Here is a 57671-nt window from a genome sequence, read left to right on the forward strand (position 1 = left end):
TTCAGAAAAATGATCGACAAAAGCCTTATACCGCTCTTTTTTTAACATGATTTTATTCTTTTTATTCCCTTCCTATTCAACTGTCTTCAAGTTTAATAAATGGCAAACTTCAGGTCTTAAAAAAAACCAATATTTGATAGTAAAACTAATTAAAGGTAATCCAAATCTTGATTGATCACGCCATCTCCACCTTGTGAAAAAATCGTATGGATCATTTCATTTACAAAATAGCAATACATCAAGTCAGTCTGCAACTTATCCGATTGATTTATGTCAATATTTATATTAGGAATACACAATAGTATTTTTGAAGTTATTCAGGGCTTCAGGCTTCCATTAAGCTATAGGGTAAATTTCCCTCTTAGAAATAAAGTGATCAACTATGTTTATGAAAAATAGAAATGGGAAAACTTATGATTGCCTGGGCAATGCATACAATCCGGGCTAAAGGTTCTTAGCAAAAAAAATCCTGTCGTTTGTGTCAACGACAGGAAAATAAGTTTGTTGGTGTTAAACTTTCTCCAGTCCTTTGGACCGGGCCTTTTTCTTAATGGCGTTAATAATGCTTTCGGAAGGTTCGGTGGAGAGTACGTCTAATTTTTCAATGGTGCTTAACAAATTAATGTATTCTTGCATTAGCTGTTGGTCATCCTGCAAGATTTGCATCAGTTGATCGTTCTCCTCTTCCTCCATTTCCTGATAAATATACCTTATCAGGTCATTTGTCGTAAAAGATTTGGTCATAGGCAATATTTATTTGTTTGAGTTTCTTCCGTAAATTAATAAGGGCATATCGCATCCTTCCTAAGGCAGTATTAATACTAACCCCAGTTTGTTCTGCAATTTCTTGAAAGCTTAAATCCATGTAATGCCTCATGATTAACACTTGCTTTTGGCTTTCAGGTAATTCTTCAATCAACTGCCTAACCAAGGCATAGGTCTCATCTTTTACTTTTACATCCTCTACATTCTGTTCGGCAAAATGCAAAGTATTAAAAACATTTGATCCATCCTCCATAACCACCATGGGATAGCGTTTCATTTTTCTAAAATGATCTATCGCCAAATTATGCGCTATACGCATTAACCATGGTTGAAATTTACCCTCTTCATTGTAACGATCAGAATTGAGGGTCTGAACTACTTTTACAAATACATCTTGTAATAAATCTTCAGCAACTCCTTGCTCCTTAACTATCATCAAAATTGTAGTGTAGACTTTGGTTTTGTATTTATCAACCAACCTTTCAAAGGCTATCTCACTACCATTTCTATACTGTGAAATTAATTCACTGTCTTTAGGTCCTACCCTTATACTCATAAAACAGATATTTAGATAACGTAGAGTTTTATCCCATATTGTGGAGTTAATAGTCAAACATCAATTGCCTTCTTTTCAAATGTATAGAATCACATAGGAATACGCAATTTTTTTGTACTTTTTTATATTTAATAGCACAATAAAAATCATAAGACAGAAGAATATATCTTTTGTTAAAAAATAAACCAAACAGTCTATTGCACCATTATGTGATTTCTAAAAAAATAACAATTAAAGTACCAAAAAAATTAGGGCCTAGTAATTATTCACTTTCTTGGCTGGCTTTTTTTCCAAAGCCTTTGGCTAAAAGACTATAAATGGTGCCTACTAATCCTAAAAAGCCACTAATATAAGCAGATGTTTCATTCAAAATATTGGGATCATAGAAGCTAATTAAAGCAATACAAATTAAAACAAAGCTAAAAACAGCTGCCTGTATCATTTTAGCATTACCGGATCTGCTTTCATCTTGCTTAAACCGCGCCACTTCTTCTTCACTTATAAACACACAAACAAAATTCCTGAAACTTTCAGAGAATAATACTAGTCTATCCATGGCCGGATTCATCTTGACCACCCCTTTTTGAATCAAGGTGGTCATGGTCTCCTTGTTGAAAAAATTTATAAAGCCTTCCGTGGCATAATTATAAACCATTTTCCTTTCTTTTAAACTTAACTCCGTCCAAATGTTCATATAGTAAGCTTTATTGTGTCGCTGAATAGCCAAAACACATTTTTCATACCTTTCTTGAGAAAGTGGCAATTCCAATTCATCCCTTGAAATCTCTTCTGTTATAAGGGAGGCAATGGCCTTCGCATTGGGGCCATAAGCTATCTCTCTGGCCAATTGATGTGTTTTCTCATCATTATACAATACACTCCTCATACGTTCGTCGTAATTGCCCTTGGATTCCTCATCATAAAATTTGGAGTCCGGACCTATAAAAGGCAAGGTGATTTTCTGGTTGTCAAAGTCAATAGGTACATATTGAAATAGATAATCCGAAAAAATTTCAGTGATTAATAGCTTGGATTGTTTGGACATTTCATTTGGTAAAATCTCTTGAAGTGGCCTCCCGGAAGTTACAAAAAGGCCCAAGCCCTTTCTACCGTAGTTTTTCTGAAAAGCTATCATTGTACCTAATAAGGTGTTGGAATCTTCGATGCAATGGAAATTTTCTAAAATCACCCCTTTGTGTACAGACTTGATTTCCGGCATCTCCATCTCTTCACCTCTTGAAAGGCTCACCAAAAGCACTTCTTGAGATTGCCATCCGAATTGCTTCAATATCCAATCTCTTGATTTGGCAGCGTCTACACCAATAATAAAACTGTTATCCTGCTTTTCTGCTCCCTTGGGAAGCAAACCAAAAGCATTTGTGAAATGATAATCGATGAGGTATATTTTATTCCCTAATACCATTATCATTTTAAAGAGCCAGATAAGCACAAGAAACAATACCACTAAAAAAAAGACGTTGGAGCAAATGGTATCCCATAAGTTTGACCTTTCCGAAGAAATATTTGGTTTGGTATTGAATGCTTTAATTAACGCCTGATTTGGTGCTGCAATAAAATTTGTAATCAATTCATCATCTTGATTAGAAAACCTCCCAAAATTATTCCTCCTAAACTCTTCATGTATTTTGATCAAATCCATATAAAATGGTGGAAGACTGTCTATAGATTTTTTTGTCAACTTTTTTTGTGTGACAGAATCCGCTACCATCCCTTTTCCTAGAATAGTTCCTTTCTCTTCCGGAATATCTTCCAGTTCACTCACAAAATTCCAAATAATTTTTTCTTGGTTAAAAATTTGTCGGTGGATAAAATATCCGGGTAAAAATCCTACAATCATCAACCAGAGCAGGAGATTAATGGCAAATACACGCTTGTCTACCGGGGCACCTGTTAACTTAGTCCAAAACTGGGTAAAAGTTCGGTGCAACTTAAACAAGGTCTTGGTTCTGTCCCACTCACTAAAGCGCACTGTAGGGAATTTGGGTGTTTGGTATAAATAATAGCACAAAACTTGCATCCCTGCAACGAGTAAGATAAAGAACAAGGTGAGTATAAAATAATAGGTACCGACTTGACTTAAAAAAGTAAAATAAGCCAAAATTGAAGCCAAAGCTACCCAGAGCAAACATGCCATTACCAAAAAGGCATTGATATTTTTCTTACCGTCATCCCTGCCAATTGTCGCAAGAAGAAGGAAATTACATGTGCCTGATTGTATGGCAAACAAGGCAGACCATAGGAAAATTTTAAAAATGCTTAATGGCAGAAAAAGATAAATGACAATAAATAAAACCACATCCAGCAAAAGAATACTATTGAGCCATAAAAACCGTAGCCTCTTTCTCGGAGAAGGGCTATACCAGCCAAATGAAAAATCTTCAAAGGACAGATAGATACTTGATTTTCGCGTCACAAGCGTAAGCAATCCCAATAATACCAGTACCAAAAGATAAGGGACAAAAACTGCAATTCCCTCAAGAGAAGCCAAGGAATGCAGTGCATGTTGCAGGTTGGTATCTTCCAAATAAAGTACCCAATTTTCAGTATTAAAGGAATCGGAGGAGATAGGACTCAATAATGCTTGATACTCATGCCCATTTACATAAATTGGGGTCTTCCACAGTTTATCATCCCCAGCATATTTATTGTTTTCTATAAGTGTCTTGATCTCCTGCCACTTTTCTTGTCCTATGCCATCTTGAAGATAATTGACAGGAGTATTGACTTTTTTGCTGATCAATAAGACCTTTCCATCAGGCTTGAAAATAAAAAATCTATGATTCTTACTAATCTTAGGAACTATTGAATCCAATTGAAAAGTCAAAGCAAATCCATTTCTTTCATGCTTTTTACTTATTACGCCTTCCAGATCACCTGTAGACTTTGAAGAATGAGCACTAATAAAATACTTTTCCTCTTTTACCGACTTTAGTTCTTGGACATAATCCCTATTAGCAATTGACACAAAAGGAAAAATCCCAAAATCAATATTGTTTTTTGAGGAATCCATTTTTGGAAGCAACATTTTGAGAATATTTCCGTCCAAATCAAATTTTAGGAATTCATTGATTTCTTGATCCTTGGAAATTTCAATCTCCGCCTGTTGGTTATCCTCCTCCCTATTATCGATTACCTTCTTAAAAATCTCAAGTTCATCAATCAATTGTTGTACTTCCAAATGGAAAGCAGACTTCACATTATGAAGGTTGTTTTCTGAAGCGTATTCATTTTCATAGTTTTGAAAAAGCGAAAAGAAAAAGAAACCAGAAATCACCATCACCAAGATCAAGGAAAGCCCTAGGCCCATAACCCTTTTCTTTGTCAATACATCTCCATCTCCTAAGTTAAAAATACTAATGACCGGAATTGAGACAAAAATCAAAGTCAAAAGGGTAATAAAGGCACTTAAAACCTTGAAATTAATTTTAAGTGCCACGCGCTCAAACCTAGATTTTTCTTTGGCTCCAAGCAAAAAGAAAACCTGGTTTCCTATCATTGCAGGGGAAATAAATGCCTTATAATAATTGCCTGAAATTTGCAAAGCCAACTCTCTTTCCCCTACCATTTGCTTGTGACTCAATGAGTCCACATTTACCACAGGCAAACCTGCCACTCCTTTTGGATATATGGCCATGCCGGATTGATCCAGAATAAAAAGCCGATCAAAAAATAAACTCTGTACATTCCCAACCATTAAATCGTTGATGGAAACAGAATGGTCAACTTCAAATGCTCTACCTGAAAAAGTCTCTTGAGAAAGGGAGTTAGGAAGCTTTTCTTCTATATGTCTTCTTAAAGAGTTGAAATTCAATTCTGGCAGGTTCCCATACTTGGTTTTCTCATTTAAAAAAAACCGGAAACCTTTGACTTTTACTCGGTAAGATGTGTCTTTATGAATGAGAGCGATTCCATCGTTGGCAAAAAGTTGTGGCTCCGGTCTTTCCTCTGCCTTGAAATTATGAATTTTTTCTACACCAAACTTCGGGGCCTTATCAAACATTTCCACCATAGGAGATGCTGCCTTTTGACCATCTTTTGCCGCCCAGGCATAAAAATTCCTTTTAAAATACCCTTCCAATTGCACATGGTAATTGTAAAAGGAATCTAAAAAATTTTGCTTGACCAGGTAAATGGCTTTTATACCTTGAGACTCTAACTGATTTTGGTTCGTTTGAGAATGTTGGTATAAATAGGCACCTATTAATAGCATGATGCCAAAGATGAAAATCCAAACGCGTAAATCCCTGAATTTCACTAGAAGAGGTGTTGGTTAAATATTTATAAAATATTAACCAATTTAATCAATCCCCCTTAAGATCAAAACTATAATTCTGTAAAAATCAAAATTAATACTACTAAATTTTACACAAACAGCTATTTTTAAATTCAATATTTCAAAATATCATTCAAAACCATCAATCTTCTTCGGCGACCCCTCTTTTAATCATCCAAGAGGGTGCAGTCAGGAACCATAAAACTGTACCTAAAAACATAAGTTGTTTGCAAGTATCAGGCTCCATTTGACCACCAAAAACTAAAATGGCCGGCACAATACTCAAGCCTAAGCCTATAAAGGATATAATTTTTAATAATAGTTTCATTTCTTTTGATTCATTTTACTTGCCACAAGATAAACCAACACAGCTACAAACCAGCCTGGAAGGCCTAAAAAGAAGATTTCAATGCCGAAAACGAGGTTTAATAATAAACAGAAAGACAAAGTAATAATCCAAGTCATGGCCACCGCCCAATTAAGTGATAGCCCCTTGAACTCTGCATAATTTGCTTTCAATCCAACTTTTTCAAGCAGATAAACATCTATAAATATTACAGCCCCTACAGGCATTAAAATCAAACCATACAATGCAACGAATTCTAGCAGTCGCATAACTAAAGCGGGAAAACAAGCAGCAATGGTCGTGAACAAGCCTACGAATAGTGTCACTTTCCAAGTCTTCCACTTGGGGTTGATCGATTGAATGGCCAAACCTGCCCTATATAGTGTTGGATTGGCGGTCGTCCAGCCTGCAATAACAACGCATATTGCCCCTGCAACACCAACTGCACTATAGGCAATTGGCCCCGGTGCAAAGGTTAGGCTACCCTTAGATTCGATTAAGAACAAGGAGTACAGAATCCCAGAAGCAATCCAAGCAATAAAATGCCCTAAGAAAACTCCGGTAGCAGAAGAAAAACCTTGTTGCCATTTCTTAGCATATCTCAGCAATGACAAATCAGCCATACCTATGTGCATGGCCATGTTACAAAACCATGCAAAGAACAAAATATGCCAAAACCCAAATTTACTTTGACCTTCCAAAGGCACGCCTGTCCAAATGGTGCTTTCCGCAACAGACCAAAAAGAGCCTACCTCAGTCACTCCTAAGCGAGGCAATACAGCCAAAGCAGCTGCAATAAATATCATGATCATCCATGGCGCCGCTACCATTGCAAATTTAGAAACCTGATCAAAGCCGAACATGGCAATAAAGGTGGTAATGGCTCCTACCACAAATACTGTCACCACCCACCCCAAGCTATTGGGCAGTACATCCGTCAACTGAGGCATGGCCATATCAAAGGGGATCCCAACAGCCGTTGCCGCTACAGCAATCATTGACCCGGCTAAAAAGCAAAAGAGCCCGGCATTGACCAAATTATAGATCAATGTAAATTTTTTACCGGCAATCTTCTCTAACAAATAATAAAGGGTTACCCTTGTTTTTACCGCAATCTTAGCCGTCAAAAAAGCCCAACTTAATACGGCTAAAATATTACCAAACAAAAGCCCGGTCACCAAGTCTATGGCGCTTGCTCCATGGGCTACAAATAAAGGCCCTATTACAAATTCAGTTCCTGCAGTATGCTCTCCTGCATAAGTGCCTAAAAAACTTCTCCAGCCTTTCAGCTTATTGTTGGGAATAGGTTGCTGCTCATATTCATTTACCGCATTGAGGCGGTCTACCAAACTTTTATTTTTTTCCATAGAAATAAATAATCATGACACTACCTGTTGGCTGGGAGCCCTAGGAAGATGTACTAATACCAATAATTTATAGGTTAATTAAGACTTGAAGAGTATTCCTGTTTTTCATTTCCATCAAATGGTAACCTTAAATGGATCCTCGGTTGATGAACTTAAAAACATTTTTAACTGATTCTTTTTTATTTTTCTTGATCATATAGGCTGCAGTCTCCCCCATTAGCTTAAAATCAGTGGAGATTACAGTAATACCCAAAAGTTCTTTCAGTGGAGTATCATTGTAGGAAATGATACCAATTTCTTTTCCGGGTTCATAAAGCTGCTCTCTTACCTGCTTCACTAAATTGACCAAATCATTTTCTTCAATGACAATAAAGGCATCCTTAGGACGAAGCTCCATTTCAGGATAAACTTTGTCCAATATTTCATAATCAAATTCAAAATCTTTACAAAATTGTTTGAATCCTTTTAATATTTCTTTAGGGTAGGGATACAGTATATCACTGGGATAAACGAGCATCAACTTCTCATACTGCTGAAGTTGAAAAACCCCTTCAATCAGGGCATTGTAAATGTCATTTTTAAAATCCTGAAAAATTGAAGCTACACTTTCTCCCAACTCAGGGATTTGATTGTCCATGATAATCAACTTGTCAGAAGGGATTTCCTTTACACATTTCATCACCTCTTCATCTAAGTTATAATGACTATTTTGGGTATCCTTGAAATGAGGCATCAAAACATAATAATCATATGCACCTAAATTTTCGGTGAGAATGTTCTTGAGTAGCTTGGGATCACAATGGTAGATATTTAAATCAACTTGTGCATCTGTCCCCATGCTGTCAATAAAAGAATTGTAGGTTTTAAGTTTGTAATTGCTGAGCTTATTCAAAAGGTACAAAACCCTAACTTTGGAGGTAGAAATGTTTTTGGCTACATAATAACCTTTTCCTTTTACCGAGAGGATGATTTTTTTTGTTTTTAGCTGGTTGTAAGCTTTCTCTACGGTATCTCTGGACAAATAGTGTTCTTCACTTATTTCATTGATAGACGGAATTTTATCCCCCACCACTAAGGCACGGTTTTCAATATCCTCAATAATAGAATTAACTATTTGCTGATACTTGGGAATCCTAGAGTTTTCATCTAAACGAATCAAGGGCTTCACTTCAATCATGGGTCAGGTTATTTAGGGATTCATTATAATTCCACATGGGAGGTGTTCAATAAATTTACTAAATAAAGTTAAATACTCTTATTATCAATTGATAATTTAAACAAAAGATGCTATTAATCATGTATTTCCATTTGAACGGGGCCCATTAAGCCGGAAGGCATAACATCCCAACCGGAGGCATCAAAAGGTTTATAGTCTATGTTCACAAAATTAATTTCATGATAATTTCTCCAAATAACTTCATTCCTATCAAGGTATCTCACATGGTTCGCCATCAAGTTTGCCACCTCGACTTTAACATTATTCTCTCCCTCCTTTACAAATTCACTTACATCCAAGCGAAAAGGAATACTAAAAGCATAGCCAACCTCTTTACCATTGACCCACACTTTAGCACTCTCCATTACCTTCCCTAAACTCAAAATGTATTTTGCATTTCTATCAAACTTATCGAGCATAAAATCACTTTCGTAAATAGCCTGTCCTGAAAAATCGCTATAGGTCTCCCCATCCAAAGCAGTCCAAGGCTTAAGGGAGGCTAATTCCAAATTCTGAGGTAAAACCGGCCCTCCACTTTTAAAAGTCAAGGCCCAATTACTATTCATGTCAATCATTTTAGGAGCTGTTATTTCATATTTCCAAAGGGGTACATTTTCTGCTTCCTTATCTACAACATGTACAATAATAGATTGCCCCGGCGCTAGAGAAATGGCTACCTCCACTTTGCCTTCATCATTTTTTTTCACGTTGGCACTTCCAATTGTCCCTTGCTCAGGACTCATCAGCACAGCAGCCTTACCTTTAGTTTGTAAGCTCACATAGTCTTCAATCTTCTTAGCAGTATGATTGACCAGATAATAATATTTGCCCTCTCCCAGTTTCCTCCTGACAAACTTCAATCCTAGATCTGTTAACTTTTCTCGATTAATTTTCAAAAAAGCTAGAGCTGAGGATAATTCCTCGGACATCAACACAGTTCCCTTGCCATGACTTGCAACTTTCCCACCATCAAATGGCTTAAAATTGATCTGCTGCCAATGGCTATCTAAGGTTTGCCTCCTTGAGGCGTACTTATAAAAGCCCGGAACATCCAAGGGCTTTTCCTGAAAAACTACTTGAGCTCCCTGTTCAGCAAGGGCAAATAACTGTTTAAGTGTGGCCAAGGGCATAAACTTGGTTTTGGGAACAATAATGGCTGAAGACTTAAACTCCCCATTAGAACCCGTGAGGGAATTGCCTGCTACTTGCAAAGTTTTCAATAGCGCGTCGGAAATAAAATCTACACTATAACCCACCTCCATCAAAGATTTGGAAGTCTTATAAAAAGGAGTCGGATGCAACCATTCATCAATTCCGTGTACAGTAAGCGTTTTGCCTAATCCCTCAGGATCTGCCCATACATCGTATACCGGCCAATATACCAACAGCTCATTGTCCGGTTTTCCTGCCTGCAATATGGATTGCACTCGCTGAACATAGCCATTAAATCCTTTTAGATGGGGCCATAAACTGTTGTGGGTATTCAAATTTAATGAGGCATAAAACAACCAACCTGGAAAATCCACCTCCTCAGGTGAATAGGTGATTCCATGGTAAAACATGTGGTTCACACCTGCAAGAAATGCTTGCTCTAGCTCCGGCTTAGCTTGGGAAAAGGAAGATTTAAAATGCTCACCCAACCAGGTAAAGGTCTCTGTAGACACCAGGTTATTCCCTTTTAAATGAGCGGCTGAAGATGCGAATTTCAGCATTATAGGGTCTGGGTCAACATTTCTTATGTCTGAGCTATCCCTTCTGATGCCGGGAATAGGAAAGTAACTTGAACCAAAGGTCTCTCCTTCGGGAATGGAAACAGCTGCATAAAGATCCAAAAGATTTCCGGGCGAACCATGGGCTTGGTTTTTGGTTTGTTTGCCATGGCCCTTTGCCCAAGAAGACCATTGCCCGGTAAAGTTTTCCAGCAACATATCGCTGATGGTTTCTCTATAATCTGACTTTAAACGGTACCCATCTTCGGTATTGAGTTGATCTAAATGATTTCTGAGGTCATAACCTCTCCTACTTTCAAAAAAATTAAAAAAATCCTCAGTAAAATCAGCCCCATATACTTCAAAACTATCATTGTAAAAAGCCCTGATCCCCGGAAATTTCCCTGAAAAAGCGGTATCAAAATGGCTCAAGTATTGCCTTACTGCCTTTTCAGAAAAATGATCTAAAGTATAGCCTTCTCCTCCCGGAGCTGCCCTTTTTACTTTCTGACCGGTTTGGCTCTCAAAAATCGCAATCAGCTTCCAGTCACCTTTTTCATCCCAAGCTAGACTCCCGTCTTCTCGTACATATTTCGTAATATTTTGTACTTCCCCTCCATCCTGAAAAGCCATCAGTGTATGTAAATAATGTAAGTTCCCCTTCACTTTTTCCTCATCAATCAATACCGGGCGATCCACACCATTGCCGGATGAATAGGAATACTCCTGAACCAACATTTTTTTTGCTGCCATTTCCGGGCTAACCATTTTCCCGCCAAAGGGCCAACCTGTTCCTTGGGTCAGATCTATTTCTAGCCCCAAGCCGTCTGCCTTCTTAATGGTATAATGGAGCATTTCAATCCACTGCGGAGAGAGGTAATCTAAAAACTTGTTTTCAAAACCTTTGGCTCCATATATTGGAGCAATTTCCAAGCCTCCTATACCTGCTTTCTTGTATTCACCCAGCAAATAATTCAGGTTGTCTTCATCCACAGCACTCCCCATCCACCACCACCTGGCCCAAGGCTTAGTGGCTGCAGTTGCTTCAGGCCAATGTCCAATAGTCTGATCGGTAGGCTGAGCGCTATCTTTTTTGCAGGCTGTCATACTCCCTAAGAATAAAAAAAGGAATAACATCAGCCATGCACTTGCATAATTACCAATCCGTACAAACATCAATTTAAGATTTAAGGCTTTTTATTTAAGACTGAACACTTTTTCAAGTCGATTGACTTTGGGAGATTGATCCGGGTTGGTTTCCATAATATCCCCCATAAATGCCCACCATTTTTTCATTATGGCTTCCTTGGCCAAGCTGTTGGTTTGGTTTTCCTCCGCTAGGTTTTGAAAAGCGAAAAGCGTCCCGGTGGCTTTATCAAGAAATATATGGTATTCGAGTATGCCTGCTTCTCTTAATAATTCAGCCAATTCCGGCCATATTTCATTGTGCCGTTTTTCATAGACTGCCTCATTTCCGGGCAATAATTTCATTGTAAATGCTACAGAAACCATAATTGATTATTAAAAATTTATCCATTGACTTTAAAGTCAATCCCATTTTGCTATTGATTAAAATAGCCCCCATTGCTGAGGCTAAATTTTGCTTTGATGCTCAAAATAAAGAAAACAATTGAATAAACTTTCCTGTACTATCAGGGTGATCCTTTTATATTTTTTAATTCCAATCAATTAAGATTAACTTTGCCAGCTTAAAATAGACGTATGAAAATCGAAGAGAATGTAGTGGTAGGTTTAACCTACGAATTAAAAGTAACCAATGAACAAGCCGACTCTCTGCCTTTTAGCGTGGAAGTGAGGGACAAGGATGACCCTTTTTATTTCTTAGTTGGAGATAGTGGTCTGCCTAAAACATTTGAGAAAAATCTAGCCGACAAAGTTGAAGGTGACCAGTTTAACTTTACTTTGTCAGTTGAAGAAGCTTATGGTAAGCCGGATGATGAGCTTATCGTTTCTGTGCCAAAATCACAGTTCAATCAAGAGAGAGGGTTTGAAGAGGAGATGCTTCAAGAAGGGAATTTCTTGCCCTTGATTGATGAAGATGGTTACCCTATGCAAGCTAAAGTAGTAAAGGATTTGGGTGAAGAAGTGCTATTGGATTTTAACCATCCCCTTACAGGCATGAATCTTCATTTTGAGGGTGAGGTTTTTGCTATCCGAGAAGCAACGGAAAAAGAAAAAGAAGAAGGTTTCAGGGTTTAATATACCTTGAAATCTTACTTTTCTTTTAAAGATAAAACATCCTCTTCTTCCCAATTCATATATATCGTCTCACCTTCCGACACGTCTCTTTCGTAGCGAACCAATTGCCAAGGAGAATGTCCCTCAGCCACTTGCACAGTTAGTAAATCATATTCTGGAAAATACCTTCTTAACAGTACACTTCCTTTTAATGCCCCAGCTGAAGTAGAATGCTTTATAGAAGAAGGCCTCAAGTAATGGTTGGATTTTCCGGGAAGTCTATTTAATGGGCCGAAAAAACCTGCGACATAAGCCGTTTTGGGGTTTTTGTAGATATCCTTTACTCTTCCTTGACGCAATAATTTACCTTCGGAGAGTACACACACATGCTCAGTAAGCAATAGGGCGTCTTGGATATCATGGGTTACCATGACCACAGTGATTTCCAATTCCTTAAAAATTAAATTCAGCTCATCAAGTAAGCCTCTCTTTTGTAAGCTGTCCAAAGAGCTAAAAGGTTCATCCAAAAGCAACACCTGGGGTTCTAAACTTAAAGCCCTGGCGATGGCTACTTTTTGCTGCTGTCCTCCGGACAATTGCCTGGGATAGCTGTCTCTTTTCTCTTCTAAACCAAACACCTGCAACAAGGTCTCAAGCCTTTCTTTGGCATATGTTTTATCGTATTGCAATAAGGGCCTGCTTATGTTTTCAGCAACAGTAGACAAAGGAAACAAGCCATTGTCCTGCTTGACAAGTTGGAGTTCATCATACCCGGCAACTAATTTTTGCTCAGGGTTAAGTATTTTCTCACCCTCTAAATAAACCTGTCCCTCATCCTGAACTTCCATTCCGGCGATGAGCTTGAGTAAGGTGCTTTTTCCGCTACCACTAGAACCAATGATTGACCAACGCTCTCCTTTATCAATGGATAGAGACAAGTTATCTAAGGCTTTAAGTTGGCCATCAAAAATTTTTGTCAAGCCTTCAATTTTGAGATAACTCATCCGTTAATTTCCTCTTTCAGTTTCTTAGGCAAACTAGCGAATACCAGACTATAAGAATGGTCTACCAGTTCCAAAATCAATTGCGCAGGTACCTTGCCATCACAGGAAACTGTATTCCAATGTTTTTTATTCATATGATAACCCGGTATGATACCATCGTGGGATTCCCTAAGTATTATGGCTTTTTCAGGATCACATTTTAGGTTGACACTTTCAAATTTATCAATATCCAACAATGCAAAAATTTTATTCCCCACCCTGAAGCAGAGTGTATTGTTGTCAAAGGGGGTATCCTCCGTCACCCCCGGTTTTTTCAAGCAATACTCCCTAAAGGTTTGAATGTCCATCAAGCCAATCTTTTAATGATCCAATAGACCAATGCGGCAAGGAAAACCAAAATTGATATCTTATTGATGCCATGCATCATTCTAAGGTTAAAATTGGTCTTTTTGTTTGGGTCAGGCTTTTTAAATACGCGAATAAAATACTCACCTACTTCACCCAACTGAAAGAACTCTTTTAATTTGCTAGCCATAATATCTTGATTCAAATTTACTTGAGGGATCTATTCATGATCTGCAGTTTCAGGCTCTATCCACTGCCCGTCTTCTTTAATAATGTCTATTAGTTCATCTACAGCATTCTCGGAAGGTACGGAGCGCTTCATTACTTCTTTGCCTTTGTAAAGCGTAATTTTTCCTTTTCCTGACCCTACGTAACCATAGTCTGCATCTGCCATTTCTCCGGGTCCATTTACAATGCATCCCATTATCCCGATTTTCACCCCTTTAAGGTGATCTGTTCTCTTTCTTATCAAGGCAGTGGTCTCCTGAAGATCAAATAGGGTCCTTCCACATGAAGGACAGGAAATATACTCTGTCTTTGACATCCTGGTCCGTGCTGCCTGTAAAACACCAAAGCTAACGGAGTTATGGAGCTTGACCTGTGCTAATTTCTCTTCTTTCTCTTGCAGCTGCAATTGATCTAAACCAATAAGCATCCCATCTCCAAGCCCATCAATCAGCAAGCCCCCAACATCTGTAGCAGCAAACAACATGGTTTTTTCTGCATCTTTTTCGGAATAACTCACCTTAGGAACCACAGGTAAATTGATTTTCGCCTCAATAAGTGATACAAAAGCTCTCCTAATTGCTTGCATTTGATGTTCACTATTGGTGAACAAAACAATGACTAGGGGTAGTTCATTGTTTAAATATGGAATTGCTTCCACTATGCTGTCTGATGAAACAAACAAAAAATTTAAAGACGCATGCAGAGCAGCCTTCTCTTTCAAATGGTCTAAATCGATGGCAGGGAGCTTGTTTTTTTGATCTTCTTGATTGCTCCAGGTATCATAAGCCAAAATTTCTTTTAGCCCGTTAGGGAGCATAAAAGGAACCGGGTTACTCCCGGAAAAAATATAATCACATCCCTGATCATTCATTTTCCACTTATCCAATTCCGGTAGGTAAAAGTGGCCCACACATTTCAGGTCTTTCGGAACAGCTATCCCAACAGTAGAAATATCTGTTATGACCCGCGGTACATTTCCTCCACCAAAATTACCCACTTCTACAGCTCCTCTTTTGTTATAAGCGAAAGGGTCAATGGGATAATTGCTGATAGGTTTAATTCCTGAGGCTTCAGTTCTATTGGCATACCTGTTTATTAGGGTTTTTACCACGGGAGATTCAAACTCAGGATCCTCCGTTAAGGAAACCCTTACCGTATCTCCAAGGCCATCTTCCAGTAAGGCACCTATTCCAACGGCAGATTTGACTCTTCCATCTTCTCCATCTCCGGCTTCTGTTACGCCAAGGTGTAGCGGATAAGGCTTAAATCCTCCTTCATCCAATTTATTTACCAAAAGTCGGTAGGCCTGAACCATCACTTGCGTATTCGATGATTTCATAGAAATCACAATATCATGGTAATTCTCAGCCTCACAAATTCTCAAAAACTCTAGGGCAGACTCCACCATTCCTAGTGGGGTATCGCCATACCTACTCATTATTCGATCAGAAAGAGAACCGTGGTTGGTTCCTATTCTCATGGCCGTACCATGGGCTTTACAAATATTGACCAATGGGAGAAATCTCTCCCTGATCCTTTCTAGCTCTGCCTGATAGGAAGCATCGGTATATTCTAAAACTTCGAATTTCTTTTTGTCCGCGTAATTACCCGGATTTACCCTTACCTTCTCTACAATTCGAGCAGCTACTTCGGCGGCATTAGGTGTAAAATGGATATCAGCCACCAGCGGTGTATTGTATCCCCTATTCCTTAGTCCATCTTTGATTGCCTGCAGGTTTTCCGCTTCTTTGATACTGGGAGCTGTAATCCTTACCAGCTCACAGCCACTATCAATCATGCGGATGCATTGTTCAATAGACCCTTGGGTATCCATTGTATCTACCGTTGTCATTGATTGCACGACTATGGGATTGTCTCCACCAATGGTTATGTCTCCAATCCTTACCGGAATGGTTTTCCTTCTGGAATAATTCGTTAGACTATTGCAATACTGCTGATTCTCTGTGAATGTTTTCAATTCCATAATTATATATCACCTAATTGAGGTCGGATTACTATCTCTTCAACAACAGAACGGGGTGAAAGGTTATAAGCTGACCAAACTGATGCCGCCACATCTGCTACATCTATAAACCTGCTTTCAGGTAAATCCACCCCTTCCCAACTCGCTGTAAATGTTGCCCCGGGCAAGACGGAAGTCACCTTAACCCCGTGAGGAATCATTTCTTGTCTCAAGCATTTGGTAAAGCCCAACATGGCCCACTTAGAAACGGCATAACTTCCTCCATTGGCATATGCAGTAAGTCCTGCTATGCTTCCAATAGTAAAAATATGCCCATTTTTCCTTTCCATCAACTCCTTAGTAAAACCCTTGGTCAAGTAATAAGTGCTGAAAAGGTTGGTGTGCATGGTCTTTTCAAAGTTTGCTTCATCCTCCGAGTGAAGGCTTCCAGGAATAAAAATACCTGTATTATTTACTAAAACATCGGGTATCCCAATTTTTTTTACAAAAGCAACAAAAGCTTTGGTCTCCTCTTTTATGGAAAGATCTGCTTTCTTTGTATGTACTTTTACTGCCGAAAAACTTTTTTCCACCTCATCTTTTAAAGCCTCCAACTCTCCTTCATTTCTACTACAGGTAAAAATATCAAAACCTTTATTTGCAAATTCAAGGATAATGGCCTTTCCTATACCTTTTGTGCCTCCGGTAACTAAAATACTTTTCGACATTAGTTTGTGTTTTAATAATTAGTACAACAACAAAATTGACTGTTGCAAATCTACAATTTTTCAATGGCTATGCCTAATCAAAACAAGGCCGATACCTGCATGCGACCTGTATGTACCAAATGATCCAAGCCTTCGGATCTCCTACCTTCATACATCAAGTTTAGCTGCAATCCTTCACCTATTTTTTGTAACCAATTCAAGCTCCAACTGGTATTGTTTCCCGGACTAAGAGCCTGTAGCATCTCATATCCGGTGGGAGAATTTACCAGTCCATTGTAGGTAATATATGTGTATTTTAATTGTGCATTCACTGTAGTCTTGATTGCTTTTGCCAACCTGAAGCTGAGCAATCCTTCATGTATTTGGGCGGCCTCTTCAATCTCAACATTGGCCAAGTTTTCCTTATTTGTCAACCTGTATTGAAGGGTAGACCTGAATACGGGGCTCGGCTGTAAGCTTATCTCCGGCCCAAAAGTAAACTGCTCTATTCTAAAGTTCCTATTGTCTAAGAAGTCAGAGCTCGCATTTCTCTTTCCTTTATTGGCATAAAACATGAGATTCCATTTCGTTTCTATATTGTAACGGGCATTGTAACGCCAATCATCTTGTGAAACATCCTCAAATCCTCCCGTTAGTAACTGCTTCTGATGACTGTTAGAAAAAGAAAGATCCATACCGAATTTAGGTGATGACCGATTAAAGAAGAACGAAGAACGAAAAGATTGCCGCAATGACAGCAATGAAGTCTCTTCAACACCTGCTTGAAATGGACTTATCCTCTGAAAAAAATCTCGGGAGGTTATCTTTTTCTCCACGTTCAGATTCGTATTGTTTGAAAACTTTGCCAACCATTTTTTTACTCCGGTCAAGGTTTTCCATTTAGAGGGGAACTTGGCACTCAACCGATAATTGAACAAGGTGGTGTAGGCTTGTAGGTATTCATCTGTAGGTACAAACACCTTGATAAAACTCTTTTCTTCAGGATTTATCGCCAAGTAGAACTCATTCAATTGTTGTACTCCATCTTCATCGTCATCTCTCCAGGTATGTGTTCCTTCTCCTGTAGGTACCGGTAAATAAACAAACTCCCTTCTCAATTCCCTCCCATTGCCCAAAGCATAGGTAAACTCATTGGATAAGTTGTTATCAAATAGGGAGCTTCGGTAATTCAGTTTACCCATTACTGTGGTCTCCTCAGGAAGATCTTCTGCCACAAAGCTCAACTTCCTATAAGTAAATGAGCCATTGATGGTATGTGGGCCAAAAGTCCCCTCTACTCCATAACTCGTCATAAAAGCTTTGGTGTCCGGCTTTAGTTGCCCACCCATTACAGCTTTATCTTCCCGCAAGCTTGCGTTCGCAAAAAAAGAGTATTTCAAAGTATCATTGGAAGTTAAAGAAAACTGATGTTCTTCATAATTCATGGCAGTAGATACAACTTGACTTTGCAGAGGATTGGTTACTTTATTTTTATCCAAAACATACCTATAGCCCGGCACCAGAATGGATGTCGGGTACTTGATCTCTCCCTGATACCTCAGCCAATCGGATTGTAGGGGAAGCACTTCAGATTTAAGCTGGAAAAAGTCATTGGTTACCAAAAGCCTATCCCAAAATTTTTGATTGAGCTTTATTCTTTGTTGCAAACCCGACAAGACCCCTGTACGGTTTCTTAAGTCAAGGCTATAGGAAAACTGATTTTGATTGTCTTTTAGCAACTCCAGGCTAACATTAAACAGCTTTTCGGCTGCATTTCCCACATCATCTGCACTGTTTAAACCCCAGTCCCTATCAAATTCAATAAATCTAAGTCGGTCCACAAATGAAAAACTGGCGGCATTGTATTCCACGGTCGTTTGTCCATTAAAAAGATAATCCTTTAACATTTTAACTGAACGGCCTTCTGACCTTAGTCCTACCTTAAAGGCCTGTCCTTTATTATCAGAATCTCCTAAGTCGGAAAAAAGATTTTCGTCTTGATCAGAAAATGCCACCTCTGCAAAGGTAGTCTCGTATTTCCCCAGCCTCAATTCAGTGCCTGCTGTAATCATTTGTTTTTTATTGGGTGCCGGTAAAGGGGAGCTAATGGTATAATTACCTTGGGACACACCATTTATAGGGGCAATATATTCATAAACCACTCCATTGGCCAGTTGTTCTTTCCTCATGTAATCACCTAAACCTTGGGTAGTTTCAGTAAAGCTAATGGCATAAAAAGCTTGCTCAGGATCTGTACTGTATTCGTAATAATCTATCGTTTCTCCATTTTCTGAAAAATGGGTAACTTTTTTATACAAGATTCTATTTGAATCAAAAGCTACACTGTCTACCCTTGGTATGGCTGCGGAAAGTATCTCATCCCCAACTGAACTGAGTAATCTTTTGTCCCCATCGCTTAATTCTGTGAATAAGGGCCTATTGCGGTCATCCTTTTCCCTGTAATAATTCAGGTAAAAGGTGACATTTTTACTTTCCTGAATATGATTTACCGTTATTATTGATCTTGAAAAATTCCTTTCTGCATACTCAAAATCCACCCTTACCCTAGAGTATTGAGTGATCAATACCGTGGGAGTAAAAGTAATTTCACCTTGGTTATAGTCTATGGTATAATCATTATTAAAGCCGCGCTTCAACTGCTTCCCATCAAGAAAGACCTTTTCAGAATTGGCCAAAACAATGACGTACTTTTCGTTCCCCGGTCCACTAATACGATATGGACCCAATACCCCTTCGGTCACCTCTAAATTCATGGAAGCAAACTTCCCTTTGGCAATGGCGGCACCTACCCTACTTGAAGCCTTCCACTTATCATTTAGGGTATAGTCTGAGGTAAACTGCAGGCCCTGTACATTTTTATAATACCTTAAAAACTCAGATTTTCGCTGCTGCAAAACCACATCTCCCCCGGCGAGATTAATCCTATCATTGTATAACTCAATCAAGATATTGTCGAAATCCTGGATTTGCTGCGTATTTCCTTCAGGCTGAAAGGGTACGTTTTGATCGGTAATACTGGCTCTAATGTTAAGGTTCTCTGCCAACTCACCATCCATCTGTAAATTCAATGCAGAGTTTACAAAAACGTTTTGTGTATTTCCAAAGGATATTCCACGGGTCAGGTTACCGGATTGATTGAGCTTACTTGAGCTGAAAACTTCCTCTCTAAAATCATAGATGGCCGTTCGTTCCGGCATCTTGTCTTTAAAATAGGCCAGAGAGTCATAATCCTTTTCTAGAGTTCGATTTTGAAAAACATGGTTAAGAGAAAATGGAAGAGTTTTATAGCAAATCAATAATGAATCATTCTCCAAGTCCATTGAATCCAATAAGATCAAATTACCGGAATTGAAATTGTACTTGTGAGATCGAAGATTTCCTAAGGCATCCTTTACCTCAATACTGGCGGGAAGCAAGGATAAAGTATCTGCAAGCGGTAGTTCTTTATTTGAATTGACAGTTCCCCAAAGGCACTTTTGCTCTTGCGCCAAGGTGGAATAATTCAATGCCAAAAGCACTGGTAAAAAAGCTAAAAAATACTTCACCAACTGCATATATCAATCACTTACAGGAAGCTAAAGTAAACAATATCTGTCAATAATTTCCGGATTTAAGGGATTAGGGGAAACAAGAGATAGAAGGTGGTACCTGTTTCGGAAGAAGTCTCAAACCATATTTTTCCTCCGGCAGTTTCCACTCCTCTTTTAGCTATGGCTAAGCCAAGGCCTGAACCTTCGGATTTGGTACTGAAATTGGGGAGAAAGACCTTTTCCTTCAATTCGTCTGAAATGCCCTTGCCATTGTCTTTAATAGAAAGTTTGATATGCTCTTCCCCATCAAAATACAAGTTCACCAGAATTATAGGCTTTTTCCCTTCCACTACGGCTTGGATTCCATTGATAATCAAATTGGATATTACTCTCCCATACAATTTGGGATCTCCCATGATTTTCGTAGATGCTCCTTCACCGGTATGGTCCGTAAACTCAATTTCCACATCTTCCCTATAATTGAAAATAGAGACAGCTTTTAAAACAACCTTCCTAAATTCTAATTCCTGATTTTTTGGGAGCGGCATTTTGGCAAAAGTGGAAAACGAACTTGCAATATCACTTAACGTGTCTACCTGATGAATAATTGAATTGATGGGATTAACCAATGCTTTCCCATTCTCCAGCTTATCTGCCGCTTGAAGGCGAAGTAAATGCTGTAAGGTAAGTTTCATTGGTGTTAAAGGGTTCTTTATTTCATGGGCCACCTGTTTGGCCATTTCTCTCCAAGCAGATTCTTTTTCATTGGAAGCCAAAACCTTCTTACTGGTCTCCAATTTATAAAGCATATTATTGTATTCGTTGACAAGCAATCCTATCTCATCCTTCCCCGGCCATACCATGTATTCATTGTTTTCCAAGTCAGTATCTTTCAACTTCTGGGTCAATAATTTAAAAGGATGTGTCAGGTTTTTTGAAACAAAATAAGAGATGACCAAAAAGAAGAGAAAGATCAACACAAAAATTATCAGAATATTGCTAAACACTTCAGTAATCATCAGATTAAGCTCTTCCTCAGATTCGAAAAAAGGTATGGCAATAATGGCTTGTAGCTCTTGATTATCTCCGTTTTTAAGCGCTAGGTAAACAGTCTTAAACTGCAAATCTCCTACCTGTTCTGTCTGTAGAAATCTATTTTCCTTAGATTCAATGATAGATGCATACGCTTCCGGATGCAAATAATTGGTTAATATTTTCTTATCAAAGATGGCCGGTTGATTGGTAGCCATTAACTTTCCATCAGGTAGATAAAGGTTGATATCTGCATCAGTAGCAGTAGCCAGTGCATATAATTCAGTATTTATTTCATCTTTGTTCAGATTATTGAACTGCTCTCCCCCTAAATCTCGGCCCAGATTATCACTAATTATACCTGCCTTTTGGAAATACTGCCTGTGTAAGTCTTCTGTATAGGAATGACTCAAAAAGCCTACGGCTATCACACTAATGATTAGCATGGGAAAGAAAAAAGCAAAGTTCAAATACAGTTGAAGCTTGGTGGCATAATTGAACCGTAACTGATTGAGTCCGCTAAACATTAGAAAAACTGCAATTGAAAGCAGTGTGAAAATTAAGTAAACGACAAAAAGAAAAGCGATGTCGGCAAGAATATAATTGCTGGGATACTTTCGAGATGAAACTACAATTATTTTATCATTGTAACTCACGGCTAGGTGGTGGTATCCATTGTACAATATCCCTGTAGTAAAGACATTTTCATTGTCAAGAAAATCCTCTATTGGCAAGCCTTGGTAACTAAAAATCCCTGAACTATAACTTAGCTCCTCTTCTTCAAAAATGGCAAAATCAAAATCGCGTTCTATATAGTTGGTAACGTATTTGTTATCCATAAGCAATTTTGGAAAAGCCTTTCCTGATTCTATTCTTTGTTGGTTCAGTTCTATGACAATTGTTCCAAGGAAGTCATTGTCACGTTGAATTTTAACAAAGGCTACAAAACGATTTCCAGTATTCGTATCAGTAGATTTAATAAAATACAAATTATGGATCTGAGTAGCGTAATCACTATTCATGTATCGATTTTTGTACTCCAAGAGAGACAAGCTATTGTTGTTTCCTAAAACAAGGCGACCTGAAGAGCTATAAATGCTTACATCTTGTCTGTACTGATCAAAATATCCTGCAAGGTATATTTTTTTGATTTTCCTATCGATGGGGTCTTTGGATAGAAGGGGGTCCGAAAGACGACTTTTGATAAAGGCATCATCTATCACCCTAGCGATGATATCCTCCAGAAGAAACTCTCCCATCACATCCCTGTCAAGCATAACATTGTTTGCAAATTTTACTTTAGACCTTACTTCATCATACCTTAGGTCTTGATAAGCTGCTGCCCCTGTAATTACTGCACCAATAAGACATGCAAAAAAGAAAGTTAAGAATGTATTGAAATCAAGCTTAAACAAGCTTTGATAAAGCTTAAAACTAATAATGGCCACCAATAGAATTATATGAGCCAAAAAAGCTATAAATAAAACGAAATTAAAGAAAAGGAGAAAAATCAAAAATGGAGAAACGAAGACCACTAAAACCTTTAAAGGATAAAAATAATTGTCCTCATTTTTAAACAAGACCATATTGAGACCTATAATCGTAAACAACAGATAGGCAGCACCTCCCAGAAAAATAACAAAAAGACTGACTATTTTAAGGTAATCAAAATTGGGTATGGCCTCAATATTTAAATTCCATTGGGAGTTTTCAACAATGTTTAAATAAAGGTAAAACACCAAAAACATCAATGTTGTCGACAGAATATAGGCAGCTGTAAGGGAGAGCCAATCGGGATAATTATTTCTAAATTTGATAAAAGCTAAAGCTACACGTCTCCTACTAAGAATAGCGATAATCATGCTGAGGACCACCAAATAACAGCTCACATTCAATAGCAGATCTCCTAAACTGGGATTGAATATGGATGAAGCATAGAGGCTTGAATCAAATATACCGGTTTGAAAAAAGTCATTCGGAAAATGAAAGGCCAACATGATAATCCGGACGGCAAGTAGGATGAGAAAGGTATAAATGGTGGCTAGAAATTTTTGGCCTTTTGACCATAGAGTATGGACAAATCCCCCTCCAATCAGTAATACCAATCCCAATAGGGAAAAGAAAAAAATCAATAGCGTATGGTTGATAGATTTTCCAGGAACATCATAGCCAACCCTAAAAAAAATGGAAAAAAGATACTGGTTGTCAAAGTATAGGTCTTGATAATTTTCTTTAGGATTTGGGGACAATAAAAACCTGTCGTTTCCAAAAACCTCAGGATTATACCCACTCTTGAGGTACTCATTACCAATATCTACTTTGTCATAAAAAGGGTAAACTTGAAGCAACCAATACTCTTTATCGATACGTTTTATTTTTCGTAGTTGGGTGAAATAAATCCCCCTATTGTTTTCTAGAATTTGGTAAGTTTTGGAAGTAGAAAGTAGGCTAAATTCAGGTACCATATCGATAGCAGACCAATAGGTCAAGTCTCCTTCCATAGAAAAAAGGTAAAAAGGAAACTGATGATCTATTTCCAGGCTACTGAAAAAGAATTGTTGATCAGTAACTTCGCTATTTTGAATTTTTTCAAAATCTTTCTCAAAATCATGGATTACCTTTCCAATATGATGTTCGAGTTGGGCACTAAAGGCACTTTGATCTTTGAGGTATTTACCTTCCGAAAAATAATTAATGGAAAGGACCAAACCCAATAGCACAACGGACAATACCAATAAAAGCCTTCTTCTTCTTAACATTGCGATTAATCTTGCCTGAACAGTCCCTCCAAGATAACAAAACTACCGATATCCGAAGTAAAAGTTAATATTCATTCATAATGGAATCCATGCCAAACATAAAGATGAGAGGCATTAAATCCCGCAAATAATCAACCAAAATCTAGGCCATCCTCAATAAGTATTCTGAGAAAGAATAAAAAGGTTGCACCAAAAATTGAACCTAAGCTAAACAGAAGATTAGAATGAAATACCTTTTTTCCTTTTGGCATTTTTATACCAAAAATAGCCCAAAACCATTAATAATATATAAGGAGCTACAAAAAGGTAAAGAATTCCTATGTTCAGTGCCGCTCCTACAGTAGTATCCCCATTGCTAACGTTGTTCTCAACCGTTGCCCTACACATGGCACATTGAGCAAAAGTAGATTGAACGGATCCAATCAACAGAAGCAAAACAACCGACAGACTTTTGAAATATTTATTCATTGTATTAGTAAACGGTTTGGTTTAACCTTTGTTTAAATATAATCAATTTCACAAACATTATGCTTAATGCACATAATAGGGACTGATCATTAGATAAACGATAACACCTGAGACGGTAACATAAAGCCAAATAGGAAAAGCGTATCTAACTATATTCCGGTGTTTCTCAAATTTCCCGCTGATGCCAAAATAATAGGCCAATAAAATTGGAAATAAGGCAATAGCAGCCAAAATAATATGACTGATCAAAAGAGAATAATAAACCCACCTTATCCAGCCTTCACCACCAAAGGAAGTGCTTTCCGCTGCCGCATGGTAAATCACATACCCCACTAAAAAAATAGCTCCTAGCCCAAATGCAACGGACATGGCCGTCTTATGTAAAGTGACATTACCACTTTTGATGAAAAAAAAGCCTAAAATCAACATTACAGAGGCAAAGCTATTTACTACAGCATTTAAATGTGGAAGAAAATAAACCCATTCTTCACCAAGGTCAATTTTTGCAGGCATAAACAATAGTACCGCCACTACTACCGGTACTAAAATGGAGACAATAGTTATCCATGTATACATAGACTTGTCCTTGGACTCTATTTCAAAACTATCCTTTATCATGAAGCAAAATTTTCGTTTCTAAAATCAATTGATCAACACCTTCTCTTTTGGTGCCACTGTAATATCCTCGAATACGTCCAAGTTCATCTACCAAAACAAACTTATCACTGTGTACAAAATTCTCCGGAACTGCCCCCCCACTAACTGATGGAATAATAAAACCACACCTGGCTAAATCATAAGTTTCATCTACCGGGCCATTAAGAAAAAACCACTTGTCTTTTTTGGCTCCATGCTCATCAGCATAATCAGCCAAAACCTTGGGGCTATCATATTCGGGGTCTATACTGATGGAGTAAATCTGTACCCTATCATCATTCCGAAAGACATCCTGAACTCTTTCCATTTCTTTAGACATAATAGGACAGATGCTTGGGCAACTCGTAAAGAAAAAATCGACGATTGTAATTTTTCCTTCCATCATTTCTTTACCTACACTTCTACCAAACTGATCTGTAAAAGTAAAGTCAGGAATAAAATGCTGACTGCTGTCATTATAGTCACATTGTTCAAAAGGATCTTCAACGCCATTTTGATATAAAATAGGAATATCATATTGGTTGGAGGAAAAACCCCTAAGAAATAATATTATTAATACCGGTATCATTAAAACACAAACCAGCACCAATACCTGAATAAATCGCAACATTTTCATACACTACTACAACAAAAAAAATGGTTGAAGATTCCCCTTCAACCATCCAATTTTATAAATTTTTTATTCTGTTTACCAGCGCATAACGAAGATCTCAGCACCTTCCTTCATTAAGGCTATAATCAGCCAAACCAAGAAAATAAGTGGTACGATGATGGAGTAAAACAAAGGTTTAACTTCATCCCCCAGGTGCATAAATTCCATCATGATATACTTGGCTTTAACAATGGTCAAAGCAATAAAAAGAAAGTATAAGAGCAACCCTCTTTCCATGGTAAAGGCCAACACAAATTCCACTGCTGTGATTACCAATAAAATCAAGGCAGTAAGCCAGATTTTTTTAATCTTGGCAGGATCTCTTGGAATTACTTCCAACCTATTTTTATTAACGTGTTCCATTATAGTATATGTTTATATTTTAGATCAAATAGAAGAAGGTAAATACAAATACCCATACCAAATCCACAAAGTGCCAGTACAAGCCAATTTTCTCAACCATTTCATAATGACCACGATCTTCATAAACTCCAACAGCAGCTTGGTAAAAAGCCAAAAACAAAAGGACAACACCTATGGTAACGTGAAAGCCATGGAAACCTGTAATAAAGAAAAACAATTGAGCAAAAGGTGCAGGTCCATATTCATTTACCAACAAGTTGGCTCCGTGCACTGTTTCAGTTACAATATTGCTAAATGAATTTACATAGGTCATCACAACTCCTTCGTCGGTCCCATGGATAAAGTGTGTCCATTCCCAAGCTTGACAACCTAGGAAAGTCATCCCTCCAAGTAATGTCCAAAGCATCCATTTAACCACATCCTTCTTATCATTCCGATGACCGGCTTCAACTGCCAATACCATTGTAACCGAACTCATAATCAAAATAAAAGTCATCAAACCAACAAAAACAAGTGGGAAATGACCTCCATGAACAAATGGAATGGCATCAAAAATCATTTCAGGTATAGGCCAATGCTGATTTGAACTTACAAAATCAGCTACTTCTCCTGAATAGGCAGGATAACTTACCCGAATGGCACCATAGGTAATAAGAAAGGCAGTAAAGGTAAAAATATCTGAGAGGAGAAAAAACCACATCATGAGCTTACCATAGCTCGCTTTTAGTGGCTCGTTACCTCCACCCCAAACGCCTCTTTTTGATTGAATTTCAATTGCAGTCGAAGACATAATTAGTAAATTAACTTATATTTTAATGATTTAGAAGCAAAAACATAAACAAGTATAGCCAAAGGCCTCCCAGAAAATGCCAATAGGTAACGCACATTTCAAGTTGTGCCAGATTTTGGGAGTGTATTTTATTCCTTAAAGCCGAAATTAATACAATTATTAGAAATATCACACCACTAATTAGATGTATTGCATGCAGTCCTGTAAAAACATACATAAATGATCCCGCAGGGTTACCTACAAAATACACATCCTCAGCAACTAGTGCTTCCCAGCTGAACCATTGCCCAACAAGAAAAGCAAAACCTAGAATTACTGTTGCCAATAAACCTAGTTTAATATTATTAAGATTGTCTTTTTTAGCCGCCATGTAAGCCAGATGCAAGCTAATACTAGACAATACTATTATCCCTGATGTGTACCAAAACACATTGGGCAGGTCAAATTCCAGCCAATTCCCTTCACCCTGCCTGACAATATAAGCACTGGTCATTCCGGCAAATACCATAACCACACTTACAATAAATAACCAAAGTGCAAATTTCTTTGGATGCATGGCCAAGGGCTGTTCTGCACCTTCAATAAAAGATAGTTTCTCTTCCATATTACACTTTATCTAATAAGTAGGCAATTTGCGTTATGGGTAGGTACAAAAATGAACCAAACATAATTTTAAGCGCAGATTTTCTGGAGCAATCCTTCATAAGAGAGAAAGTTTGTGCCAAAAATAATACCCCACAAATAGTTGCTACAATACCTGAGTTTATTCCGGTTAAACCAAAATAAGTAGGTAAGAGCCCAAGCGGCAATAAAAATAAGGTATAGATCATTATTTGAATTGCTGTATTAAGGTCCTTTTGCCCTCCTGAGGGAAGCAATTTAAAACCTGCTTTTTTATAATCCTCATCACTAACCCAAGCAATGGCCCAGAAGTGAGGGAATTGCCAAATAAATTGAATGCCGAAAATGATTAAAGCTTCATAAGTAATGCTTCCTGTAACCGCTGTCCAACCAAGCAATGGAGGCATGGCCCCGGGGATGGCTCCAACCAATACTGCTATGGGTCCAACACGTTTCAATGGCGTATAGACAAATACGTACAGTATCATGCTCAAAATACCCAATCCGGTAGTCAACATATTGGTGAAATAGGCCAATAAAAGAACGCCGGTAACAGCAGCTATCACTGCAAACCAATAAGCTTCTTTTACAGAAATAATTTCCATTGGAAGAGGCCGAGTTTTCGTTCTCTTCATCAATTTATCAAACTCTCTCTCCTTAATTTCATTGGCGGCACCTGAAGCACCACTAATTAAAAATCCACCAAGGACAAGACCAATAAAACCAGCCCAAGAGAAGGTTTGACCATGATGTCCTAAAATAAATCCAAAAACAGCCGAAAAGGTTACCAAAGCAGACAGACGGAATTTCAACAAATCCATGTAAGCTTTAAACCTCATCGTAACACTGTCCCACAAAACCTTTTCAGATAACCCTAGTGTACTCATAATTAAGCAATATTTATAGCGGCAGTTTTATCTTGCCCCAATTCAAGCCAAATATAATATTGGAAGCCTATGATCAAAGAACCTAAAAACAGGTGCAGAGGTTGAATGAATGCAGGTATTCCAAAATAAGCCATGATTGCTCCGGAAATAATTACCGTTACAAACAAAGCCATTAACACCACATAGTGGCTTGTAATTTTTGTATTCTTTTCCCTGTAAGGGAATAGTTGATAACCAATAAATAGGTGAAGGCCTAATATTATCAAAGAGTATGTCCTATGAATATAATAAGTAAGCCCTAATTCATCTATCCAAGATGATCGATTCAAATAAGCAGCATTACTTGCAATAATATCTATTTGCTCCCTAACCTGCGTACCAAGTATAATTTGAACAACCATTAATAATATGCCAATACCCAATAACAACCTGTATTTTCGTGAAATATTCAAGGGCAGGTCAAATTGATGATTTTTAGCTATTAACATACCGGATCTATAATAGATATAAAGCAGCAGGCAAACCATAAAAAGAGCCACTACCATATGTACACTTATCATCCAGTGCAAAAGATTGGTAGAAACTACAATAGAACCTAACCAACCCTGGAACAGTACCAACACCAATGAAAATACAGATAGCCACATAATTTTTGGGTCTACCGATCTTAACTTAAAAGAAAAGACCAATGTCAATATAATTAACAGACCTATGACAGCTCCTGCAAGCCTATTGACATATTCAATCCAAGTTTTGGTAGCATTAAAAGGCTCTTGTTCATGAATACTCTCATCATTTCTAATCTCTTCTGCCAAATTTGCAAAGCCCAAACCGGTTAAGAGGGAAGCAAAGCGCTCATTTTTTTCAATTCGCTTGGAAACGTATATTTCAGGATAATTGGCCGGCAATTGATCTACAGATGTAGGTGGAACCCAACTCCCGAAACATTTCGGCCAATCAGGACAGCCCATTCCGGCACCGGTACTTCTAACAATACCGCCAATTAATATCAATAAAAAAACAGCAACCGTAGTAGTTAAACAAACACTACGGAAGCTATTTATATTTTTAAGATTCTTTTGATTCATTACCTACCAACATCGCTTCATCCTCTTCCATTATTTCTTTTTCTAATTGTACAAGTTTAGCTTCATGAGGAAGATTTGATTCGGGAGTTGCTGACAATGGAACTGTTTGTGGAATGAAATCAGCTTCTGAACCAGGCTTGCTATAATCGTATGGCCATCTATATACAGTTGGGATTTCTCCGGGCCAGTTACCATGACCAGGTTCAACTGGTGTAGTCCACTCTAAGGTATTGGACTGCCATGGGTTGGCACTTGCTTTTCTACCTTTGTACATACTATAGAAGAAATTGAAAACAAAGATAAACTGGGCAAAGAAAGTAACGATAGCAGCCACAGACACAAACATATTCAGGTCAGTATACATATCTGCAAATGAGAAGTTTGTCCAGCTATAATACCTCCTAGGGAAACCGGCGATACCAATATAATGCATTGGGAAAAACACCAAATAGACACCAACAAAAGTCAACCAAAAGTGAACATACCCTAATTTGTCATCCATCATCCTACCAAACATCTTAGGAAACCAGTGATACACACCGGCCAACATTCCAAAGAAAGAAGCAGCACCCATTACCAAGTGAAAGTGAGCTACAACAAAATAAGTATCGTGCAATTGAATATCAATAGCGGAGTTACCGAGGAAAATCCCCGTCAAACCACCTGAGATAAAGAAAGACACCAAACCGATGGAGAACAACATGCCCGGGGTAAACCTTAAGTTACCTCTCCATAAAGTGGTCAGGTAGTTAAATACCTTTACAGCTGAAGGAACGGCAATTATCAAGGTAAGGAACATGAATATTGATCCAAGGAACGGATTCATTCCGGATACGAACATATGATGCGCCCAAACCACAAATGATAGGATGGTGATACCAAGCATAGAAATAATCATGGCTTTATAACCAAAGATAGGTTTCCTAGAGTTGGTAGCAATCACTTCAGAAGTGATACCAAGCGCAGGAAGCAATACAATATAAACTTCAGGGTGACCTAGGAACCAGAATAAATGCTGGTAAAGAACGGCACTACCTCCAGTATTTGGTAATGCTTCACCACCGATGTAAATATCAGAGAGGTAAAAACTAGTTCCGAAACTTCTGTCAAAAACCAATAATAGAGCGGCAGAAAACAAAACCGGGAAGGACAATAATCCAATTACCGCAGTAAGGAAGAAAGCCCAGATGGTTAATGGTAACCTAGAAAAAGACATTCCCTTTGTACGCAGGTTAATAACCGTTGAGATATAGTTAATCCCTCCCATTAATGATGAGGCAATAAAGAATACCATGGCGGTTAACCATAGTGTCATACCTAATCCTGATCCGGGAATGGCTTGTTCAAGTGCAGACAATGGCGGGTAAACTACCCATCCACCACCGGCAGGACCTTTTTCTAAAAATAAAGAGGCAAACATGATCACACCGGAAATAAAGAAAAACCAGTAAGACAACATGTTCATAAAACCTGAAGCCATATCACGGGCACCAATTTGCAAAGGAATTAGGAAATTCGAGAAGGTACCACTAAGACCTGCAGTCAATACAAAGAACACCATAATTGTACCATGCATGGTAACCAATGCAAGGTAGAACGTAGGGTCCAATTTTCCGGAAGCATCAATCCAACCACCCAATATAGGTCTTAAGAAAGACATGTCCATATCAGGGAAACCCAGCTGCAATCGGAATAATACAGAAAGAAATCCACCGATAAATGCCCAGAATATACCAGACACAAGATATTGCTTCGCAATCATCTTATGGTCAGTGGAAAATATATACTTCGTTATGAAGTTATCGTGGTGCTCATGGTCATGCTCATCATGTGTAGATGCTGCATCATGAGCTGAAACGTTTGCTACTGCCATGGTATTTATAATTTATGCTATAAATTTATTCTTCATTTATATAAATCTCTGCCAATTCCTTCAATTCAACAGGAAGATCAGCTACAAGATCCGGATTACTTTTGATAAAAGGAGTTTGTTCTGCAAACCACTTTCTATATTCTTCAGGTTCAACAACCTTAATCACTTTCCGCATAGAGAAATGACCGGCACCACAAATCTCAGTACAGGCGATTTCAAATTCAAATTCTTCATCCCCCAATTCTGCACGCATTTCTTCAGTAGTTTTATTCGGCGTAAACCAGAATCTGGTAGGCATACCGGGTACAGCATCCATCTTCAAGCGCATATGTGGCGCAAATACTGAGTGCAATACATCCCTTGCCCTAATATTAAAGAGGACAGGCTCTCCTTTAGGAATTACCACATTCTGAGAAGGAAAATCGTCAAAGGAATTTTTATCAGTAAAATCTATACCTCTGGAATTGGTTGCAGTTGTAAGTCTATAATCATAGTCTCCCAACTGTTGATCAGCACCTGGATATCTCACATCCCAAGCAAATTGATAACCCATAATCTCAACTACATGGGCATTTTCAGGAGCAGGGCTGGTAATATCTGACCAGGCTTTCCATCCGGAAATTACCAAGACAGTCAATACCACTGCCGGTACAAGTGTCCAAATAATCTCTAATTTGTTATTGTCAGGATAAAAGGCAGCTCTTTTATTTTCTTTGTATTGATAATGGTAACTAAACCAGAACAAAAGAATATGTGTAAGGATGAAAATAAAGCCTGTTACAGCCATGGTAATCCAAAACAATTGATCTGTTACCACACCATGCTCAGAGGCAATAGGCAATTGGTAATTATCAAATTCTACTACCGAATAATAGACCATCCAAGCACCACAGCCAATAAGAAATACCATGAAAAGAATGGCATTAGTTTTATTACTGGTTGTAGCTATTTTTTTATCAGAACCTTTAGCGACCGAAATCAAGGTTTGAATTCTGTATACCATCCCAATCACCATGATCAGGAGTACTACACCTATTGAAATAAGAAATCCGTACATAATTATAACTGTTTCGGAATTAGATTAAATGTGATGATGATAACTTTCCTCCAACATTGGGTGGTTTTTAGGAACCAGATTGTGTTTGGAAAGATTGGTCAACGCTACAAAAGCAAAAGCTGAAGCATAAACTAACAACATTCCAATTTCCATCAAACCAACGCCTCCATTATGTCCTAAAGTACCCGGTTGAACCATCAAGAAGAAATCTACCCAATGACCAACAATAATTAGTGTACATACAAGTTTTAGGAAGATATTATGCCTTTTCGCATCCCTTGTCATTAGAACCAAAAATGGTAAAGCAAAGTTTAGAATTAGGTTAATAAATATATAAGAACCATAAACATCACTTGAAAGTCTTTCTACGAAATAAACTGACTCTTCAGGAATATTGGCATAATAGATCAGCAAAAACTGAGAGAACCATATATAAGTCCAGAATATGGAGAAGGCAAAAACGAATTTACCAAGATCATGAATATGGTTTTGATTGATCATTTCTAGGTATCCCTGATCTTTCAAAAAGATAGTCACCAAAGTAATGGCAGATAAACCTGCAACAAACCATGAAGCAAATACATACCATCCAAACAAGGTAGAGAACCAGTGCGTATCTATAGACATCACCCAATCCCAAGCACTAATAGAGGAAGATACGGCAAAGAAAACCAAGAAAATAGCAGACCATTTTCTAATGGTATACCAATAGGAAGTTCCTCCATTTATATCTTCTTCATTAGAAAGTGTTCTAAGTTTATTGAAAAAGAAAACCCAAAATCCGAAGAACAAAACCATTCTTACGATATAAAAGATAGGGAATGAACCTTTCTCCATTGGCCAGTAAAAGAAGTTTCCTTTACCGTCAATGATCTTATCATAATGATCTCCGGCTTTGTCAAACACATAGCTATGCGTCCAGTGAAACAAATCGTGGTTGGCTATGAAAAAGGTTACCAGCATTAATACAGCTGCAATAGGCAACCAATAGCCAAAGGACAACATGATTCTAAGTAATGCTGTAGACCATCCTGCCTGGGCAGCATATTGTATAGCAAAGAAGAATACACCAATAATGGCAATTCCTGTGAAATACACATTATTTATCCAAAGGTTGGCAAAAAGTCTCTGTGTCCAGTGAAAACCATGTCCACCCTCATCGCCATGACCATGTCCACCAGTGGCAGCCATGATTATACCAAATACCAATAAAAGTGCACCGATACCTCCTAGTATGAAAATCACTTTCTTTACCGCTGCGGTAAAATCAAATTTTTGATCCAAATTGTAGTTAGTTACCTGTGCCATTATTGCTTCTGAATTTCTTGTTTAACATAGTGTACAATTTTCCACCTTCTGTCAGCAGTAATCTGCGAACCGTGAGCTCCCATTCTACCTTTTCCATGAGTGATTACATGGAAAATATGGCCTTCAGGTAAATTAATATAGGCTCCACCTTTTAGGTTGGCTACCCCACCGATAACCATACCTGGTTTACCATCTCCTTCTCCACCACTACCATGGCAGGGAGAACAGTATTGGGTGAATAGTCGCTTGCCATCGGCCAATACTTCATCAGTAAGAGGGATTGGATTTTGTACAGCAGCGGCACCTTCTAAATCTGCCACCCTTAACCTATAAGGTAAAATACCCTCTTTATTTCTAGGTACAGTATTAGGAACAGGTTCTCTCATGTTCATGCCATGAGGATTGTTAATATTACTGTTAAAGAATTCTCCTTTTTCATCCTCTCTAGTGGAAATCCAATCTCCTTCTTCTTCACTAGTGATTTGGCTTAAGCCTTCATAAGGAACTGAATGGTACATCTGAGGAGCATACTCCGTTCCCGGATAATCACCCTCAGCTTTGCAGGAAGCAAATCCTAAGGATATCCCCACTACAGCTATTGAATATATTGATGATAAAATTTTCATTTGCTACAGATTACTTATTCAAAACTTTTACTGTTCACCTCCGTTGCTCCTGAATTCTTAAGAGCACCTTTAATTATTTCCAAATCAACAGCTGCATTATTGGCGATATCTATGGCCATAACGTGCTTGTCATCAGTACTTCTCAAGTCAAATATTCTTGGTTGTCCCCAGGGTTTAAGATTACTGCTAACCATAAATACTGTGACCATACCAAAAGCTGCAACAAGAACAGTTAACTCGAAAGATACAGGAATGAAATCAGGGAAAGCGGCATGATCCTTGCCACCTATAATCATTGGCCAGTCAAATTTCATCATATAAAATTGCATGGTCAATGCCAAAGTAGTTCCTAGCAAGCCAAAAAGGAATGCCGCAATTGGCAACCTACTTCTTCGGTAACCCAATTCTTCCTCTAGTCCATGAACAGGATAAGGAGAGAATACCTCGTGTATTTTGATTCCTGCAGCTCTTATCTCTCTGACAGCATTCTTAAGAATGTCCTCATCATCAAAGATCCCCAGGATAAAGTTTTTGTCTCTTTCCATGATTATTTAATTATTTTTTCAGATGAAGATTTCAATACAGATTTGATCTCTGCCATGTTGATCACTGGGAAGAACTTGGCGAACAATAAGAACGCTGTGAAAAAGAAACCAAAAGTAAACATATAAACTCCTACGTCCGTAATTGTGGGGTAAAACATAACCCAAGAAGAAGGAAGATAATCTCTATGAAGTGAGGTAACGATAATTACAAACCTTTCAAACCACATTCCAATGTTCACAATAAGTGAAAGGATAAAAGTAGCAACTATAGACGTTCTGATCTTTTTGAACCAGAACAATTGAGGAGAAATAACATTGCAGGTCATCATGGACCAGTAAGCCCACCAATAAGGACCAAACATCCTGTTAACAAAAGCATATTGCTCTGCAGCTACACCTGAATACCAAGCGATAAAGAACTCTGTGATATAGGCAATACCTACGATAGAACCTGTAATGATGATTACTATATTCATCAATTCAATATGTCCCATTGTGATATAGTCTTCAAGTTTAAAAACTTTTCTAGTGACAATCATCAAGGTCAATACCATTGCAAAACCTGAGAAAATCGCACCTGCCACAAAATATGGAGGGAAGATTGTAGTGTGCCATCCGGGAATTACTGAAGTGGCAAAGTCAAAGGATACAATCGTATGTACTGAAAGTACAAGGGGTGTAGCCAAACCTGCCAATATTAGCGATACACTTTCATACCTCATCCAAGTTTTGGCACCGCCATCCCATCCGAAGCTCAAAGCTCCGTAAATGGTGTTTCGTATACCTGTTGCCCTGTCTCTAATGGTGGCGAAATCAGGAATCAAACCGATATACCAGAATACCAAGGATACAGAAAAGTAAGTGGATATGGCGAAAACATCCCATAACAAAGGGGAGTTAAAGTTTACCCACAAAGAACCAAATGTATTGGGAAGCGGAAGGGCCCAAATTGCACCGATCCAAGGTCTCCCCATGTGTATCAAAGGGAAAACTGCGGCACAAATTACAGCAAAAATTGTCATGGCTTCCGCTGCTCGGTTAATGGATGTTCTCCATTTTTGTCTGAAAAGCAATAATACTGCGGATATAAGTGTACCTGCGTGACCAATACCTACCCACCAAACGAAGTTGGTAATATCCCAGGCCCAGCCAACAGTTTTATTAAGTCCCCACATTCCTATTCCTTCCCACAGTGTAGCTACCAGTGCTAAACTGCCGAGCAAAAGTACAGTCAAGGATACTGCCAATCCTAGGAGCCAACCTTTGGTTGGTTTTCCTTCTACATGCCTGGCAATATCATTGGTGACGTCCTTGTAAGTCTTACCGCCGGTAATAAGCGGATCGCGTACGGGTGAAGTAACCTGCATATCTTATCGTTTTATTTTTTTAAGCTTCGTTTTTGTCCTTATTTCTGATCTTGGTAAAATACCAAACATTAGGGCTGACATTGATTTCCTCTAACACATGGTATGCTCTTTCCTCATTTACTTCCTTCAAAGCACTTGTGGAATTTTCTTCGACTTTAAGCATCTTAGAAACTTTAGATTGGGAATCATTCATGTCACCAAAAACAAGGGCTTCAGTAGGACAAGCTACTGCGCAGGCAACATTCACATCACCGTCTTTAATTTTCCTTCCTTCACGTTTCGCAGTTAATTTACCTGCTTGAATACGTTGTACACACATGGAGCATTTCTCCATTACCCCTCTTGCTCTTACAGTCACATCAGGGTTGAGTACCATTTTACCCAAATCATCATTCTGAGGAGTATTTACTCCTGCAAAATCTTTATTGTCATGGTATTTAAACCAGTTGAATCTTCTTACTTTATAAGGACAGTTGTTGGCACAATATCTGGTACCAATACAACGGTTGTAAGTCATTTGGTTGAGTCCTTCAGAACTGTGTGTGGTGGCAACCACAGGACATACAGTTTCACAAGGTGCATTGTTACAATGCTGACACATCATAGGCTGGAAGGTAACTTCCGGATTGTCTGCTGCTTGCTCAAGTTCGGCATTTGAAGTAGCTCCTTCAGGAGAGCTATAGTACCTGTCAATTCTAATCCAGGCCATTTCTCTTCTATTCAATACTTCTTCTTTCCCGACAACAGCCACATTATTCTCTACCTGACAAGCCACGGTACAAGCCGCACAACCTATACAAGAGTTCATGTCAATGGCCAAGCCCCAGTGGTGCTGACTGTATTTGTGGCCGGACCACAATGAAATTTTGCTAGGCTTAACAAATTCCCCGTCTTTATAAATTTCCGGGTGATACCTGCCTGCGCTGGCATCTTCTTTATATTCGCCCAAAGTAGCTTCCTGCACAACGAAATCCCTACCCATATAGGTTTGATGTGTTTGTGTTTGAGCTATTCTGTAACTTTCACCGGTAAGACTCACACTTACTCCTTCAGTGATATGGTATTCAACAAATCCTTTGTTGGCATTAATAAGTGCGTATGCATTGACACCAATACCGTCTGCTACTCTACCTGCAGCAGTCCTTCCATAACCTAAAGCCAATCCAAAAGTACCATTGGCCTGTCCAGGTTGCACCAACACAGGAACAGTAAAGGTCTGTCCATTTGCAGAAACAGTGGCCAATTTAGTGGCACCTTCATGCATTTTAAGACCATTTTCATTGGCCCATTTTTGGGATACAGTTAAGTAATTGTCCCAGGTAGCTTTTGAAATAGGATCCGGCATCTCCTGCAACCAAGGGTTGTTGGCAAATGCTCCTGAGCCAATACCTACTTTGGTATAAACAACCAATTCACTACCTGAACCCTGAGCCTGGTAAGCTTTGCCGATGGCTGCTGCTGCTGTAGCAACATCTCCTACTGCCTCTAATGCGGAAGCTTCACCTTCTTCAGAAGATTCAGAGATATAAACACCATCAAATAGGCATTTATCCCAGAAAGACTGAAAGTCTCCCTCGATTCCACTTTCAGCAAAATTAGCCTGCCATTCTTCTCTTATGAAATCATAATATGAAGTAGTGTTCCCGGCCCACTTTAAAAAGCTTTCAGGAGCTTGGCGAGTACTAAACAAAGGAGAGATAACCGGCTGCGCCAAGCTATAAACTCCTTTTTTAGGATTGAAATCATTCCAAGATTCCAAGTAATGATGATCCGGAGCAAGATACTGAACCAGAGATGCAGTCTCGTCTTTAACTTCTGAAGTAGAAACTGAAACCTTAGCTTTGGCTATACCGGCAGCAATGGCTTGTCCACCTCCAAAATCATAAACCGGGTTACAGTTGTAAAAGATTACTCCTCCAACTTTTCCGGCATTCAATTCTTTAACAAACTGATTCATTCTACTGTCATCTCCTTTTCGGAAATAAGCAGGATTTTCGAAATCCACAGTTTTATTGTTATTCTCTAAAAGCTCATTGATTGCATGCACAACCACTTGGACATTCGGATCATTGGATCCGGAAACAACAAGTGATTTGCCTTTGTTGGCCCACAATTCGTTGGCTGCTTTTGAAAGATTGTTTAATTCTAAATTGCCTCCACCGGCAGTGCTAACCCCGGCCTTTTTGGCAATAAGGTTATACAAGGCCAAAACTGCAAGACCACTTTGAGAAGCAGTAATAGGCGTGCGGTAATCCGCATTAGAACCTGTAAGTGATAAGGTGGACTCAAACTGATAATGCCTGGACATATTAGGATTTTCTTTCGAAATTTTCCTTCCTTGTGCATATTGCCTAGCAAATTCAATTGGAGAAATCCATGAACCTAAAAAATCAGCCCCAAAGCTGACAATTACATTGGCCTTATCAAAATTATAAGAAGGAAGCACACTGCTTCCATAATAGGTTTCACTTGCTTTGGTGATACCATAATTGGAAATTGGGTCATAAGTAATGACTTCAACATCTCCCATTTGGTCAGCGAATACTTTTATCGCCCTGTTTGTGCTCGGAGATAAAATGGTATTGCTAATGATTTTTATTGTTCCTGCACTTTTTAATTTGCCGGCTAACTCACCATCTAAAGCGGACCATTCAGCCGTTTTTCCTCCAATTTGAGGAGCCCTTAATCTGGCCTCATCATATAGAGATAAAACAGAGCCTTCTACAATGGCATTGGTACCTCCTTTGGTGATTGGTGACAATTCATTGCCATCAATTTTAATCGGTCTACCTTCTCTGGTTTTAACTACCACCGAAGCGTAGTCTCCACCTTTGCTGAAAGTAGATGCATAATAATTAGGAACAGAAGGATTGATATCAACAGGTTTGTTAACATATGGAATGGCTTTCCTAACCGGAGCTTCACAAGCTGCTAAGGAGGCTGCCGCCACACTAAAACCCATCATTTTTAGAAAGTCCCTTCTAGTGGAGCTTCCGTCTTCTTTTTGATTGCTTTTTGAAGTAAAGCCGGGAAATTCCTGATCAGCATTTTTTACAAACTCGGGATCGTTTGTCAGCTGTTCTAACCCTTTCCAATATGTCTTTTTATTTTCTTTCATTTTATATTAAAGAAAAGAATGTTCGTAAAGATTTAATAGTGACACTTTGCACATTCCAAACCACCAATGTCTTTGACTTTCAAAGCATCTTTGGATTCTGAATGCAATTGCACGAGTTTATCGTAATACTCATTGCCTTGAGTGGTAATTTCCGTGTTTCTATGGCAGTCAATACACCAACCCATGGTCAATGCACTGTGCTGAGAAACAACTTCCATTTCCTCTATAGGACCATGACAAGTTTGACATTCGATCCCTCCTACAGCAACGTGTTGGGAGTGATTGAAATAAGCCAAATCAGGAAGGTTATGCACCCTTACCCATTCAATAGGTTGATTGTTATCTACCGCATCGTATATTTTAGCAATTTCCGGAGAAACGCCCTCTTTGCCTTCCACATTTTGAATGTGCATGTGACAGTTCATACAGATGTTTGCAGAAGGAATATTTGCAGATTTTCCAATTTCTACACCTGTATGGCAATATTGACAAGGGATTTCGTATTGTCCGGCATGAAGTTCGTGTGAGTAAGCAATCGGCTGACTAGGTGCATAGCCTTGCTGCACGCCCACCGTATATAATCCGTTTATGGCGGTCTTTACTACAAAGGCAAGAACAATCGCCGTAACGATGATAATCATACCATCACTTTTGAAGATGCCTTTATAATCTGTCTTTTGATTGATAAACTCTTTATCATCCTCATCCAGATTTTCGCTTTTGTTCATGTATTTGGTCAATACTGAAACAATAAGTCCCAAAACAACCAATACCAATACAAGAACGATTACAAGGACTACCAAGATTATGGTTAGGTATTCATTGGGAATTCCTCCACCTGAACCTGTTGCTTCTCCACCCTCGGCTGTTGCTCCGGCTTCGGCAGCAGCAGGATCTGCTTTGTCGCCATATTCAATGTAAGAAAGTAAATTCGTTAGGTCATCGTCACTCAAAAAATCATGAGAAGGCATAACCGTGTTATTGAATTCTTTGAAAAGAGCTACTGCATCAGCATCTCCTCCTTGAACCAATACCTGAGAGTTGGTGATAAATTGTTTTGCCCAGTCCAACTCCCTTCTATCAGTAACTCCTCTAAGCGCCGGACCGACCAATTTCTGATCCAGTCTATGGCAGGTTTTACAGTTGGCATTAAAAATGGACTGACCCGCGGATATAGCTTCTTCGCTATCCGGAATTTCAGGGTCCACCGCATATGCCTGAATTCCTGAAAATAGGAATATCAGGACCAACAGATGGCATACGCGAATTGAAACCCCTAATATTGAGCGTTTGATCGACATAGTTATGTATACTTTTTTCAGATTTTCTCAGTGCAATTCAAATTCCCCACAAATGTACTACCCAACTTCTATTTTTCAAACTTGATCTTTACAGGGCAATAATCCATATCAAAAACTAAATATACTATTTAAAATATTCTCTATCAGTTATTTACAAGCCTTCACCTGAAGCAAAATTTAATTTAGAACCGTTATAAATAGACCTGTTTTTCAATATTTTAAAAATTATTGTTGAACGCATCAACAGACATTTCGTTACAAACGGGTTTTTGGCCCAAAGTTTAGTGTCATCCTATTAACATTTTTTTACTAATAGCTTTGAAAAGCCAATTATAAATGCCTAAATTTGCGCTTCGCTATTGAAAATGGTCGAGTGGCCGAGTGGCTAGGCAGAGGTCTGCAAAACCTTGTACAGCGGTTCGAATCCGCTCTCGACCTCCAAAGGCATCCTTTTGCAAGGATGCCTTTTTTTATTGATTTATTCCAAAATTCGCTCCCCCTTAGCTTAGGAATTCCATCCCTTGCTCCTTCAAATTTCCTTATAAAAAAATGATTCTTCCGACAAGGCGAAAGAATCATTTATTTATTGAACAGACCAAAATAATCATTCACTGAATCACAAAAAAATAATCCTGTCATGAAATGCCTTATACTGAATAGGTTAAAACTTATACAGGCTATGTATTCAACTGATTATCTAGAGTTTAAAGCATATTAAATTTGCTTAAAATTGGACTTTATCAACAATAAACGAAGCCTTAACCCGCCAGCTCAAAAGAATCATCTTACCATTTATCAATTCCCATAATTAGTATAGAAAAAACATTTAGCCAAATGATTATTACTACTTAAACTCCATCCCGTTTTTGATAATAAATCGCTCCAAATCCTTTGCTGTTTGCAAACCTTGAAGCCGTTCAAAAGATTGGGAAAGCGGAGCGAAAAATACAGTGGTGGGAAACAATAATCTCCCATTTTTGGAACCCAGCATTTTTGCCAAAGTATGATAATCTCCGGACTTACCCGGCTTATATTTTCTTCCGAGAAATACCAGTTCCTCTTTCGATTCAGCATTTATTTTTATACAATAAAAATTCGTGCTAAGGGAGCTTGCTACTTTTGGTTTTTGAAAGGTAATGTTTTCCTGCATTTTGCAGTATTTGCACCAATCTGTATGTATAAAAACCATTATAGGCTTGGGATTTGACCGCAAACTATCTTTAAGATTTTCGATGGAAGTCCAAGACATGGCCTGTCCATTTACTTTTCCAATACTAAAAAGCATGCAGAGAATCGCCCATATGGTCAGTGTTTTTTTCATTATTCCAACGTAAATCTTAATCCCAGAAAGCCTCTACGCCCTTGGTTGGGTGCGTACACATAGGAAGGATCAAAGGTCAAAGCGTAGGGGTTTTCTGCCGTCTGTACCACTTGTCCATCCGATCCAAATACCACATTTCTATCAAAAGGATCAAAGGATCTTGCAATACTATTTGCCGCAGGGGTAAAGTCAAGAAGGTTTTTAACCCCACCATATAACTCCCATTTGGCACCAAACTTTTTGCTGAGTTGAAAATTTTGTAAACTGAACCAAGGGGAATATTCGGCGCGATTATCGAGGTCTCCAAGTAAAGGTAAACGCATGGGCCCATATAAATTCCCTGTGTAATCCACCGTTAAGCCTAGCGTAGGAAAAGTATACCCCACACTCCATACTCCGCTAAATCTTTCTGTTAATAATTGCCGATAGGTTTCACCATTTTCTGTAACGGACACATCCATTAAGGTACCACCGGTAACAATATTCAAACCATTGACCAAAGACATTTCCACATTCAATGAAATCCCCTTAGAAACTGCAGAGCCATCTAAGTTCCCATAAATAATTTTATTAGGATCAGTTTCGTAATCCGGGAAAATGGCATTATTAAAATAGGTGTAAAATGCAGAGGCATCAAGACCAATAAAGACTTGGCTTGCTGTATAAATTTTCTTCACCAAGTTCAAATTGGCATTCCAAGAGGTTTCCGGATCAAGTTCACCTTCAAAAACCACCTCTCTGGCTCCTGTGAGCGCAGCATGATCCTCAGTAAATACATTGGCCACCCTATATCCATTACCAATACTCATACGAATCACATCATTTTTACTTTTTGAGGTCCACTTATAGTTTAACCTAGGGGTAGCAATACTCCCATGTAAGCTATTGTAATCATACCTCATTCCCAATAATAACTTATGTGAAGCATTAATGGTTATTTCATCCTGAAGAAAAATGCCTGGCAAGTGGGTAATCGAAGGTTCATTCATCCCATTTTCTGTGGCTGTAGCCGGTGTATTGTCATCATAATAAGTATACCTGTATGCCATTCCCAGCAAAAAATCATGTTGGTCTACAGGTTTATTCCATGTAAATTGACCGAAGCCAATGTATTGATCAGCTATATAGGGTATGTTGCCATATACTGAATTCTGATTATGACCATTGGCACTGAACTGAAAATTTATTAACTCTTCCACCGGCAATTCATACAGCCCAAACATCTCCCAACGGTTGGTATATATGCTTTCACCATAAATTTCATCACCTCCTCGGTATTCGGAAGACCAATCCATCTCTCCACCCCAACGGTCTTCATACACATAGCGACCGGCAACAGAAAAATTCTTACCTGATACTCTATTGAAATTCAACTTATTAAATATTGAAAGTCTATTCTGTAACGTTACGTCAGTAAACCCATCTTCATTTTTATCCAATGGATTTTGATAATTAAAATAATTCAACCCAAAAAGTCCCTGGGTATTTTCTGAAAGATTGTATTTCAGCCCTAAGTCAGTATTAACATCTCCCCAATCGGAACTGAAAATATCAGCAGAAAATAAAGGCGCGGTAGATGGTTTTTTGGTTATAACGTTGATTAAACCACCCACAGCCTCAGACCCATAAAGCGTAGAGGCAGGACCTTTGACCACTTCCACCCGCTCTATCAAGGCTTGCGGAATACCTGTTAAACCATACACAGTAGACAACCCACTTACAATAGGCATCCCATCAATCAATACCATGGTATAAGGGCCTTCAAGCCCATTGATATGAATATCACCTGTATTGCAGACATTACAATTGATCTGAGGCCTAACACCATTGACGTTCTGAAGGGATTCAAAAACAGAAGGGGTAGGATTGGCACGGAAAAAATTGGCAGAGTAAACTTCAACAGGTACTGGGCTCTCGAGTTTTGAGACCTCTTTCATTGTCCCTGAGACTACCACCTCCCCTAGTGCTGAAGCTGTTTCCTTTAATGTAAATAAATAAGGGCTTTCGGATTTACCATCGACTACTTCAATTCTAATTTGCTGGGTCTCAAAACCGATCAAGGAAGCGGATAATGTATGCTTCCCAGAAGGTACATTGCGAATAGTAAAGGAACCACTTACATCAGTTACTCCTCCCAAAGAAATCTTCCTGATTCCTACATTGGCAAACTCCAGCGGAACACCTGATTCGTCCGTCACTTTTCCCGAGATCACTCCATTCTCCTGTCCCTTTGCCGGGGAATAGCAGAGGGATACAGTAATAATTAACAATAAGGTAGTATATTTTATTAGATTCATGTTATCTCTATTTATATACCCGTAAAATTAATAAGTTAGATTTGACTAACAAATATTTTCACCTATTATTTACATTTTTTTTACCTAACTAAAACATTGGTGCCAAAGTTTGTATAGCCTAGGATTTTAAATTCCTCGAATCGAAGAATATAGCGCAAGTCGAAAACATGTAAACCAAACAAAATTAGCCGGTAGAGAAAGTGCTGTTTTTTCATTCAAGGGATAATCGGAAAAGATTTGAGTAAGTCATAAAGTTTAAAAACCACCGATGCAGACTTGAATAACTACTTAAAAAAAGAAAACTAGGGCTATTCATTCCAGCCCTCTATATCAAATAAAAATAAACCAGGAGAAAAATTTAATCCTTCCTCTGTTGAAGATAAAAATCTATACCTGAGAAAAGTATTGCCTAACCTATAGCAACGTTTTATTTTCGATAAAAATTAATCTCAGCCAAAAGCTATAGGGAATAAAAAACTGAATTTACTATCCGTTAAAAAAATCCAAAAAAAAACACTAACCCTTTCGAGTTAGTGCTTTATACTATTAAATAAGGGTTAATTATTTTTTACCCTGATCCATTTTTTCTTTCAATGCAGACAATGCATCCAAATCTCCAAGTGTAGATTTCTCTGCTCCGGCTCCACTATCAGTACTTCCTGCAGCTTTCTTCTTAGGACTGCTGGTTTTCTTAGGACTGGCTTTTGGCATGGCTTCTTCCTTGAAAGTAGCTGTATGAGAAAGCACAATGCGTTTGTCATCTTTAGAGAACTCAATTACAGTGAAATCAAGGCTTTCACCAGCTTCCGCTTGGCTTCCGTCTTCTTTTTCAAGGTTTTTGGCAGTAGCAAATCCTTCAAGACCATAAGGTAATTCTAGAACTGCTCCTTTATCATTCTTAGAGATGATAGAACATTTATGTTTAGACCCAATTGGGAACACATTCTCGAAAGTATCCCAAGGGTTCTCTTCCAATTGTTTGTGTCCTAGTGCCAATCTTCTGCTATCAAGGTCTAGTTCCAATACGATAACATCTAACTCATCACTAACTTTCACAAATTCTGATGGATGCTTGATCTTTTTAGTCCAAGACAAATCAGATACGTGAACCAATCCATCAATACCTTCTTCAAGTTCTAAGAATAGACCGAAGTTGGTAAGGTTTCTAACGATACCTTTATGCTTGGTACCGATAGCGTATTTGGTAGACATTTCTTGTTTAGTCCAAGGATCTTCGGTAAGTTGTTTGATACCCAAAGACATCTTACGCTCATCTTTGTCAAGAGTAAGGACTACAGCTTCGATCTCATCACCAACTTTCACAAAGTCAGCAGGATTTCTTAGGTGCTGAGACCAAGACATTTCAGATACGTGAATCAAACCTTCAACGCCTGGAGCCAACTCTAGGAATGCACCATAATCAGCAACGTTTACGATTTTACCTTTAACTTTAGATCCAACTTCAAGTGTAGCAGAAAGAGAATCCCAAGGATGAGCAGTCAATTGCTTCATACCCAAAGAAATTCTTTTCTTATCATCATCAAAGTCAAGTACCACAACCTGAACTTTGTCGTCAAGGTTAAGCACTTCTTCCGGATGATTGATACGTCCCCAAGAAATATCTGTAATGTGAAGCAATCCATCCACACCACCCAAATCGATGAATACACCGAAATTGGTCATGTTTTTGATAATTCCTTCCAATACTTGACCTTTTTCAAGGTTGTTAAGGATTTCAGCTTTTTGTTTCTCAAGATCTTTCTCGATCAATACTTTATGAGAAACAACTACGTTATCATTGGCGTGGTTAATTTTAACCACTTTCACTTCCATTTTCTTACCTACATAGATATCAAAATCTCTGATAGGTTTAACATCGATTTGAGATCCTGGTAAGAAAGCCTCTACACCATAAATATCTACGATCAATCCACCTTTGGTTCTTCTCTTAACCAAACCTTCGATCACATTGTCTTGCTCCAATGCTTCTTCGATGGTTTGCCAAGCTTTTACCATCTTGGCTTTCTTACGGGAAAGTACCAACTGCCCCAATGCATTCTCCTGCTCTTCGATGAACAATTCTACTTCATCACCGATTTTCAAGCCCTCAATGTCACGGAATTCATTCAGAGGAACAAGTCCGTCAGATTTGAAACCAATATTGATGATTACATCCTTATCATTGATACCTACTACAGTACCTGTAATAACTTCTTTTTCTGTAATCTCAGTAAGGGTATTGTCATAAAGGTTTTCCATCTCAGCTCTCTCAGCTTCAGTGTAACCTTCTCCAAAACCCTTGGTTTCAAATTTTTCCCAGTTAAAATCTTCTTGATTTGACATAATAATATATAACCTTGATTTTCAACAGCCTTAAGGTCATCTGGCTGAGGTTTTTATTAATGATTCCCCCACTAAAGAAGGCCCATTCACCCGAATGGATTGCAAATTTACGAATTATTTTAGGATTAGAAACTGTATACCAACAAAATATCAGCTCAAGGTTTCCTTCCCTTGCACTTTATCAAACCTCTTTTATAGCTAAAAATGGAATCCACTCTGCTGCATGCCGCTCTGCATACTCAGCAAGATAATAAGATAAGTTTGGCTTGAAAGGATAAGTTGCCAGTGGCATCCCTGCTTCTTCAGGTGTTTTATTGCCCTTGATGGTATTGCAACGATGACAGGCGGTAATAAGGTTTTTCCAGGAAGTTTTACCTCCTTTGCTCTTAGGTACCACATGGTCCAAAGTCAAGTCTTTCTCAGACCCACAATACTGACAGGTATATTTATCCCGTTTAAAAAGATTGTTTCTGTTCAGCAAAACACCTTTGTATGGGATGTTTTTATAGTGATTGAGCCGAATTACTGCTGGGTAATCAAAAATATGGTCTACTGTCCTTATTTGAAGGTAATCGTACTTTACCAATAAAGTGGCTTTATCGAGGTAAGTTAACACAAAGCCTTTGTGTACATTGACTACACCAACCGGTGAATGATCTAAGTTCAGGACAAGCACTTTTTTTTCTGATATCTCCTTCATCAATCTACTAGGTTTTTTACGGTTAGCAATTGAATACTGTCTTTAGGGCGATTATTGGCTTTGTGCCATTTTTCTGGATCAAAAGTCCCGAACCTTACCTTTTCTTTGACCCAAAGTAATGTACCCTCTCCAATATATAGCCCCGCTTGAAATGGAATGCCACGCTGTGTGCCAAAAAATATAACATCTCCAATATCTATTTCAGGAATACGCTTCTTTTCTTCTACATTGTCCAGAGCGTTCAATTCATTTGGGAAAACAATGCCGCCAATTTTAAAAAGCAAGTTTAACCAAGAGGAAGCATTTAATCCAAAAAAACTCCTCCCTCCCGAAAGGTAAGGCACATGTAGAAAACTTAAAGCTATCCTTTTAACTTCCAACCTATTGGCTTTTCTTTCGTAAGGCCTGCTTTTTCCCTTAAACTTTATGGAATCTTCCCATTCAAAGATCTCATTTTGTCCGGCATGCAGCTGACTGCCGGGTAATAAAAACATGGTATTGTCTTTCAGCTTGATTTCTCCTATCCCCTCAGAAACAATTTGTCTAGGAGACTTCGCGAAAAATTCGAAAGCTTCTTTTGTAAGGGAATAATGTTGGGAAGCAAGAATCCAACCTGAGCCAATGGATTCTAAACCCTCTATTTTTAACCATTGCCCATCTCCACCCACCTGAATCACTTCATATAACTCACCAAAAAGTATTTGGGTACTTAATCCGGCATCCATCACAGGTTTCTTGTAAACACTGAGGAGCGAAAGCCTACAGATACCGAAAGTAGAATTAGAATGCCATTCTTTGAAGGTCTCGTTTTGCATCTTTTTCTTTTAGTGAATGTCGTTTGTCATGCACTTTTTTACCCTTACCTAGGGCCACCTCTATCTTTGCCAGCCCATTGTCATTAATAAACACTCTGACCGGCACTATGGTAAGTCCTTTTTCTGCAAATTTGTTTTGCAGTTTTTTCAACTCCTGTTTTTGTAGCAATAGCTTTCTTTCCCTAACCGGATCATGATTAAAATGAGCCGCCAGCGTATAGGGAGCTATGTGCATCTGTTTAATAAACAATTCATTGTTTCGGAAATAGCAATAGGCCTCCGTAAGCGAGACCTTTCCCTCCCGAATTGACTTAATCTCCGTCCCTTTTAGTACAAGCCCTGCTTTGTATTTATCTATAAATTCAAACTCAAAGCTTGCCTTCCTGTTCTTGATATTTATTATTTTCTCGAATTTATTCTTTTTAGCCATGATTTCCAATTTTCAATTTTGCCAATGGACTGACGTTCAAATCTGTAAACAAACCGGCCTGGTACTTATAATGCGCAGCCATGGCCACCATGGCGGCATTGTCTGTACAATATTCCAATTTGGGAAGATAGACATTCCAACGGTATTTTTTTGCAGCCTCAGCAATTGTTCGCCGTAAACCCGAATTGGCAGAAACTCCTCCGGCTATTGCCACTTCTTTTACCCCCTGCTCTTTGGTGGCCTTAACAAGTTTCTGCATCAACATCTTAATTAATGTATACTGTACAGAAGCACAGATATCCTCCAAATTATTCGCGATAAAGTCCGGATCTTTCTTAATATTTTCTTTCAAGAAATAGAGCACCGCAGTTTTTATGCCACTAAAGGAAAAAGAAAGCCCTTTCATCTCTGATACCGGAAAAGGATAAGCCAATGGATCACCTTTGGCCGCCAATTTATCCAGATGAGGTCCTCCGGGATAAGGTAATCCTAAAATTTTAGCAATTTTATCAAAAGCTTCTCCCACTGCATCGTCCTTGGTTTCTCCCAATACCTCCATGGCTAACGCACTCTTCACCATTACTAATTGGGTATGTCCTCCACTAACGGTTAAACAGATAAAGGGGAAGGAGGGTTTTGGTGCATCAATAAAATGGGCCAACACATGGGCTTCCATATGATTCACTTCAATAATCGGTTTATCCAATGCAAAAGCAAAAGACTTTGCAAAAGAAACCCCAACCAATAAAGCACCCATCAAGCCGGGCCCACGGGTAAAAGCGATGGCATCTAAATCAGCTTTGGTGATTCCGGAAGATTTTAATGCTTCAGCCACCACCGGTATAAGATGCTGCTGATGTGCCCTAGAGGCCAATTCCGGTACAACTCCACCATATTTCTCATGTACAGATTGCGTGGCGACAATATTATTAAGTATTTTGCCATCAGAAATCACTGATGCTGACGTTTCATCACAAGAGGATTCTATTGCTAATATATTACAACTCATTTCGTGCCTGTTGGAAAATAAATCGAAAGTTAAGGAAATTTTGCTGAACGCCCTTAGAAGGACGTTTAGGATCATGAGCTATTTGCTTATATTCCTACTTACCATTACTTTATTGTTACAGATACCTGTATTACAGACTTATCTTGCCGGTTTCTTTACCAATCATATCAGCAAAGAAACAGGCTATGAAACAGAAATCGGTCGGGTAAACATTCGATGGTGGGATGCCATCAGTTTGCAGGAAGTAACCATTTTGGACCTGCAGGACAGCTTGATGATGGATCTTGAGGAAGTCTATATAGACTTTTCCATCAAGGGTTTGATGGACACAGAACAACCGGGATTTGATGAAATTAACCTTAAAAATGGCAATGTAAGAATCCTTACCCATGCAGATGGGCTGGGGTTAAATATCTCCGTATTTCTTTCCCGTCTTCGGGCTATTTTCTTACCAAAAAAGGAAAAGAACAACCTCAAGGCATCCACCTTTACCATTGGTTATGTCTCGCTGATGGAAACCTCTTTGGATATTGTAGATTATACCCTTCCACCCTTTGATATAAAATTTGACTACAGCGACCTTCAATTCAGGGATTTGGTAGCTTCTGCAACTGACTTTTATGTTAGGAGGGATACCGTGGCATTTGATCTTAAGCACATGAAAGGTGTAGAGACCAATTCAGGTATGGTATTTCAACAGTTACAAACCAATTTCACCTACTCCAATACGGGAATGGAATTCAAAAATCTCTATCTCAAGTCTAACCAAACTGAGATAAAAAATTACCTTAAATTCGAATATAATTCCCCTACAGATTTGCGTGATTTTAACCACAAGGTTGAAATCTCCGCAGAATTGGATGAGGCCATTTTAGATATTGGGGATCTGGGTTATTTTTCAGACAATATCCCCTCCATAGACGACAGGCTTTCGCTAAGTGGAGAAGTAAACGGAAGGGTTGACTCTATTTATTCTGATGAACTACTCCTGAGATTTGGAGACAAAAGTGCCTTGTTTGGGAAATTTAATATTGAGGGCTTACCGACAGTCTCCAATACCTATTTTGAACTTTCCCTGATCAACTCCACTGTTAGCCCTGAAGACCTCTACCCTTATGCCACACCTCAGGCGAGAAGAGAGCTAAATAAATTTGGAATCATTCGTTTTAATTCTGATTTCGAGGGGCAGCTGGATAATTTCATGGCACAAGGTAACTTTCGGACCGAAATCGGGAGACTTGATGGAACCCTTAATTACCTGCGACAAAACGGAACCCCTTCCTATGAAGGCCAATTAGAAGCCACCAACTTGGATTTAGGCGTTTTAATGGAAGACCTTGAAAACTTTCAAAAAACAAGTTTTCAGGGACAAATCAAGGGTTCAGGTTTTAGTGTAGCTACAGCCATAATTGAATTGGACGCCAATTTCAGCAAGTTGGGCATCAACCAATATGATTTTCAAAACATAAGCACCAAAGCCACATTTGGAAAGGATCTGTTTGCCGGAAAAATGACCGTAAATGACCCTAATCTGGTAATGGATGTGGATGGTATGCTAGACCTTCGAAACGATAAAGACTCGGCAAACCTAATACTTGACCTGGACACAGCATTTTTAAATGAAATAAATATTACCAATCAAGCCATCTTCCTAAGTGGTAATTTTGAGTTGGACACCAAGGGGATTAGCCTGGATGACATTGAGGGTGTGGCCCGATTCAGAGATGTGTTGGTTAGCTATGACGGCCGAGACTTATTCTTGGATTATTTCCTTTTCCAATCTCTTTTTACAGACAATTCCAGGGTCATTTCCCTTAATTCAGACCTCTTGGTGGCAGGGATCAGTGGCAATTTCAAGGTAAAACAATTGGGAGAAGACTTGAAACAATTATGGAAAGATTATCAAGCCATTTTAACGAATAATTATTCCGGAGATAAAAATACAACCCCGACCACTGAAACCCCATATCAAATTGACATCTCCCTTGACCTTAGGGATGCAAACCCAATTTTGAACCTGATCGACCCCATGCTCTTTATTTCCAACAACACGCTGGTAGAGGGGGCTTTTTATCAGACAGACCAAAATACAGTATTTAACTTCTTCAGTGGCATTGACACCATTTACTATGGAAACAATTATTTTATCGACAATAATATTGATTTAAATACTGCCAAATACAAAAACAGCAGTGAGGTTTTGGCCTCTTTTTATGTGTTGTCAAAGGAAATTCAACTCAATTCAGGCTTAAATTTTCAAAATTTATCTGCAGAAACCATTTGGAACCAGTCCAAGCTTGACATTACTTTCTATTTGGATCAGCTTCTCACAGAAAGCTATTTTGATATAGAAGCAGAAGTTAACTTGTCTCCTGACAGCACCCTCATTAAATTTTCCCCTTCAGAAATAAAACTGCTCAATGATTATTGGCAATTTGAGGAAGGCAACAGCATAAGTCTTAAGGCAGATGAAACCCAATTTGACAAACTTAAAATTTATCATGGAAATGAATATATCGCCGCTGATGGTAAAATCAACCATAAGCCTGAGGACAAAACGGAGATTGTTATCAATGAAATGAACCTTGATTTTCTAAACTCCTTTGGCCTCAGAGAATATGAGGGCATCGCCAACGGAATGGTGCATCTTGAAGAAGGCTGGAACAAAAAGGGCATGAAGGGCAACTTATCTATAAGAGATATCTACATCAATAAATTTTTGGTGGGAGAAATTGAAGCCAATGCATTTTATGATGACGATGCAATAAACCTTAGCATTCAAAATATTCGCGAAGGACAAAAAATCATTGAACTTTCGGGAGACATAGGTAATGAAGAAAGGGAAATGGCATTGAATGCCCAATTCACCGATGCTCGCTTATCTGTCATTGAACCTTTTGTAGCAGACTACCTCACCAATATTGACGGGAAGCTCAATGGCAACCTAACTGTAGGGGGAAGCATAATCCATCCAATTGTAGAAGGTCTTGGAGAACTTGAAGGGGCCACTTTTAGGTTTAATTATCTTAACACCACCTACCTTGTTGATGGAAATATTATTTTTGAACCAAACGAGATTAGTTTTAGAGGTTTGGAATTGCGTGATGTCAACAATAATGTTGCCGGCCTAAGAGGAGGAATTGTTCATGACAATTTCGATAACTTTATTCTGGACCTTACCGCTCAAATAAACAACTTTCAGGTAATGAACACCAGTTCCTCAGACAATGACTTATTCTTTGGGACAGCTTTTGCTACAGGAGACATCAATGTATTCGGAGCAGCCAAAAATTTGGACCTAACAGCCAATGCCAGCTCAAATGCCAACACTAAAATATACATTCCTATCGGAGAATCTAATGGGCAAGCGCAAGAGGATTTTATAAACATCATTAACCTGAGAGATACCACCAACCTATTGGAGTTTGAGGAAACTGTTGAAAAACTAAGCATCAATAACCTTCGAATGAATCTGAACCTAGACATAACTCCCGATGCCTATATTGAGATTCAAATCGATCCCAAAACAGGAGAAAATATTCAGGGCCGCGGCAGAGGCGTATTCAATATGGACATTGATACCCAAGGGAATTTTACCATGACAGGCAATTATGAAATAGTTGATGCCTTATACAACTTCAGCTTGTACAATGTTATCAACAAAAAGTTTGTTATTGAACCGGGAGGGATCATCAATTGGTATGGAGATCCATATGCCGGAGTGATGGATATCTCTGCCGTATACGAGGAGAGTGTGTCCCTAACTTCACTTCAAACAACCACTACCAGCTCCACCTTGGAAAACAGCCAGATAAAGCGGCGCTTTCCTGTAAAGGTAATCATGGACCTTGAAGGAGAGCTATTGTCTCCGGATATTGGCTTTGATTTTGATTTTTCTGAATTCCCAGAAGACAGTGAATTGCAAACCACTATCTCTGCATTCAAAAACAGAATCGCCAATGATGAACAAGAGAAAAACAGGCAAGTATTTTCATTGATTATGCTTCGTAGGTTTTCTCCTGAAGGTCAATTCAATAGTGCAGGGATAGGTTTTTCTAACCTCAGTCAGTTGATTTCTTCCCAACTAAATAACCTTATTGCCCAAGTGGACGAAAATCTTGAAATCGATTTTGACTTGCTCACCTTGGATGAGTCCGCACTAGAATCCTTCCAACTAAGGGTCGCTTATACTTTCTTTGATGGTCGATTGAGAGTAACCCGGGATGGTGGATTTACAGATCTGCAGGGAAAGGCGGACCTGAATACCATTGCAGGAGATTGGCAGGCTGAATATCTTTTGACAGAAAATGGACAGTACCGTGTCCGAATTTACAACCGTAACAATTTCAATACCCTCACGGCTTTAAACATTAATAACCGCGCCCCCAATACTTATGGTGTATCCATCTCTCAGAACCTCTTGTTCAGTTCTTTAAAGGAGCTTTTTCAGAACTTTAAAAGGAATAAAAAGAACTTATATATCAATGATTCTGACGAATACTTGAGGAGAGAATTTGACATCAACCTTGAAGAAGTGGCGCCTGATTTATTTAAGCCTGATCCAAGGGAAGCACCTTCAGTAATCAATATTATCGACAAAGAAAATCCTTAAGTAATCCAAACAATTTGGCGTGGATTTGATTAATGTACTATGGATAAAGTTACTCTATTTTGGTTTAGAAGAGACCTTAGGCTTTTAGATAATATTGGTCTCTATATGGCCTATGAAAACGAAAAGAACGTTTTGCCTCTTTTTATTTTTGATGAAAAGATCCTTGACAATCTTGAAAACAAGAAAGATGCTCGGGTGCAATTCATCCATGAACAGGTTAGTAAACTTCATAAAGGCCTAAAAGATTATGACAGCTCGATGCTGGTAAAGAAAGGGAAACCCATAGCCATTTTTAAAGCCCTGACAAAAGCTTACGCTATCCAAAATGTATACACCAATCGGGATTACGAGCCTTACGCCCGAGATAGAGATGAGGAGGTAGAGAAATTTTTAGCGGAAAAAGACATCCCTTTTTATGATTTTAAGGATCAGGTGATCTTTGAAAAAGATGAAATCACCAATAATTCAGGCAGTTATTATAAGGTTTTTACCCCCTACAGTAAAAGCTGGCTAGAAAAACTAAAGCAAACAAGCCTGACCCCCGTGGATTTGGATGGAAGAAAAAAGTCCTTTTACAAGACCCAACCACTCCCCCTCCCCAGCCTTAAAGACCTAGGCTTTGACAAGAGTGAAATTAATATCCCTCCCTTGGAGATTGATACTAAATTGATTCGTGCTTATGATAAAAATCGGGATTTCCCTGCCAAGCAAGGTACAAGTAGGTTAGGTATTCACCTGCGCTTTGGGACGATTAGTATACGTCGTTTGGTGAGCGAAGCATTAGAGCTAAATGACACTTACCTCAATGAATTAATTTGGCGGGAATTTTATATGATGATCCTCTACCACAATCCTGCAGTAGTTGATAGGTCTTTTAAAGAAAAGTATGACAGGATTCGGTGGGATAATGATGAGGAATTATTCAAGAAATGGTGTGAGGGAAAAACAGGTTACCCCATGGTAGATGCTGGCATGCGTGAACTAAATACCACCGGATACATGCACAATAGAGTAAGAATGCTTACCGCTAGTTTTCTAACGAAGCATCTTTTAATAGACTGGCGTTGGGGTGAAGCCTATTTTGCAAGCAAACTTCTCGATTATGAATTGGCTTCCAACAATGGCGGCTGGCAATGGGCCGCAGGTACCGGTACAGACGCTCAACCCTACTTTCGGATTTTTAATCCGGAATCTCAAATGAAAAAGTTTGATAAGGATAAAAAATACGTTAAAAAATGGATTCCGGAATATGAAACCTCAGCCTATCCTGAACCGATTGTAGATCACAAGCAAGCAAGAGAAAGAGCGCTAGAGACCTATAAAAAAGCTTTAGATGCAGAATAGTGAAAGGATAATATAATTTTGGTTACCAATACTATTCTTTGATAAGGTGCTGGTCGAATCCCAGTTTTACCAATTGTTCGAAAGCCTGCCAAACTTCCTGTGGAATCTCTTGTTCTATTTGAAAACCCAGCTTTGGATACTCCTTGATCCTTTGCAAATCACCCACCATGGACTGGATCACAATGCCCATTGAGATTTCTTCATTTGGATAATTATCAAAACTGATATTAGGACTTGTAACCGTTACAGATTTTTCCGGCCAATTCTTTTTAAAGGTGGCATATGACCTTCTTTCCATATAGGGTTTTTGGACGATAATAAATCGATTAAAATCCAGTCCTTTCTCTTTAATAATCTTTTGGGTAAACTGGATATTTTCTCCGGTATTGGTAGACTTGTTTTCTACGATAATGCTGGATTCAGGCACCCCCATATTCAATGCAATTTTAGCGAATTTATCTGCCTCGGTTTCCTCCCATACCCCAAGTGTGAAATTACCTAAGCCACCTGAAAGTATTAAATAGTCTGCCATGCCTGCAAGCCATAATTGAGCTCCACGCTCCGCCACTCTGGTATCATGACTACCTAAAACAAAAATCGCATCGGCTTTATTTAAAGTATGGTTTACCTGGTGATAATCCCATAGCACTTTCGTCAAAGTTTTTATTTCTGAGGTTATTGCTGGTTGTATTTTATCGAGCATCTCTTTGTAATTATTAATTTTTAAAATCTATTCGACATGGTAATTTTACCACTGAACCCACCAAATTACCTGTAAATTTCAAAAATGATATATTTTTTCAGCTAAATTTAAAAAGCCGAACGATAATTGTTAAATTGATGCCCTAAAATCACACTAACAACATCATGATATCAAGAAGGAAATTAATCAAGCGCTTGGCCTCTCTACCTGTTTTGGGAGGATTGGCAGGTAGTACTACTTTATTGGCCGAATCTCTACCATCCGCTACAGAAGCTGTAGCGAAGAGGGATTTAATTAAAGAATTAGGTTTAAGAACCTTTATCAATGCAGCCGGAAATTACACCTCCATGACGGCATCATTAATGCCGCCTGAAGTAATGGAGACTATTAATCTGGCTTCCAAAAAATACGTTTTGCTAAACGATGTTCAAGACAGGGTGGGCGAAAAAATTGCCAAACTTTGCCATTCAGAAGGTGCGATGGTTACAGCCGGTTGCTGGTCTGCCTTGGTTTTAGGTATGGCAGGTGTATTGACAGGAAAGGATGCCAAAAAGGCGGCAAAACTCCCCTTCCTTGAAGGTACCGGAATGAAATCAGAGGTTATCCTCCAAAAAAGTCATGCGAATGGATACCATCATGCACTGACCAACACTGGAGTTAAGCTGATATTTATTGAAACCAAAGAAGAGTTAGAAGCAGCCATTAACGAAAAAACTGCCATGATGTGGTTTTTAAATCGTGAGGCTCCTGTTGGGAAAATCAAACATGAAGAATGGGTTGCAATCGCTAAAAAGCATGGCATTCCTACCATGAATGACATTGCAGCGGATGTCCCTCCGGTAGAGAATTTATGGAGATTCAATGACATGGGCTTTGACTTGGTAGCCATATCCGGAGGAAAGGCCATGGCTGGACCACAGAGTGCCGGGATTTTGATGGGCAAAAAACACCTGATAGAAGCAGCTAGAATCAGTGCCCCGCCTAGGGGAGGGAATATTGGTCGTGGACAAAAAGTTAATAAAGAAGAAATTTTGGGCATGTACATGGCCTTGGAAACTTTCATTAACAGAGACCATGATAAAATTTGGGAAACCTGGGAAAACAGGGTTGCTTTGATCGATGGAGCCATTGCCGACATCCCAGGGATAAGCACTGAAGTGGTCATTCCTGAGGTCGCCAATCACAATCCATCCCTGAAAATTTCATGGGAAGGTACTCAGCATGATTTTTCTGCCAAGGATTTGGGGGCCGATCTTAGAGATGGAGATCCTTCCATCGAAACCATTGATTGGGAAGAACCTAAAAGCTTAAGGCTAACTGTTTTTATGTTGGAAA

At 38.7% G+C, this 57671-nt stretch carries 44 protein-coding genes and 1 tRNA gene (2 of these 45 cut by a window edge); 5 read left to right on the plus strand and 40 right to left on the minus strand.

Annotation, left to right across the window (positions count from 1 at the left end; genetic code table 11):
- From nth to rhaM, 9 genes are all read right to left on the minus strand, one after another.
- A protein-coding gene (gene nth / locus Q4534_RS19655) for an endonuclease III (protein ID WP_303614860.1) crosses the window boundary here: on the minus strand, nucleotides 1–48 show its beginning. Its footprint begins 642 nt before the window's first position; only the first 48 of its 690 coding nucleotides appear in the window; its start codon is at nucleotides 46–48; the stop codon falls past the left edge of the window.
- 462 nt (nucleotides 49–510) lie between these two features.
- Complete coding sequence (locus Q4534_RS19660) at nucleotides 511–744, minus strand: hypothetical protein (protein ID WP_303614861.1); 234 nt, start codon at nucleotides 742–744, stop codon at nucleotides 511–513.
- Complete coding sequence (locus Q4534_RS19665; protein ID WP_014020346.1) at nucleotides 719–1321, minus strand: RNA polymerase sigma factor; 603 nt, start codon at nucleotides 1319–1321, stop codon at nucleotides 719–721. Before Q4534_RS19665 ends, Q4534_RS19660 begins: the two co-directional genes overlap by 26 nt.
- A 262-nt stretch (nucleotides 1322–1583) precedes the next feature.
- Complete coding sequence (locus tag Q4534_RS19670; protein ID WP_303614862.1) at nucleotides 1584–5597, minus strand: hypothetical protein; 4014 nt, start codon at nucleotides 5595–5597, stop codon at nucleotides 1584–1586.
- 160 nt (nucleotides 5598–5757) lie between these two features.
- Nucleotides 5758–5943 (minus strand): hypothetical protein, encoded by a 186-nt coding sequence (locus tag Q4534_RS19675; RefSeq protein ID WP_303614863.1) that lies wholly within the window; start codon nucleotides 5941–5943, stop codon nucleotides 5758–5760.
- Nucleotides 5940–7328, minus strand: a complete 1389-nt coding sequence (locus Q4534_RS19680) for a cytosine permease (protein ID WP_303614864.1) — start codon at nucleotides 7326–7328, stop codon at nucleotides 5940–5942. The genes Q4534_RS19675 and Q4534_RS19680 overlap by 4 nt, the downstream gene beginning before the upstream one ends.
- Before the next feature lie 127 nt (nucleotides 7329–7455).
- A complete protein-coding gene (locus tag Q4534_RS19685; RefSeq protein WP_303614865.1) occupies nucleotides 7456–8505 on the minus strand; it encodes a GntR family transcriptional regulator in 1050 nt (349 codons plus the stop codon).
- A gap of 113 nt (nucleotides 8506–8618) precedes the next feature.
- Nucleotides 8619–11429, minus strand: coding sequence for a glycosyl hydrolase (locus Q4534_RS19690; RefSeq protein WP_303614866.1), 2811 nt, complete (start codon nucleotides 11427–11429; stop codon nucleotides 8619–8621).
- Between the two features lie 21 nt (nucleotides 11430–11450).
- Nucleotides 11451–11765, minus strand: coding sequence for an L-rhamnose mutarotase (rhaM, locus tag Q4534_RS19695; RefSeq protein ID WP_303614867.1), 315 nt, complete (start codon nucleotides 11763–11765; stop codon nucleotides 11451–11453).
- A gap of 210 nt (nucleotides 11766–11975) precedes the next feature.
- Between rhaM and Q4534_RS19700 the strand changes: the two genes are divergently transcribed.
- Nucleotides 11976–12473, plus strand: a complete 498-nt coding sequence (locus Q4534_RS19700) for a peptidylprolyl isomerase (RefSeq protein ID WP_303614868.1) — start codon at nucleotides 11976–11978, stop codon at nucleotides 12471–12473.
- 14 nt (nucleotides 12474–12487) lie between these two features.
- Here Q4534_RS19700 and Q4534_RS19705 read toward each other — a convergent pair whose 3' ends face one another.
- From Q4534_RS19705 to Q4534_RS19815, 23 genes are all read right to left on the minus strand, one after another.
- Nucleotides 12488–13456, minus strand: coding sequence for an ABC transporter ATP-binding protein (locus Q4534_RS19705; RefSeq protein ID WP_303614869.1), 969 nt, complete (start codon nucleotides 13454–13456; stop codon nucleotides 12488–12490).
- Nucleotides 13453–13803 (minus strand): MmcQ/YjbR family DNA-binding protein, encoded by a 351-nt coding sequence (locus Q4534_RS19710; RefSeq protein ID WP_303614870.1) that lies wholly within the window; start codon nucleotides 13801–13803, stop codon nucleotides 13453–13455. The genes Q4534_RS19705 and Q4534_RS19710 overlap by 4 nt, the downstream gene beginning before the upstream one ends.
- Nucleotides 13803–13991, minus strand: coding sequence for a DUF6728 family protein (locus tag Q4534_RS19715; protein WP_014020336.1), 189 nt, complete (start codon nucleotides 13989–13991; stop codon nucleotides 13803–13805). Before Q4534_RS19715 ends, Q4534_RS19710 begins: the two co-directional genes overlap by 1 nt.
- 30 nt (nucleotides 13992–14021) lie before the next feature.
- A complete protein-coding gene (ispG, locus tag Q4534_RS19720; protein WP_303614871.1) occupies nucleotides 14022–16013 on the minus strand; it encodes a (E)-4-hydroxy-3-methylbut-2-enyl-diphosphate synthase in 1992 nt (663 codons plus the stop codon).
- Between the two features lie 2 nt (nucleotides 16014–16015).
- On the minus strand, nucleotides 16016–16720 hold the full coding sequence (locus tag Q4534_RS19725; protein ID WP_303614872.1) for an SDR family oxidoreductase: 705 nt from the start codon (nucleotides 16718–16720) through the stop codon (nucleotides 16016–16018).
- A 77-nt stretch (nucleotides 16721–16797) separates the two neighbouring features.
- Nucleotides 16798–20274 (minus strand): hypothetical protein, encoded by a 3477-nt coding sequence (locus Q4534_RS19730; RefSeq protein WP_303614873.1) that lies wholly within the window; start codon nucleotides 20272–20274, stop codon nucleotides 16798–16800.
- Between the two features lie 56 nt (nucleotides 20275–20330).
- Nucleotides 20331–24041, minus strand: coding sequence for a HAMP domain-containing sensor histidine kinase (locus Q4534_RS19735; protein ID WP_303614874.1), 3711 nt, complete (start codon nucleotides 24039–24041; stop codon nucleotides 20331–20333).
- 219 nt (nucleotides 24042–24260) lie between these two features.
- On the minus strand, nucleotides 24261–24509 hold the full coding sequence (locus Q4534_RS19740; RefSeq protein WP_303614875.1) for a hypothetical protein: 249 nt from the start codon (nucleotides 24507–24509) through the stop codon (nucleotides 24261–24263).
- Between the two features lie 63 nt (nucleotides 24510–24572).
- A complete protein-coding gene (locus tag Q4534_RS19745) occupies nucleotides 24573–25127 on the minus strand; it encodes a DUF420 domain-containing protein (protein WP_303614876.1) in 555 nt (184 codons plus the stop codon).
- Nucleotides 25114–25782, minus strand: coding sequence for an SCO family protein (locus Q4534_RS19750; protein ID WP_303614877.1), 669 nt, complete (start codon nucleotides 25780–25782; stop codon nucleotides 25114–25116). Before Q4534_RS19750 ends, Q4534_RS19745 begins: the two co-directional genes overlap by 14 nt.
- A 72-nt stretch (nucleotides 25783–25854) precedes the next feature.
- Nucleotides 25855–26181, minus strand: coding sequence for a cytochrome C oxidase subunit IV family protein (locus tag Q4534_RS19755; RefSeq protein WP_303614878.1), 327 nt, complete (start codon nucleotides 26179–26181; stop codon nucleotides 25855–25857).
- A 19-nt stretch (nucleotides 26182–26200) separates the two neighbouring features.
- Nucleotides 26201–26971: a cytochrome c oxidase subunit 3 gene (locus Q4534_RS19760; protein ID WP_303614879.1), complete on the minus strand. Its 771-nt coding sequence runs from the start codon at nucleotides 26969–26971 to the stop codon at nucleotides 26201–26203.
- 22 nt (nucleotides 26972–26993) lie between these two features.
- The gene (locus tag Q4534_RS19765; RefSeq protein ID WP_303614880.1) at nucleotides 26994–27575 is read right to left on the minus strand and encodes a cytochrome c oxidase subunit 3; all 582 of its coding nucleotides are present in this window, start codon (nucleotides 27573–27575) and stop codon (nucleotides 26994–26996) included.
- A gap of 1 nt (nucleotide 27576) precedes the next feature.
- Complete coding sequence (gene cyoE / locus Q4534_RS19770) at nucleotides 27577–28479, minus strand: heme o synthase (RefSeq protein ID WP_303614881.1); 903 nt, start codon at nucleotides 28477–28479, stop codon at nucleotides 27577–27579.
- A gap of 2 nt (nucleotides 28480–28481) precedes the next feature.
- A complete protein-coding gene (locus tag Q4534_RS19775) occupies nucleotides 28482–29567 on the minus strand; it encodes a heme A synthase (RefSeq protein WP_303614882.1) in 1086 nt (361 codons plus the stop codon).
- On the minus strand, nucleotides 29548–31440 hold the full coding sequence (locus tag Q4534_RS19780) for a cbb3-type cytochrome c oxidase subunit I (protein WP_303614883.1): 1893 nt from the start codon (nucleotides 31438–31440) through the stop codon (nucleotides 29548–29550). The genes Q4534_RS19775 and Q4534_RS19780 overlap by 20 nt, the downstream gene beginning before the upstream one ends.
- A 25-nt stretch (nucleotides 31441–31465) precedes the next feature.
- Nucleotides 31466–32497, minus strand: coding sequence for a cytochrome c oxidase subunit II (locus Q4534_RS19785; RefSeq protein ID WP_303614884.1), 1032 nt, complete (start codon nucleotides 32495–32497; stop codon nucleotides 31466–31468).
- 24 nt (nucleotides 32498–32521) lie between these two features.
- On the minus strand, nucleotides 32522–33805 hold the full coding sequence (locus Q4534_RS19790) for a quinol:cytochrome C oxidoreductase (RefSeq protein ID WP_303614885.1): 1284 nt from the start codon (nucleotides 33803–33805) through the stop codon (nucleotides 32522–32524).
- Nucleotides 33805–34431, minus strand: a complete 627-nt coding sequence (locus Q4534_RS19795) for a cytochrome c (protein ID WP_303614886.1) — start codon at nucleotides 34429–34431, stop codon at nucleotides 33805–33807. The genes Q4534_RS19790 and Q4534_RS19795 overlap by 1 nt, the downstream gene beginning before the upstream one ends.
- A gap of 14 nt (nucleotides 34432–34445) precedes the next feature.
- Nucleotides 34446–34976, minus strand: coding sequence for a DUF3341 domain-containing protein (locus Q4534_RS19800; RefSeq protein WP_303614887.1), 531 nt, complete (start codon nucleotides 34974–34976; stop codon nucleotides 34446–34448).
- Between the two features lie 2 nt (nucleotides 34977–34978).
- Complete coding sequence (gene nrfD, locus Q4534_RS19805; RefSeq protein ID WP_303614888.1) at nucleotides 34979–36343, minus strand: NrfD/PsrC family molybdoenzyme membrane anchor subunit; 1365 nt, start codon at nucleotides 36341–36343, stop codon at nucleotides 34979–34981.
- A gap of 19 nt (nucleotides 36344–36362) precedes the next feature.
- The gene (locus tag Q4534_RS19810) at nucleotides 36363–39461 is read right to left on the minus strand and encodes a TAT-variant-translocated molybdopterin oxidoreductase (protein WP_303614889.1); all 3099 of its coding nucleotides are present in this window, start codon (nucleotides 39459–39461) and stop codon (nucleotides 36363–36365) included.
- 32 nt (nucleotides 39462–39493) lie between these two features.
- Nucleotides 39494–40762 carry a c-type cytochrome gene (locus tag Q4534_RS19815; protein ID WP_303614890.1) on the minus strand — a complete coding sequence of 423 codons (1269 nt, stop codon included), beginning with the start codon at nucleotides 40760–40762 and terminating at the stop codon, nucleotides 39494–39496.
- 367 nt (nucleotides 40763–41129) lie between these two features.
- Between Q4534_RS19815 and Q4534_RS19820 the strand changes: the two genes are divergently transcribed.
- Nucleotides 41130–41203: transfer RNA gene (locus Q4534_RS19820), tRNA-Cys, on the plus strand.
- A gap of 403 nt (nucleotides 41204–41606) precedes the next feature.
- On the opposite strand, the gene Q4534_RS19825 is transcribed toward Q4534_RS19820, so the two are convergent.
- From Q4534_RS19825 to tsaD, 7 genes are all read right to left on the minus strand, one after another.
- Nucleotides 41607–42083, minus strand: coding sequence for a thioredoxin family protein (locus Q4534_RS19825; protein WP_303614891.1), 477 nt, complete (start codon nucleotides 42081–42083; stop codon nucleotides 41607–41609).
- On the minus strand, nucleotides 42083–44380 hold the full coding sequence (locus Q4534_RS19830; RefSeq protein ID WP_303614892.1) for a TonB-dependent receptor: 2298 nt from the start codon (nucleotides 44378–44380) through the stop codon (nucleotides 42083–42085). The genes Q4534_RS19825 and Q4534_RS19830 overlap by 1 nt, the downstream gene beginning before the upstream one ends.
- A 561-nt stretch (nucleotides 44381–44941) precedes the next feature.
- Entirely contained in the window at nucleotides 44942–46723 is a 1782-nt protein-coding gene (gene rpsA, locus Q4534_RS19835) for a 30S ribosomal protein S1 (protein WP_303614893.1), read from the minus strand.
- 181 nt (nucleotides 46724–46904) lie between these two features.
- The gene (locus Q4534_RS19840) at nucleotides 46905–47423 is read right to left on the minus strand and encodes an HNH endonuclease (protein ID WP_303614894.1); all 519 of its coding nucleotides are present in this window, start codon (nucleotides 47421–47423) and stop codon (nucleotides 46905–46907) included.
- The gene (locus tag Q4534_RS19845) at nucleotides 47423–48238 is read right to left on the minus strand and encodes an NlpC/P60 family protein (protein ID WP_303614895.1); all 816 of its coding nucleotides are present in this window, start codon (nucleotides 48236–48238) and stop codon (nucleotides 47423–47425) included. Before Q4534_RS19845 ends, Q4534_RS19840 begins: the two co-directional genes overlap by 1 nt.
- On the minus strand, nucleotides 48204–48668 hold the full coding sequence (gene smpB, locus Q4534_RS19850) for an SsrA-binding protein SmpB (RefSeq protein WP_303614896.1): 465 nt from the start codon (nucleotides 48666–48668) through the stop codon (nucleotides 48204–48206). The genes Q4534_RS19845 and smpB overlap by 35 nt, the downstream gene beginning before the upstream one ends.
- A complete protein-coding gene (gene tsaD, locus Q4534_RS19855; protein WP_303614897.1) occupies nucleotides 48661–49677 on the minus strand; it encodes a tRNA (adenosine(37)-N6)-threonylcarbamoyltransferase complex transferase subunit TsaD in 1017 nt (338 codons plus the stop codon). Before tsaD ends, smpB begins: the two co-directional genes overlap by 8 nt.
- Nucleotides 49678–49750: 73 nt before the next feature.
- Here tsaD and Q4534_RS19860 point away from each other — a divergent pair, with 73 nt between their 5' ends.
- Nucleotides 49751–54289 (plus strand): translocation/assembly module TamB domain-containing protein, encoded by a 4539-nt coding sequence (locus Q4534_RS19860; protein ID WP_303614898.1) that lies wholly within the window; start codon nucleotides 49751–49753, stop codon nucleotides 54287–54289.
- Between the two features lie 39 nt (nucleotides 54290–54328).
- Entirely contained in the window at nucleotides 54329–55633 is a 1305-nt protein-coding gene (locus Q4534_RS19865; protein WP_303614899.1) for a deoxyribodipyrimidine photo-lyase, read from the plus strand.
- Nucleotides 55634–55664: 31 nt separating this feature from the next.
- Here the strand turns inward: Q4534_RS19865 and Q4534_RS19870 are convergent, their stop codons facing one another.
- Nucleotides 55665–56336: a YdcF family protein gene (locus Q4534_RS19870; RefSeq protein ID WP_303614900.1), complete on the minus strand. Its 672-nt coding sequence runs from the start codon at nucleotides 56334–56336 to the stop codon at nucleotides 55665–55667.
- Between the two features lie 164 nt (nucleotides 56337–56500).
- Between Q4534_RS19870 and Q4534_RS19875 the strand changes: the two genes are divergently transcribed.
- A protein-coding gene (locus Q4534_RS19875; protein ID WP_303614901.1) for an aminotransferase class V-fold PLP-dependent enzyme crosses the window boundary here: on the plus strand, nucleotides 56501–57671 show its 5' portion. Its footprint extends 62 nt past the window's final position; the window shows 1171 of its 1233 coding nt (coding positions 1–1171); its start codon is at nucleotides 56501–56503; its stop codon lies beyond the right edge, outside the window.

It is taken from the genome of Cyclobacterium sp. 1_MG-2023 (assembly GCF_030546805.1).
In the GTDB taxonomy this organism is placed as follows: Bacteria; Bacteroidota; Bacteroidia; order Cytophagales; family Cyclobacteriaceae; genus Cyclobacterium.

Coding starts and splice junctions, on each gene's coding strand:
- rpsA (WP_303614893.1), bottom strand. CDS start 46,723: ATGTCAAATCAAGAAGATTTTAACTGGGAAAAATTTGAAACCAAGGGT.
- tsaD (WP_303614897.1), bottom strand. CDS start 49,677: ATGAGTTGTAATATATTAGCAATAGAATCCTCTTGTGATGAAACGTCA.
- Q4534_RS19675 (WP_303614863.1), bottom strand. CDS start 5,943: ATGAAACTATTATTAAAAATTATATCCTTTATAGGCTTAGGCTTGAGT.
- Q4534_RS19845 (WP_303614895.1), bottom strand. CDS start 48,238: ATGCAAAACGAGACCTTCAAAGAATGGCATTCTAATTCTACTTTCGGT.
- Q4534_RS19730 (WP_303614873.1), bottom strand. CDS start 20,274: ATGCAGTTGGTGAAGTATTTTTTAGCTTTTTTACCAGTGCTTTTGGCA.
- Q4534_RS19755 (WP_303614878.1), bottom strand. CDS start 26,181: ATGGAACACGTTAATAAAAATAGGTTGGAAGTAATTCCAAGAGATCCT.
- Q4534_RS19870 (WP_303614900.1), bottom strand. CDS start 56,336: ATGCTCGATAAAATACAACCAGCAATAACCTCAGAAATAAAAACTTTG.
- nrfD (WP_303614888.1), bottom strand. CDS start 36,343: ATGCAGGTTACTTCACCCGTACGCGATCCGCTTATTACCGGCGGTAAG.
- Q4534_RS19790 (WP_303614885.1), bottom strand. CDS start 33,805: ATGGCACAGGTAACTAACTACAATTTGGATCAAAAATTTGATTTTACC.
- Q4534_RS19800 (WP_303614887.1), bottom strand. CDS start 34,976: ATGGAAAGAGACAAAAACTTTATCCTGGGGATCTTTGATGATGAGGAC.
- Q4534_RS19740 (WP_303614875.1), bottom strand. CDS start 24,509: ATGAATAAATATTTCAAAAGTCTGTCGGTTGTTTTGCTTCTGTTGATT.
- smpB (WP_303614896.1), bottom strand. CDS start 48,668: ATGGCTAAAAAGAATAAATTCGAGAAAATAATAAATATCAAGAACAGG.
- Q4534_RS19710 (WP_303614870.1), bottom strand. CDS start 13,803: ATGGACATTCAAACCTTTAGGGAGTATTGCTTGAAAAAACCGGGGGTG.
- ispG (WP_303614871.1), bottom strand. CDS start 16,013: ATGGAATTGAAAACATTCACAGAGAATCAGCAGTATTGCAATAGTCTA.
- Q4534_RS19735 (WP_303614874.1), bottom strand. CDS start 24,041: ATGTTAAGAAGAAGAAGGCTTTTATTGGTATTGTCCGTTGTGCTATTG.
- Q4534_RS19815 (WP_303614890.1), bottom strand. CDS start 40,762: ATGTCGATCAAACGCTCAATATTAGGGGTTTCAATTCGCGTATGCCAT.
- Q4534_RS19705 (WP_303614869.1), bottom strand. CDS start 13,456: ATGAGTTATCTCAAAATTGAAGGCTTGACAAAAATTTTTGATGGCCAA.
- Q4534_RS19725 (WP_303614872.1), bottom strand. CDS start 16,720: ATGTCGAAAAGTATTTTAGTTACCGGAGGCACAAAAGGTATAGGAAAG.
- Q4534_RS19680 (WP_303614864.1), bottom strand. CDS start 7,328: ATGGAAAAAAATAAAAGTTTGGTAGACCGCCTCAATGCGGTAAATGAA.
- Q4534_RS19690 (WP_303614866.1), bottom strand. CDS start 11,429: ATGTTTGTACGGATTGGTAATTATGCAAGTGCATGGCTGATGTTATTC.
- cyoE (WP_303614881.1), bottom strand. CDS start 28,479: ATGAGTACACTAGGGTTATCTGAAAAGGTTTTGTGGGACAGTGTTACG.
- Q4534_RS19660 (WP_303614861.1), bottom strand. CDS start 744: ATGACCAAATCTTTTACGACAAATGACCTGATAAGGTATATTTATCAG.
- Q4534_RS19785 (WP_303614884.1), bottom strand. CDS start 32,497: ATGTACGGATTTCTTATTTCAATAGGTGTAGTACTCCTGATCATGGTG.
- Q4534_RS19765 (WP_303614880.1), bottom strand. CDS start 27,575: ATGGAAGAGAAACTATCTTTTATTGAAGGTGCAGAACAGCCCTTGGCC.
- Q4534_RS19810 (WP_303614889.1), bottom strand. CDS start 39,461: ATGAAAGAAAATAAAAAGACATATTGGAAAGGGTTAGAACAGCTGACA.
- Q4534_RS19795 (WP_303614886.1), bottom strand. CDS start 34,431: ATGAAAATTTTATCATCAATATATTCAATAGCTGTAGTGGGGATATCC.
- Q4534_RS19860 (WP_303614898.1), top strand. CDS start 49,751: ATGAGCTATTTGCTTATATTCCTACTTACCATTACTTTATTGTTACAG.
- rhaM (WP_303614867.1), bottom strand. CDS start 11,765: ATGGTTTCTGTAGCATTTACAATGAAATTATTGCCCGGAAATGAGGCA.
- Q4534_RS19865 (WP_303614899.1), top strand. CDS start 54,329: ATGGATAAAGTTACTCTATTTTGGTTTAGAAGAGACCTTAGGCTTTTA.
- Q4534_RS19715 (WP_014020336.1), bottom strand. CDS start 13,991: ATGGCTAGCAAATTAAAAGAGTTCTTTCAGTTGGGTGAAGTAGGTGAG.
- Q4534_RS19840 (WP_303614894.1), bottom strand. CDS start 47,423: ATGAAGGAGATATCAGAAAAAAAAGTGCTTGTCCTGAACTTAGATCAT.
- Q4534_RS19825 (WP_303614891.1), bottom strand. CDS start 42,083: ATGAAAAAAACACTGACCATATGGGCGATTCTCTGCATGCTTTTTAGT.
- Q4534_RS19775 (WP_303614882.1), bottom strand. CDS start 29,567: ATGAATCAAAAGAATCTTAAAAATATAAATAGCTTCCGTAGTGTTTGT.
- Q4534_RS19830 (WP_303614892.1), bottom strand. CDS start 44,380: ATGAATCTAATAAAATATACTACCTTATTGTTAATTATTACTGTATCC.
- Q4534_RS19700 (WP_303614868.1), top strand. CDS start 11,976: ATGAAAATCGAAGAGAATGTAGTGGTAGGTTTAACCTACGAATTAAAA.
- Q4534_RS19665 (WP_014020346.1), bottom strand. CDS start 1,321: ATGAGTATAAGGGTAGGACCTAAAGACAGTGAATTAATTTCACAGTAT.
- Q4534_RS19780 (WP_303614883.1), bottom strand. CDS start 31,440: ATGGCAGTAGCAAACGTTTCAGCTCATGATGCAGCATCTACACATGAT.
- Q4534_RS19760 (WP_303614879.1), bottom strand. CDS start 26,971: ATGTCTTCGACTGCAATTGAAATTCAATCAAAAAGAGGCGTTTGGGGT.
- Q4534_RS19745 (WP_303614876.1), bottom strand. CDS start 25,127: ATGATAAAGGATAGTTTTGAAATAGAGTCCAAGGACAAGTCTATGTAT.
- Q4534_RS19685 (WP_303614865.1), bottom strand. CDS start 8,505: ATGATTGAAGTGAAGCCCTTGATTCGTTTAGATGAAAACTCTAGGATT.
- Q4534_RS19750 (WP_303614877.1), bottom strand. CDS start 25,782: ATGAAAATGTTGCGATTTATTCAGGTATTGGTGCTGGTTTGTGTTTTA.